Source organism: Paracidovorax sp. MALMAid1276 (genome assembly GCF_049198005.1).
Taxonomy (GTDB): Bacteria; Pseudomonadota; Gammaproteobacteria; order Burkholderiales; family Burkholderiaceae_C; genus Acidovorax.
Window position 1 is genome coordinate 57,287 of record NZ_JBMIRS010000201.1, and the last position, 54,406, is coordinate 111,692.

General features: G+C 66.5%; 54 protein-coding genes (1 of these 54 only partly in view). 28 read left to right on the plus strand and 26 right to left on the minus strand.

Annotated elements, in window-relative coordinates; translation table 11 throughout:
• Together ACOQFS_RS15915 and ACOQFS_RS15920 are read right to left on the minus strand one after the other, a co-directional pair.
• Positions 1 to 217: the start of a sensor domain-containing diguanylate cyclase gene (locus ACOQFS_RS15915; RefSeq protein ID WP_421563853.1), read on the minus strand. 1,220 nt of this gene lie to the left of the window's left edge; only the first 217 of its 1,437 coding nucleotides appear in the window; the start codon lies at positions 215 to 217; its stop codon lies off the left edge, out of view.
• A gap of 188 nt (positions 218 to 405) precedes the next feature.
• Positions 406 to 2,295: a DEAD/DEAH box helicase gene (locus tag ACOQFS_RS15920; protein WP_421563802.1), complete on the minus strand. Its 1,890-nt coding sequence runs from the start codon at positions 2,293 to 2,295 to the stop codon at positions 406 to 408.
• Between ACOQFS_RS15920 and ACOQFS_RS15925 the strand changes: the two genes are divergently transcribed.
• Positions 2,294 to 2,542 (plus strand): hypothetical protein, encoded by a 249-nt coding sequence (locus tag ACOQFS_RS15925; protein WP_421563803.1) that lies wholly within the window; start codon positions 2,294 to 2,296, stop codon positions 2,540 to 2,542. The genes ACOQFS_RS15920 and ACOQFS_RS15925 overlap by 2 nt on opposite strands.
• Before the next feature lie 64 nt (positions 2,543 to 2,606).
• Here ACOQFS_RS15925 and orn read toward each other — a convergent pair whose 3' ends face one another.
• Positions 2,607 to 3,185 carry an oligoribonuclease gene (gene orn / locus ACOQFS_RS15930; protein ID WP_421563804.1) on the minus strand — a complete coding sequence of 193 codons (579 nt, stop codon included), beginning with the start codon at positions 3,183 to 3,185 and terminating at the stop codon, positions 2,607 to 2,609.
• Between orn and ACOQFS_RS15935 the strand changes: the two genes are divergently transcribed.
• The 3 genes from ACOQFS_RS15935 to rsgA are packed head-to-tail and all read left to right on the plus strand — an operon-like array spanning position 3,184 to position 5,836.
• A complete protein-coding gene (locus ACOQFS_RS15935) occupies positions 3,184 to 4,533 on the plus strand; it encodes a M48 family metallopeptidase (RefSeq protein WP_421563805.1) in 1,350 nt (449 codons plus the stop codon). The genes orn and ACOQFS_RS15935 overlap by 2 nt on opposite strands.
• The gene (locus ACOQFS_RS15940) at positions 4,530 to 4,868 is read left to right on the plus strand and encodes a 4a-hydroxytetrahydrobiopterin dehydratase (protein WP_421563806.1); all 339 of its coding nucleotides are present in this window, start codon (positions 4,530 to 4,532) and stop codon (positions 4,866 to 4,868) included. The genes ACOQFS_RS15935 and ACOQFS_RS15940 overlap by 4 nt, the downstream gene beginning before the upstream one ends.
• Positions 4,869 to 4,891: 23 nt before the next feature.
• Complete coding sequence (gene rsgA, locus ACOQFS_RS15945; protein ID WP_421563807.1) at positions 4,892 to 5,836, plus strand: ribosome small subunit-dependent GTPase A; 945 nt, start codon at positions 4,892 to 4,894, stop codon at positions 5,834 to 5,836.
• 51 nt (positions 5,837 to 5,887) lie between these two features.
• On the opposite strand, the gene ACOQFS_RS15950 is transcribed toward rsgA, so the two are convergent.
• The 6 genes from ACOQFS_RS15950 to rpsP form a co-directional block, all read right to left on the minus strand.
• Positions 5,888 to 6,874, minus strand: a complete 987-nt coding sequence (locus ACOQFS_RS15950; protein WP_421563808.1) for a CobD/CbiB family protein — start codon at positions 6,872 to 6,874, stop codon at positions 5,888 to 5,890.
• Between the two features lie 67 nt (positions 6,875 to 6,941).
• Positions 6,942 to 7,664, minus strand: coding sequence for a CoA pyrophosphatase (locus ACOQFS_RS15955; protein ID WP_421563809.1), 723 nt, complete (start codon positions 7,662 to 7,664; stop codon positions 6,942 to 6,944).
• A gap of 99 nt (positions 7,665 to 7,763) precedes the next feature.
• Entirely contained in the window at positions 7,764 to 8,150 is a 387-nt protein-coding gene (rplS, locus tag ACOQFS_RS15960; protein WP_421563810.1) for a 50S ribosomal protein L19, read from the minus strand.
• Positions 8,151 to 8,279: 129 nt separating this feature from the next.
• The gene (trmD, locus tag ACOQFS_RS15965; RefSeq protein ID WP_421563811.1) at positions 8,280 to 9,038 is read right to left on the minus strand and encodes a tRNA (guanosine(37)-N1)-methyltransferase TrmD; all 759 of its coding nucleotides are present in this window, start codon (positions 9,036 to 9,038) and stop codon (positions 8,280 to 8,282) included.
• Between the two features lie 45 nt (positions 9,039 to 9,083).
• On the minus strand, positions 9,084 to 9,656 hold the full coding sequence (gene rimM, locus ACOQFS_RS15970; protein WP_421563812.1) for a ribosome maturation factor RimM: 573 nt from the start codon (positions 9,654 to 9,656) through the stop codon (positions 9,084 to 9,086).
• Between the two features lie 76 nt (positions 9,657 to 9,732).
• Positions 9,733 to 9,984, minus strand: coding sequence for a 30S ribosomal protein S16 (gene rpsP, locus ACOQFS_RS15975; protein WP_008904984.1), 252 nt, complete (start codon positions 9,982 to 9,984; stop codon positions 9,733 to 9,735).
• 123 nt (positions 9,985 to 10,107) lie between these two features.
• On the opposite strand from rpsP, the gene ACOQFS_RS15980 reads away from it, so the two are divergent.
• Together ACOQFS_RS15980 and ACOQFS_RS15985 are read left to right on the plus strand one after the other, a co-directional pair.
• Positions 10,108 to 10,629, plus strand: a complete 522-nt coding sequence (locus tag ACOQFS_RS15980) for a GNAT family N-acetyltransferase (RefSeq protein ID WP_421563813.1) — start codon at positions 10,108 to 10,110, stop codon at positions 10,627 to 10,629.
• 28 nt (positions 10,630 to 10,657) lie between these two features.
• Positions 10,658 to 11,104, plus strand: coding sequence for a hypothetical protein (locus ACOQFS_RS15985; RefSeq protein WP_421563854.1), 447 nt, complete (start codon positions 10,658 to 10,660; stop codon positions 11,102 to 11,104).
• Positions 11,105 to 11,207: 103 nt separating this feature from the next.
• Here the strand turns inward: ACOQFS_RS15985 and ACOQFS_RS15990 are convergent, their stop codons facing one another.
• The 7 genes from ACOQFS_RS15990 to ACOQFS_RS16020 all read right to left on the minus strand — a co-directional run bounded on the left by ACOQFS_RS15990 (position 11,208) and on the right by ACOQFS_RS16020 (position 18,187).
• Entirely contained in the window at positions 11,208 to 12,218 is a 1,011-nt protein-coding gene (locus tag ACOQFS_RS15990; RefSeq protein WP_421563814.1) for an inorganic phosphate transporter, read from the minus strand.
• 19 nt (positions 12,219 to 12,237) lie between these two features.
• The gene (locus ACOQFS_RS15995) at positions 12,238 to 12,885 is read right to left on the minus strand and encodes a DUF47 domain-containing protein (RefSeq protein WP_421563815.1); all 648 of its coding nucleotides are present in this window, start codon (positions 12,883 to 12,885) and stop codon (positions 12,238 to 12,240) included.
• A 249-nt stretch (positions 12,886 to 13,134) separates the two neighbouring features.
• A complete protein-coding gene (locus tag ACOQFS_RS16000; protein WP_421563816.1) occupies positions 13,135 to 13,863 on the minus strand; it encodes an ABC transporter ATP-binding protein in 729 nt (242 codons plus the stop codon).
• Between the two features lie 2 nt (positions 13,864 to 13,865).
• The gene (locus ACOQFS_RS16005) at positions 13,866 to 14,648 is read right to left on the minus strand and encodes an ABC transporter ATP-binding protein (protein ID WP_421563817.1); all 783 of its coding nucleotides are present in this window, start codon (positions 14,646 to 14,648) and stop codon (positions 13,866 to 13,868) included.
• A gap of 25 nt (positions 14,649 to 14,673) precedes the next feature.
• The gene (locus ACOQFS_RS16010; protein WP_421563818.1) at positions 14,674 to 15,750 is read right to left on the minus strand and encodes an ABC transporter permease subunit; all 1,077 of its coding nucleotides are present in this window, start codon (positions 15,748 to 15,750) and stop codon (positions 14,674 to 14,676) included.
• A gap of 13 nt (positions 15,751 to 15,763) precedes the next feature.
• Positions 15,764 to 16,693, minus strand: a complete 930-nt coding sequence (locus ACOQFS_RS16015; RefSeq protein ID WP_421563819.1) for a branched-chain amino acid ABC transporter permease — start codon at positions 16,691 to 16,693, stop codon at positions 15,764 to 15,766.
• Positions 16,694 to 17,110: 417 nt separating this feature from the next.
• The gene (locus ACOQFS_RS16020; protein WP_421563820.1) at positions 17,111 to 18,187 is read right to left on the minus strand and encodes a hypothetical protein; all 1,077 of its coding nucleotides are present in this window, start codon (positions 18,185 to 18,187) and stop codon (positions 17,111 to 17,113) included.
• Between the two features lie 133 nt (positions 18,188 to 18,320).
• Between ACOQFS_RS16020 and ACOQFS_RS16025 the strand changes: the two genes are divergently transcribed.
• Complete coding sequence (locus ACOQFS_RS16025) at positions 18,321 to 20,534, plus strand: ATP-binding protein (protein ID WP_421563821.1); 2,214 nt, start codon at positions 18,321 to 18,323, stop codon at positions 20,532 to 20,534.
• Positions 20,531 to 21,190, plus strand: a complete 660-nt coding sequence (locus ACOQFS_RS16030; RefSeq protein ID WP_421563822.1) for a response regulator — start codon at positions 20,531 to 20,533, stop codon at positions 21,188 to 21,190. The genes ACOQFS_RS16025 and ACOQFS_RS16030 overlap by 4 nt, the downstream gene beginning before the upstream one ends.
• A 73-nt stretch (positions 21,191 to 21,263) precedes the next feature.
• Here ACOQFS_RS16030 and ACOQFS_RS16035 read toward each other — a convergent pair whose 3' ends face one another.
• Entirely contained in the window at positions 21,264 to 22,601 is a 1,338-nt protein-coding gene (locus ACOQFS_RS16035) for a replication-associated recombination protein A (protein WP_421563823.1), read from the minus strand.
• A gap of 97 nt (positions 22,602 to 22,698) precedes the next feature.
• Here ACOQFS_RS16035 and ACOQFS_RS16040 point away from each other — a divergent pair, with 97 nt between their 5' ends.
• From ACOQFS_RS16040 to ACOQFS_RS16050, 3 genes are read left to right on the plus strand one after another with little or no spacing between them, the layout of a single operon-like run.
• Positions 22,699 to 23,334, plus strand: coding sequence for a TetR/AcrR family transcriptional regulator (locus ACOQFS_RS16040; protein WP_421563824.1), 636 nt, complete (start codon positions 22,699 to 22,701; stop codon positions 23,332 to 23,334).
• 16 nt (positions 23,335 to 23,350) lie between these two features.
• A complete protein-coding gene (locus ACOQFS_RS16045) occupies positions 23,351 to 24,343 on the plus strand; it encodes an MDR family oxidoreductase (protein ID WP_421563825.1) in 993 nt (330 codons plus the stop codon).
• Between the two features lie 30 nt (positions 24,344 to 24,373).
• Complete coding sequence (locus ACOQFS_RS16050) at positions 24,374 to 24,946, plus strand: peroxidase-related enzyme (protein WP_421563826.1); 573 nt, start codon at positions 24,374 to 24,376, stop codon at positions 24,944 to 24,946.
• 143 nt (positions 24,947 to 25,089) lie between these two features.
• Here the strand turns inward: ACOQFS_RS16050 and lolA are convergent, their stop codons facing one another.
• The 3 genes from lolA to ACOQFS_RS16065 are packed head-to-tail and all read right to left on the minus strand — an operon-like array spanning position 25,090 to position 28,844.
• Positions 25,090 to 25,722 (minus strand): outer membrane lipoprotein chaperone LolA, encoded by a 633-nt coding sequence (lolA, locus tag ACOQFS_RS16055; RefSeq protein ID WP_421563827.1) that lies wholly within the window; start codon positions 25,720 to 25,722, stop codon positions 25,090 to 25,092.
• A 47-nt stretch (positions 25,723 to 25,769) separates the two neighbouring features.
• The gene (locus tag ACOQFS_RS16060; protein WP_421563828.1) at positions 25,770 to 28,106 is read right to left on the minus strand and encodes a DNA translocase FtsK; all 2,337 of its coding nucleotides are present in this window, start codon (positions 28,104 to 28,106) and stop codon (positions 25,770 to 25,772) included.
• Between the two features lie 60 nt (positions 28,107 to 28,166).
• On the minus strand, positions 28,167 to 28,844 hold the full coding sequence (locus ACOQFS_RS16065) for a Crp/Fnr family transcriptional regulator (protein ID WP_421563829.1): 678 nt from the start codon (positions 28,842 to 28,844) through the stop codon (positions 28,167 to 28,169).
• Positions 28,845 to 29,035: 191 nt separating this feature from the next.
• On the opposite strand from ACOQFS_RS16065, the gene trxB reads away from it, so the two are divergent.
• The 3 genes from trxB to rpmG all read left to right on the plus strand — a co-directional run bounded on the left by trxB (position 29,036) and on the right by rpmG (position 30,587).
• Positions 29,036 to 29,989: a thioredoxin-disulfide reductase gene (gene trxB, locus ACOQFS_RS16070; protein ID WP_421563830.1), complete on the plus strand. Its 954-nt coding sequence runs from the start codon at positions 29,036 to 29,038 to the stop codon at positions 29,987 to 29,989.
• A 182-nt stretch (positions 29,990 to 30,171) separates the two neighbouring features.
• Positions 30,172 to 30,405, plus strand: coding sequence for a 50S ribosomal protein L28 (gene rpmB, locus ACOQFS_RS16075; protein ID WP_015013086.1), 234 nt, complete (start codon positions 30,172 to 30,174; stop codon positions 30,403 to 30,405).
• Positions 30,406 to 30,416: 11 nt separating this feature from the next.
• Positions 30,417 to 30,587 carry a 50S ribosomal protein L33 gene (gene rpmG, locus ACOQFS_RS16080; RefSeq protein WP_008904999.1) on the plus strand — a complete coding sequence of 57 codons (171 nt, stop codon included), beginning with the start codon at positions 30,417 to 30,419 and terminating at the stop codon, positions 30,585 to 30,587.
• A 125-nt stretch (positions 30,588 to 30,712) separates the two neighbouring features.
• Here rpmG and ACOQFS_RS16085 read toward each other — a convergent pair whose 3' ends face one another.
• The 4 genes from ACOQFS_RS16085 to ACOQFS_RS16100 all read right to left on the minus strand — a co-directional run bounded on the left by ACOQFS_RS16085 (position 30,713) and on the right by ACOQFS_RS16100 (position 37,559).
• Entirely contained in the window at positions 30,713 to 32,221 is a 1,509-nt protein-coding gene (locus tag ACOQFS_RS16085) for a PLP-dependent aminotransferase family protein (RefSeq protein WP_421563831.1), read from the minus strand.
• 716 nt (positions 32,222 to 32,937) lie between these two features.
• The gene (locus ACOQFS_RS16090) at positions 32,938 to 34,152 is read right to left on the minus strand and encodes a DesA family fatty acid desaturase (RefSeq protein ID WP_421563832.1); all 1,215 of its coding nucleotides are present in this window, start codon (positions 34,150 to 34,152) and stop codon (positions 32,938 to 32,940) included.
• Between the two features lie 172 nt (positions 34,153 to 34,324).
• Entirely contained in the window at positions 34,325 to 35,647 is a 1,323-nt protein-coding gene (locus ACOQFS_RS16095) for an RsmB/NOP family class I SAM-dependent RNA methyltransferase (RefSeq protein ID WP_421563833.1), read from the minus strand.
• A 58-nt stretch (positions 35,648 to 35,705) separates the two neighbouring features.
• Positions 35,706 to 37,559 (minus strand): M48 family metallopeptidase, encoded by a 1,854-nt coding sequence (locus tag ACOQFS_RS16100; protein ID WP_421563834.1) that lies wholly within the window; start codon positions 37,557 to 37,559, stop codon positions 35,706 to 35,708.
• A gap of 65 nt (positions 37,560 to 37,624) precedes the next feature.
• Between ACOQFS_RS16100 and ACOQFS_RS16105 the strand changes: the two genes are divergently transcribed.
• The gene (locus ACOQFS_RS16105) at positions 37,625 to 37,879 is read left to right on the plus strand and encodes a DUF1653 domain-containing protein (protein WP_421563835.1); all 255 of its coding nucleotides are present in this window, start codon (positions 37,625 to 37,627) and stop codon (positions 37,877 to 37,879) included.
• A gap of 68 nt (positions 37,880 to 37,947) precedes the next feature.
• Here the strand turns inward: ACOQFS_RS16105 and purN are convergent, their stop codons facing one another.
• Positions 37,948 to 38,538: a phosphoribosylglycinamide formyltransferase gene (purN, locus tag ACOQFS_RS16110; RefSeq protein WP_421563836.1), complete on the minus strand. Its 591-nt coding sequence runs from the start codon at positions 38,536 to 38,538 to the stop codon at positions 37,948 to 37,950.
• 24 nt (positions 38,539 to 38,562) lie between these two features.
• Between purN and ACOQFS_RS16115 the strand changes: the two genes are divergently transcribed.
• The 5 genes from ACOQFS_RS16115 to ACOQFS_RS16135 all read left to right on the plus strand — a co-directional run bounded on the left by ACOQFS_RS16115 (position 38,563) and on the right by ACOQFS_RS16135 (position 44,553).
• Positions 38,563 to 39,252, plus strand: a complete 690-nt coding sequence (locus ACOQFS_RS16115) for a YceH family protein (RefSeq protein WP_421563837.1) — start codon at positions 38,563 to 38,565, stop codon at positions 39,250 to 39,252.
• A 45-nt stretch (positions 39,253 to 39,297) separates the two neighbouring features.
• Entirely contained in the window at positions 39,298 to 40,479 is a 1,182-nt protein-coding gene (locus ACOQFS_RS16120; RefSeq protein WP_421563838.1) for an acyl-CoA dehydrogenase family protein, read from the plus strand.
• 24 nt (positions 40,480 to 40,503) lie between these two features.
• The gene (locus tag ACOQFS_RS16125) at positions 40,504 to 41,619 is read left to right on the plus strand and encodes an acyl-CoA dehydrogenase family protein (RefSeq protein ID WP_421563839.1); all 1,116 of its coding nucleotides are present in this window, start codon (positions 40,504 to 40,506) and stop codon (positions 41,617 to 41,619) included.
• A 78-nt stretch (positions 41,620 to 41,697) separates the two neighbouring features.
• Positions 41,698 to 43,107: an alpha/beta fold hydrolase gene (locus ACOQFS_RS16130; RefSeq protein WP_421563840.1), complete on the plus strand. Its 1,410-nt coding sequence runs from the start codon at positions 41,698 to 41,700 to the stop codon at positions 43,105 to 43,107.
• Positions 43,108 to 43,242: 135 nt separating this feature from the next.
• On the plus strand, positions 43,243 to 44,553 hold the full coding sequence (locus tag ACOQFS_RS16135) for a tetratricopeptide repeat protein (RefSeq protein ID WP_421563841.1): 1,311 nt from the start codon (positions 43,243 to 43,245) through the stop codon (positions 44,551 to 44,553).
• A gap of 62 nt (positions 44,554 to 44,615) precedes the next feature.
• On the opposite strand, the gene ACOQFS_RS16140 is transcribed toward ACOQFS_RS16135, so the two are convergent.
• Positions 44,616 to 45,173, minus strand: coding sequence for an HNH endonuclease (locus tag ACOQFS_RS16140; RefSeq protein WP_421563842.1), 558 nt, complete (start codon positions 45,171 to 45,173; stop codon positions 44,616 to 44,618).
• Between the two features lie 272 nt (positions 45,174 to 45,445).
• Between ACOQFS_RS16140 and ACOQFS_RS16145 the strand changes: the two genes are divergently transcribed.
• The 8 genes from ACOQFS_RS16145 to ACOQFS_RS16180 all read left to right on the plus strand — a co-directional run.
• A complete protein-coding gene (locus ACOQFS_RS16145; protein WP_421563843.1) occupies positions 45,446 to 46,495 on the plus strand; it encodes a bifunctional riboflavin kinase/FAD synthetase in 1,050 nt (349 codons plus the stop codon).
• 135 nt (positions 46,496 to 46,630) lie between these two features.
• Positions 46,631 to 49,516, plus strand: a complete 2,886-nt coding sequence (ileS, locus tag ACOQFS_RS16150) for an isoleucine--tRNA ligase (protein ID WP_421563844.1) — start codon at positions 46,631 to 46,633, stop codon at positions 49,514 to 49,516.
• Entirely contained in the window at positions 49,516 to 50,031 is a 516-nt protein-coding gene (gene lspA, locus ACOQFS_RS16155; protein WP_421563845.1) for a signal peptidase II, read from the plus strand. The genes ileS and lspA overlap by 1 nt, the downstream gene beginning before the upstream one ends.
• Before the next feature lie 162 nt (positions 50,032 to 50,193).
• Entirely contained in the window at positions 50,194 to 51,234 is a 1,041-nt protein-coding gene (locus tag ACOQFS_RS16160; protein WP_421563846.1) for a LacI family DNA-binding transcriptional regulator, read from the plus strand.
• 18 nt (positions 51,235 to 51,252) lie between these two features.
• The gene (locus ACOQFS_RS16165; RefSeq protein ID WP_421563847.1) at positions 51,253 to 52,266 is read left to right on the plus strand and encodes an ABC transporter substrate-binding protein; all 1,014 of its coding nucleotides are present in this window, start codon (positions 51,253 to 51,255) and stop codon (positions 52,264 to 52,266) included.
• A 67-nt stretch (positions 52,267 to 52,333) separates the two neighbouring features.
• Complete coding sequence (locus ACOQFS_RS16170) at positions 52,334 to 53,158, plus strand: ABC transporter permease (protein WP_421563848.1); 825 nt, start codon at positions 52,334 to 52,336, stop codon at positions 53,156 to 53,158.
• 19 nt (positions 53,159 to 53,177) lie between these two features.
• A complete protein-coding gene (locus ACOQFS_RS16175) occupies positions 53,178 to 53,975 on the plus strand; it encodes an ABC transporter permease (protein WP_421563849.1) in 798 nt (265 codons plus the stop codon).
• A partial coding sequence (locus ACOQFS_RS16180; protein ID WP_421563850.1) for an ABC transporter ATP-binding protein occupies positions 53,965 to 54,406 on the plus strand: 442 nt, incomplete at its 3' end. The genes ACOQFS_RS16175 and ACOQFS_RS16180, both read left to right, overlap by 11 nt.

Genomic DNA, 54,406 nt, shown 5'->3' on the forward strand with positions numbered 1-54,406 from the left:
CCTCCAGGTGTTCCAGGCTGTCGGCTGCAAACAGGTCGAGCGTGCGGCGGTTGACCTGCAGCACGCGCAGCGACGCGCTGCACTGGCGCAGCCGTTCGGGATCTTCCGCAAGGTGGGCGCGGATGTCGCTGACACCCTGCGCACGCCAGTTGTCAAAAAGCTGCTTGAGCTGGCTGAAATCCTCCAGCCACAGCGACACGGGCGCCAGCTCGAACATGTGCTCGTAATCGGCCCCCGAGGAAAGAGAAGACACCACAACAAATTCCTCCGTAGACCATTATTGACGACGCCGTCGAGCCCGCTCTTCGCCCGCGCGGCCTGCAGCCGAAAAAAAAAGGCCGGCACCTTGCAGTACCAGCCTTTGTTCCGACAGCGCGCGCAATGCACGCCATCTCTGCACGGCGATCAGCGCGCCGGGCGTGCGGGGCGCTTGCGCGCGTCGTGAGCGACAAACGGCTTGCCGCCGCCACCGCCTGCGGGCTTGGCAAACGCGGGCTTGCTGCGCGCACCGAAATCACCGCGGGGAGCGCCAGCATCGCCACGGGGTGCGAATCCACCGCGCCCGGCATCGCCAAAGCCGGACTTGCGGCCATAGCCGTCCGCATCGCGGCGGGGCGCATAGCCACGGTCGTCACCGCGGCCATCACGGCCCGCAAAGCCGCCGCCCTCTGCACGGCCAGGCGCATTGCGGTTGTCGCCACGACCGGCAAAGCCGCCACCAAATCCACCGCCGAAACCGCCGCCAAAGCCGCCACGGTCATGGCCACCGCGGGCGGGGCCACCGAACTTGCGGTCGCGGCTGTCGCGGTCATAGCCGCCCGAGCGGCCTCGGCCGCCGAAGTCGCCACCCCGTGGGGCCTGGGGCGCACGCTGGGTGGGCTCCATGCCGGGCACCACCTCGGCCTTGAACTGCTGGCGGCTGTACGACTCAATGTCGTAGATCTTGCGGCGGTCGCGGAACTCGGCAAAGGTGACGGCCAGGCCGTCGCGACCCGCACGGCCGGTGCGGCCGATGCGGTGGGTGTAGTCCTCAGCCTTCATGGGCAGGCCGAAGTTGAACACGTGCGTGATGGTGGGCACATCAATGCCACGTGCCGCCACGTCGGTCGCCACCAGAATCTGCACCTGACCATTGCGCAGCGCCATCAGGCGGCGGTTGCGCAGGCCCTGGCTCAGCGCACCGTGCAGGGCCACGGCCGAGAAACCGTCCTGCTGCAGGTCATTGGCCAAACCATCGCACTCCACCTGGGTGCTGGCGAACACGATGGCCTGGTTGATCGAGGTGTCGCGCAGCCAGTGGTCCAGCAGCTTGCGCTTGTGCTGGGCGTTGTCGGCCCAGTACAGCACCTGTTTGATGTTGGTGTGCTTCTCCTGCGGCGAAGCGATGGTCACCTTCTGCACCGACGAGCCGCCGTCGTGCATCACGCGCATGGCCAGTTGCTGGATGCGCGGCGCAAACGTGGCGCTGAACATCATGGTCTGCTTGCGCTGGCTGGTCAGCTGGTTGATCTCGGCCAGGTCGTCCGAGAAACCCAGGTCGAGCATGCGGTCGGCTTCGTCCACCACCAGGAACTGCACCTTGTCGAGCTTGATCTGCATGGAGCGCTGCAGGTCCAGCAGGCGGCCAGGCGTGGCCACCACCAGATCGGCGTTCTGCAGTTTGGCGATCTGCAGCTGGTAGGGCATGCCGCCCACCACGTTGGCCACGCGCAGGCCCCGGCAGTGCCGGACCAGGTCGATGGCGTCGTGGGCCACCTGCTGGGCCAGTTCACGCGTGGGGCACAGCACCAGGGCGCCGGGCGTGGCGGGCTTGAAGTTGCGAGGGTTGGTGGGGTCCTTGCGCTTGGCGCGCTTGGGCGCGGGTTCGCCGCGCTCGGCCGCCTCGGCCACGGCGCGGTCGAAGGCTGCGCGCTCTTCGGCTTCGGCAGCGGCCTGCTGCTGGATCAGCGTGTGCAGCACGGGCAGCAAAAACGCGGCCGTCTTGCCACTGCCGGTCTGGCTGGACACCATGAGGTCAACGAAACGGGCGGAATCATCGCCTCCGACCATGGCCAGTGGAATGGCCTTTTGCTGCACGCTGGTGGGCTGGGTGTAGCCCAGGTCGGCGACGGCACGCACCAGTTCAGGCGCCAGGCCCAGCTCGATGAAGCCATTGGGTTCAGCGGTGACGCCCGCATCGCCTTCGGCGGCGGCGGCCACGGCCGCGTCAAGGGGAGACGACTGCACGGAAATGTCGGCAGCCATGGAAGTATCTGCAGGCGCGAGCGCGCCCTGCACCAAAGAGGTGTCGGTCATGAATTTTTCTCTCGCGAAGACGGTCGCGGGCGCTGCCCGCGATAGGCTTCTTCAATGGTTAAAAAACATCAACCATCAAACGAAACCAGCGCTGGCTCTGGAAGGTCAGGCCGATGCGGGTGGGCTGTTGTCATTCGCCAGTTCTGCACTGCGTGAGGCGCAGTGGCTGGCAAGCCCGGTGTGTGAGGGGAGATGCACAAACTGCACAGGGATGTTCCCGTGCAGCCTGCGATTATGGCATGAATAGGGGTTTCCCCGCAATACCCCTGTCAGTCCATGGCGCCGCAGGGGCCATCGGACGGCTCGCGCCATCAAACCGACAGCAGGTGCTGCCGGTAGTGCGAAAGCTCGTCGATGGATTCGTGCACATCGGCCAGTGCCGTGTGCTTTTGCGCCTTCTTGAAGCTGCTGTACGCCTCGGGTTTCCAGCGCTTTGCCAGTTCCTTCAGCGTGCTGACGTCGAGGTTGCGGTAGTGGAAGAATTTTTCCAGCTTGGGCATGTAGCGCACCAGGAAGCGCCGGTCCTGGCCGATGCTGTTGCCACACATGGGCGCCGTGCCCTTGGGCACATACCGGGCCAGAAACTCGAGGATCTCGCGCTCGGCATCGGCCTCGGTGACGGTGGACGCTTTCACCTTGTCGATGAGGCCGCTGCGGCCATGGGTGCCCTTGTTCCAGGCGTCCATCTTGTCGAGCACTTCGTCGCTCTGGTGGATCGCAAACACGGGGCCTTCGATGCGGGGCTCAAGGCTCGGGCCGGTGACGATGACGGCAATCTCGATCAGGCGGTCGGTATCGGGTTCCAGGCCGGTCATTTCGCAGTCCAGCCAGACGAGGTTCTGGTCGGACTTGGCAAGCACGGGAGGGGTGGGATTCTGGGGGTCTGACATGGCGCGCATTGTCGCCGATGGCCTAAACTCGCCGCACATGCCTTTTCTTGACGACATTTCCCCTTCCATGCTCCTCACTGCGGTCTTTGCCGCCGCATTGACGCTGGGTCTGGCGCTCAGGCTCTGGCTGGCCACACGCCAGGTGCGGCATGTGGCGCGCCACAGCGCCGCCGTGCCCGCGCCCTTTGCCGAGCGCATACCGCTGTCCGCCCACCAGAAGGCTGCCAGCTACACCATCACGAAGACACGGCTGGGCATCGTGGAAGTGGCGCTGGGCAGTGCCGTGCTGCTGGGCTGGACCTTGCTGGGCGGGCTCGACGCATTGAACCGCAGCCTGCTGGAGACGATGGGCCCCGGCATGCTGCAACAGCTGGCGCTGCTGGTGGCGTTTGCAGCCATCGGCGGGCTGGTCGATCTGCCCTTGTCGCTCTACCAGACCTTTGTGGTGGAGGAGCGCTTTGGCTTCAACAAGATGACCTGGCGGCTTTGGCTGACGGATGCGCTCAAGGGCCTGGCCGTGGGCGCCGTCATCGGCCTGCCGATTGCCGCGCTGATCCTGTGGCTGATGGGCGCTGCGGGGCCGCTGTGGTGGCTGTGGGCCTGGGCCTTCTGGATGGGCTTCAACCTGCTGCTGATGGTGGTCTACCCCACGTTCATCGCTCCCTTGTTCAACAAGTTCCAGCCCTTGGAAGACGAGTCCCTCAAGGCCCGCGTCACGGCCTTGATGCAGCGTTGCGGCTTCTCGGCCAAGGGCCTCTTTGTGATGGATGGCAGCCGCCGCAGCGCCCACGCCAATGCCTACTTCACGGGCTTTGGCGCCGCCAAGCGCGTGGTGTTCTACGACACGCTGCTCAAGCAGCTGGCCCCCGGCGAAGTCGAGGCCGTGCTCGCCCACGAGCTGGGCCATTTCAAGCACCGCCACATCATCCAGCGCATGGTCACGCTGTTCGCCTTGAGCCTGGCAGGGTTCGCCTTGCTGGGCTGGCTCTCCAGCCAGGTGTGGTTCTACACCGGCCTTGGCGTGCGCCCCAATATCTCGCTCGACCCCGCCGTGGCAGCGGCGCCCAACGATGCCCTGGCGCTGCTGCTGTTCATGCTGGTGGTGCCGGTGTTCACGTTCTTCATCTCGCCGCTGTTCTCGCAGCAGTCGCGCCGCCACGAGTTCCAGGCCGATGCCTACGCGGTGGCCCAGTCCAGCGGCGCCGATCTGTCGTCGGCCCTGCTCAAGCTGTATGAAGACAATGCCTCCACGCTCACACCCGACCCGGTGTACGTGAAGTTCTATTACTCGCATCCGCCCGCCAGCGAACGCCTGGCGCGCATGCACAACGCACCCGCCCATCCATGACCACCTCCATGTTGAAGAAAAAAGACTGGTCAGCGCACACCCGTCGTGCACTGACAGCTACAGAAGTTGTAGCAAACCTTGCCAAGCTGGAAGACTGGAGCCTGAGCGGCGATGGTGCCGATGTGGCCATCGAGAAGACCTATCACTTCGCCAACTACTACGAGACCATTTCATTCGTGAACGCGCTGGCCTTCATCGCCAACGCGCAGGACCACCACCCCGATCTGTCGGTGCACTACAACCGCTGCGTGGTGCGGCTGAACACACATGACGTGAACGGCATCTCGACAACCGACTTCGAGTGCGCCAGCCAGTTCGACGCGCTGGTGGCGTGACGCCATGACCCCTCTCCTTCGCCATGGCTGAGCGCAGCGCCCTTGCCGAGGGCACGGTGGTGGCCAGCCACGGGCGCCACTGCATGGTGGAGACACCGGACGGCGCCCGCCGCATCTGCCACCCGCGCGGCAAGAAGAACCAGGCCGTGGTGGGCGACCGCGTGATGTGGCAGGCCCCGCCGCCCGGCCAGGGCGACGAGGGCACCATCGAGAAGGTGCTGGAGCGGCGCAACCTCTTTTACCGGCAGGACGAGATCCGCACCAAGTCGTTTGCGGCCAACCTGGACCAGGTGCTGATCCTGATCGCGGCGGAGCCCGTGTTTTCAGAGAGCCAGCTGTCGCGCGCACTCATCGCCGCAGAGGCCGAGGGCATCAAGCCGCTCATCGGGCTCAACAAGAGCGATCTGGTCGAGCCGTTTGCCCGCGCGTGGGAACGGCTGCTGCCCTACCGCCACATGGGAGCTGGCACGCACTATGGCGTGCTGCCGCTGTCGCTGGCCCTCTCCAGTGAGGTCGATCGCGCCCTGCTCATGCAGCACCTGGAAGGCAAGACCACGCTGGTGCTCGGCCCCTCGGGATCGGGCAAGAGCACGCTCATCAACCTGCTGGTGCCGGGGGCGGACGTGCAGACGGGCGAAATATCGCAGGCCCTGAGCTCGGGCAAGCACACCACCACCAGCACGCACTGGTACTGGATGGATGCCGCGCGCACCACGGCGCTCATCGATTCGCCGGGCTTCCAGGAATTCGGACTGCACCACATCGCGCCCATGCAGCTTGCGGCGTGCATGCCCGACATCGCCGAGCACGCCACCAACTGCAAGTTCTACAACTGCACCCACCTGCACGAGCCGGGCTGCGGGGTCATAGATGCGGTAAAAAATGGCTCCACCGCTGGTGGAATAAGCCCCAACCGCTACAAAATTTATAGTGAGCTCTTCGATGAGCTGAGCCACACGCGGTATTGAGACCGGCGCACCGGCACCGGGCATCCGCGTCGTCCCCCTCCTCCCGCTGCGCTACCCCAGCAAGCGCGCCAGCGTCAGCAACGCCAGCAACAGCATCCACACCACCACCGAGCGCCACACCAGGCCCACGACGCTGCGCAGGTGGCCGACCTCCGGCGCACGGCCCGGCGTGGAATCGCTGTCGGCCATGTCGGCATCCATCTCCAGGCCCTGCGGAGCGTGCAGGTCAGCGCGTGCCTTCAAGGCTTCGCCGCCCAGGCGCACATTGATGGCGCCTGCAGTGGCTGCCAGCACCACGCCGTCGTTGTCATTGGGAAACCGTTGCGCATGAAAGCGCCATCCTTCGATGGCCTCTTCAAAACTGCCCACCACGGCAAAACTCAACGCCGTGAGACGCGCCGGCAGCCAGTCGATCACCGTCCAGGCCAGCACGGAGGCACGCTGCAAGGATTCGCTGGCGGGTTGCGCGCCCGAGCGCCGCTTGTAGTGCCAATACCGGGCCACGAATTCGGCCAAGCGGTACAGCACCGCGCCGGTAGGCCCCAACCCCAGGGCCGCCAGCACCGAAAACCAGGCCAGCACACCGAACACGTGCCGGTGGGCGGCAATCACGGAATACTCGATCACGTGCCGCACGATTTCGCTGCGCGGCAGCACGCCCACGTCCACCTGCTGCCAGTGCGCGAGGCGCTCGCGCGCTGCGTCTTCGTTGCCCTCCTCCAGCGCATCACGGATGCCGGTGAAGTGGTGGCTGAACTGGCGAAAACCCAGCGTGATGTACAGCACCGCCACACTCCACAGCACCGCAAAGGGCCAGCCCAGGCCCCACAACAAGGCCCAGTGGATCGCCAGCGTGACCAGCGCCGGAACCAGCACCGCCAAGCTCCAGGCCACCCAGCCGTGGTGCGCCTTGCCCGCGTCGAAATTGCGGCTGACGGACAGTGCCCAGGCCCGCAGGCCGGCATGGATGGGATTGCTGCGGGCCAGGGGGCGGGCCTGCTCGATCAGCAGAGCGAACAGGATGGCGAAGAAACTCATGGAGGGCAATGATACTGGCGCTTGCGCCTGCCTTCACCGCCCGGAATGCGCCGGTGCAGGCAGGTTGTCAGGCCCGCATGAAACGGTAGAAATTGCGCAACATGCCCGCTGTGGCTCCCCAGATGAAGTGCGTCTTGGCGCCGCTCTGGTAGGGCATGGAAAACCACTCCCGGTGCACGCCGTCCCGGTCGTACACATGGCGGCGGTGGTTGGCCGGGTTCAGCAGAAAGGCCAGGGGCACTTCGAACAGGTCGGCCACTTCATACGGGTTGGGCTCCAGCACGCAGTCGGGCTGCACCAGAGCCACCACCGGGGTGATGATGAAGGACGAGCCGGTCACATAGGTCGGCAGCTGGCCCAGCACCTCGACGAACGACGGGCTCAGCCCCACCTCCTCCTGCGCCTCGCGCAGGGCTGTGGCGGCGGGGTTGGCATCCCCCGGGTCGGCCCGGCCACCCGGAAAGGCCACCTGCCCGGAATGGGTGGACAAATGGGCCGTGCGCTCGGTGAGCAGCACCATGGGCTGCTCGCGCAGCACGATGCCCAGCAGCACCGAGGCATGCGCCGGCGCGCGGTCCATGAATTTCTTTTCCAGCAGCACCTCGGGCTCCCACGCGGGCGGCGTCACAAACCGCGCACGCAGGGCGGCCGGTGTGAGCGCCTCGGCGGGAACGGGCGGCAGGTGGGCGTCCACCCCCACCACGGGCACGCGGCGCGGGTCGAAATCCGGCAGGCTCGACAAGGGAGCAATGACGGAGGAGACGGTGGAGCCGGGCGCGGAGGGGTTCACGGGGATGACGAAGCTGGCAGACGTGGCGATGTGCAAAAAAGCAAAAAGCCGCTACAGGCGCATGCTGTAGCGGCTTGCCGTCAGGGGCGGGCCCGCGCCTTATGCGGCGTTGGCAGCAGCCTTGTTGACGCGCGAAGGCAGCTTTTCCTTGATGCGGGCGGACTTGCCGCTGCGCTCACGCAGGTAGTACAGCTTGGCACGGCGCACATCGCCACGGCGCTTGACTTCGATGCTGGCGATCAGGGGGCTGTAGGTCTGGAACGTACGTTCCACGCCTTCGCCGCTGGAGATCTTGCGCACGGTGAAGCCGCTGTTCAGGCCGCGATTGCGCTTGGCAATCACCACGCCTTCGTAGGCCTGCACGCGCTTGCGGGTGCCTTCCACCACATTCACGCTCACGATGACGGTGTCACCAGGGGCGAATGCGGGGATGGTCTTGTTCAAGCGGGCGATTTCTTCCGCTTCCAGGGTCTGGATCAGGTTCATGTGAGTTTCCTAGTGATCGTGTCCGCGCCAAAAATGGCTGCGTCGGGATTGACGTCTCAGTGTCTCGGGGGGAGCATTCCCCGTCAAAACGGCCGGCCAGAGGATCGAAAAGCCTTTGATTATAGCAATTCAGCGCAGCTTGGCCAGCACGGCTTCATCCGCCGGTGCCAGCCGCCCTGCCTTGCGGGCGGCGTCGATCAAGTCAGGCCGGTGCCGGGCGGTGACCGCCAGGCGCTGGTCGCGCCTCCAGCGCTCGATCTGCGCATGGTGACCGGACAGCAGCGGCGCTGGTACGGACTGGCCCGCCCACTCCTCGGGGCGGGTGTAGTGCGGGCAGTCCAGCAGGCCGTCCAGTGCGGGGTTGAAACTGTCGAGCTGGTGGCTGCCCTCGTCGTTGAGCACGCCGGGCTGCAGCCGCGCCACGGAATCCAGCAGCGCCATGGCCGCAATCTCCCCGCCGGAGAGCACGAAATCGCCCAGGCTGATCTGCACATCGACGTGTGTGTCAATGAAACGCTGGTCGATGCCCTCGTAGCGCCCGCACAGCAACACGGCGCCGCTGCCCGCCGACCAGCGCTCGACGGCCGCATGGCACAGCACCTCGCCGATGGGCGAGAACAGCACCAGCGGCGCCTGCTGGCCGGCCGCCTCGGCCCGCTCCGCGCGGATGGCTGCGAGACACTGCTGCAGGGGCTCGGCCATCATCACCATGCCCGGCCCACCGCCAAAGGGACGGTCGTCCACGCGGCGGTAGTTGCCCTCGGCGTGGTCACGCGGGTTCCACAGCCGCACTTCGACCTGGCCGCTGGCATAGGCGCGCCGCGTCACGCCGCTGGCCAGAAACGGAGCGAACAGCTCAGGGAACAGCGTGATGACGTCAAAGCGCATGGTGCGGGGCGCGGCTTGCGGGCACAGCGGATACGGCAGCCGTGCTCAGTAGTCAGGCTGCCAGTCGGCGGTGATGCGTTTCTCCTGCAGATCCACCTTGTCGATGAATGCCGAGACAAACGGAATCATGCGCTCCTGGGCTTTGCCGTCCTGCTCATAGGCCAGCACCAGCACCGTCTGGGGGCCGGTGGACATCAGCTCGCGCACCTGCCCCAGCGCCACGCCCTCCCGGTTCACCACCGCCAGACCGATCAGGTCCACCCAGTAGTACTCGTCTTCCGACGTGGAGGGAAAGCTGGAGCGCGGCACGAAGATGCGCGCGCCGCGCAGCGCCTCGGCCGCATTGCGGTCGTCCACGCCCTGCGCCCAGGCCACCACGGTGTCGGAATGGTCCTTGGCCTGGCGAATGGGCAGCAGCACGGTGCCAACAAAGGTTTTGGCACCGCGCTCGGACGGCTGCAGGTACCAGCGCTTGGAGGAGAACAGCGCCTCGGGGTTGCTGCTGTGGGGCTGCACCTTGAACCAGCCCTTGACGCCCCAGGCGTCGGCAATGCGCCCCACTTCGACCGCGTCGGCGGGCAGCTCTGCAGGTTCCAGCGAGGGGGGGATGGTGGCCATGGTGCGGTGATTCCAGAATAGGAAAAGGGCGGGTTTCGCCAGGCAAGCCGACGAAACCCGCCCTTTTCAGGGGGCCTTAAGCAGCCTTCTTGGCGGCTTGCTTGATCAGGCGGTCCACGGTGGGCGAGGACTGGGCGCCCACGCTCTTCCAGTACGTCAGACGGTCTTGCACGATGCGCAGGCCTTCTTCGGATTCCTTGGCGGTGGGGTTGTAGAAGCCGATGCGCTCGATGAAGCGGCCGTCACGGCGCACGCGCTTGTCAGCAACGACGATGTTGAAAAAAGGACGGCCCTTGGAGCCGCCGCGGGAGAGTCGAATGACGACCATGATTTATCCTTCGGGTGGTCGCAGCAATTGCTGCAGATTTTCTTGCGGCGTTTGAGACACGCGACATGGCCACCCGGCCAGCGACACGCTGCAAAGCCCGCGATTATATCCCTATCCCCTGCAATGCTTACCATTCGCCCCAGCACCGACGCCGATATCCCCGCCATCACGGCCATTTACCAACACCACGTGCTGCACGGCACAGGCACCTTCGAGATCGATCCCCCGTCTGAAACCGACATGGCGGGCCGCCGCGCCGACGTGCTGGCACGCGGCCTGCCCTGGCTGGTGGCCGAGAAGGACGGCCAGGTGCTGGGTTTTGCCTATGCCAACTGGTTCAAGCCCCGCCCGGCCTATCGCTTTTCGGCCGAGGACTCGATCTATGTGGCCGACCAGGCACGCGGCATGGGCCTGGGCCGCAAGCTGCTGGCCGAGTTGGCCGTGCAGGCCGAGGCCGCGGGCGTGCGCAAGCTGCTGGCCGTGATCGGCGACTCGGCCAATGCCGGCTCCATCGGCGTGCACCGCGCGCTGGGGTTTGCTGACGTGGGCGTGATGCGCTCGGTGGGCTGGAAGTTTGGCGCCTGGCGCGACATCGTGCTGATGGAAAAGACGCTGGGCGCCGGCGACACCACCGCACCCGAATAAGCCTTTGACAACAACGCCCATGTCCCGCATAAAGAACAAGACCCTGGCAGCCTGGCTGGCCTTTGTGGGTGGCCCACTGGGGCTGCACCGCTTTTACCTGCATGGCTTTGGCGACCTGATCGGCTGGCTGCTGCCGCTGCCGACGGCGCTGGGCGTGTACGGCATACAGCGCGTGCAGCAGATGGGGCAGGACGACCATGTCAGCTGGATGCTGATCCCGCTGCTGGGCTTCACCATCGCCGGATGTGCGCTGCAGGCCATTCTGTTCGCGCTGAAGACGCCCGAGGCCTGGAACGCGCGCCACAACCCCGCCGCCGCGCCCGACGCCGCCCCGGGCCGCACCGGCTGGATCACCATCGCGGCCATTGTTGCGTCGTTGATGATCGGCACGGCCGTGCTCATGGCCAGCATTGCGTTCAGCTTTCAGCGCTACTTCGAGTACCAGATCGAGGAAGCACGCAAGATTTCGCAATGAAATTTGCCTTCAGCGCTTACTGGATAAGCGCTGACAGCTATAAATAGTATAGCAGTCAGCTTCCCGACGTCTTCTGTCAGCCGCTGGCTGCCAACGGCCAACCTCAGAAAATCTGCAGGCTGATCCAGTAGGCCACGGCCGCCACAAACGCACTCGCAGGAATCGTCAGGATCCACGCCCACACGATATTGCCCGCCACGCCCCAGCGCACGGCGCTGGCCCGCTGGGTGGAGCCCACGCCCACGATGGCGCCGGTGATGGTGTGGGTGGTGGACACGGGGATGCCCAATGCGGTGGCCAGGAACAGCGTGAGTGCGCCCCCGGTCTCGGCGCAGAAGCCACCCACGGGCTTGAGCTTGGTGATCTTTTGCCCCATGGTCTTCACGATGCGCCAGCCGCCGAACATGGTGCCCAGGCCGATGGCGGCATAGCATGACACGATGGTCCAGGTGGGTGGGGCCGCATCGGAGGCCGAGGTGTACCCGGTGGCGATCAGCAGCAGCCAGATGATGCCGATGGTCTTTTGCGCGTCATTGCCGCCATGGCCCAGGCTGTAGGCCCCGGCGGACACCAGCTGCAGGCGGCGGAACCATTTGTCGACCCGGCTCGGGCGCGTGCGCCGGAAGATGCGCGCCACCGCCACCATCATGATCGAGCCCAGCGTGAAGCCCAGCAGCGGCGAGACAAAGATGAACGCCACGGTCTTGAGGATGCCGGCCGAGATCAGCGCCCCGGCACCGGCCTTGGCGATCACCGCGCCCACGATGCCGCCGATGAGCGCGTGCGAGGAACTGCTGGGGATGCCGTAGTACCAGGTGATCACGTTCCAGGTGATGGCGCCCACCAGGGCGCCGAACACCACGTGCGTGTCCACGATGCCGGGCTGCACGATGCCCTTGCCCACCGTGGCCGCCACGCTCAGGTGAAAGACGAAGATGGCGATGAAATTGAAGAACGCGGCAAACAACACCGCCTGCGCCGGTTTGAGCACCCCGGTGGAGACCACCGTGGCAATCGAGTTGGCAGCGTCGTGAAACCCGTTCATGAAGTCGAACAGGATCGCGAGCGCCACGAGCATCACCACAACCCACAGGGCCGCTTGTACGGTTTCCATGCTGATCGGCCTGCCGGGTTCAGGAGTTTTCGAGGACGATGCCCTCGATGCAGTTGGCCACGTCCTCGCACTTGTCGGTAATGGTTTCGAGCAGCTCGTAGATGGCCTTGAGCTTGATCACCTCCCGCACGTCGGGCTCCTCACGGAAGAGCTTGCTCATCGCGCTGCGCATCACGCGGTCGGCGTCGGATTCGAGCTTGTCGATCTCTTCGCAGGTCTTGAGCGCCGCTTCGGCCACAGCAGGGTCGGCGATCTTGTCGAGCAGTTTCACCGCGTCGCGCAGGCGCTCGCAGCACTTGAGGCTCAGGTCGGTCAGGCGCGTGATCTCTTCCGTCATGTGCCGCACGTCATACAGCGCCATGGTTTCGGCAGAGTCCTGGATCAGGTCGGCCACGTCGTCCATGGTGTTGATCAGCGCGTGGATCTGCTCACGGTCGATGGGCGTGATGAAGGTCTTGTGGATGGACTTGTTCACCTCATGCGTCACGCGGTCGGCGGCACGCTCGGCGTTGTCCACATCCTGGTTGTACTTGTCGCGCAGGTGCGGGTCGTTGTAGTTGGCCACCAGTTGCGAAAAGGCCCGGGCCGCCTCCACGATGCGGTCTGCATGCTGGTTGAACATCTCGAAAAAATTGCCTTCGCGTGGCAACAGCTTGGCAAACAGCATGGGTGCTCCTGAGTGCGGGATCGGGTTCGAAATAAGACAACGTCATGACTGAGGCATGACATTTTGATGACGCAGGAGTTTAACCGTGCCCCTGCAGACGGCCCGTTCAGCGTGACCACAGGGACGGCCCCCCTGCCCTCGGGCGGCCAAAAAAGAAGGGCACCACCCGGAAGATGGCACCCTTCTTTTTTGCGGGGGAGCGCAGCACGTGCTGGTTGACCCAGGGCCCTGCGGCGCCGTCCTGAGGACTTACTCCCCCAGGTACGCTGCACGCACCTTGGGGTCGTTCAGCAGTTGCTGGCCCGGGCCGGTCATGGTGATCAGGCCGGATTCCATCACGTAGCCACGGTCGGCAATCGCGAGCGCACGGCTGGCGTTCTGCTCCACCAGCACGATGGTCACGCCCAGGGCGTACACGTCGCGCACCACTTCAAAGATCTTGTCCACCATGATGGGCGACAGGCCCATGGAGGGTTCGTCCAGCAGCAGCACCTTGGGCTGGCTCATCAGCGCGCGGCCCATGGCCAGCATCTGCTGCTCGCCACCCGACATGGTGCCGGCCAGTTGGTCCTTGCGCTCGCGCAGGCGCGGGAAGATGGTGAACATCTTCTCGATGTCGGCCAGGATGCCGGCCTTGTCCTTGCGGATGTAGGCGCCCATCTGCAGGTTTTCGGTGATGGTCATGCGCGCGAAAACGCCACGGCCTTCGGGCACCATGACCAGGCCCTCCTTGACCAGGTCCCAGGCGCCCTTGCCCTTGATGCTCTTGCCCAGGTACTCGATGTCGCCCTCGCCCATGGCCAGGGTGCCGGTGATGGCCTTCATGGTGGTGGTCTTGCCGGCGCCGTTGGAGCCGATCAGGGAGACCAGCTCGCCCTCGCGCACCTCGAAGTCCACACCCTTGACGGCCTGGATACCGCCGTAGGACACCTTCAGGCCCTTGACCTGCAGCAGTACCTTGTTCGATTTTTCGGCCATTCTCAATGTCCTCCGGTGCCCAGGTAGGCCTCAATCACTTTTTCGTTCTTCTGCACTTCGGCAGGGTTGCCCTCGGCAATCTGCTTGCCGTAGTCGAGCACCGTCACCCGGTCGCACAGGCCCATCACCAGCTTCACGTCGTGTTCGATCAGCAGGATGGTGCGGTTGTCGTTGCGGATACGGTCGATCAGCTCGCGCAGCTGCACCTTTTCGGTGGCGTTCATGCCGGCGGCGGGTTCGTCCAGCGCAATCAGCTGGGGGTCGGTGGCCAGGGCGCGGGCAATCTCCAGGCGGCGCTGGTCGCCGTAGCTCAGGGTGCGGGCCTTGTAGTCGGCAAACTTGCCGATGCCCACGTAATCGAGCAGCTCTTGCGCACGCTTGGCGATGGCGGCTTCTTCTTCCTTGAAGCTCTTGGTGCGGAACACGGCACCCATCAGACCCGACTTGGTGCGGATGTGGCGGCCCACCATCACGTTCTCCAGCGCCGTCATGTCGGAAAAGAGGCGGATGTTCTGGAACGTGCGTGCGATGCCGGCCTTGGCCACTTCGTGCACGGCCGTGGGCTCATAGGGCTTGCCGGCCAGCTCGAAGCTGCCGCTGTCCGGCGTATACAGGCCGGTGATCACGTTGAAGAACGTGGTCTTGCCTGCGCCATTGGGGCCGATCAGGCCATACACCTGACCACGCTGGATGGTGATGCCCACGTCCGACAGGGCCTGCAGCCCGCCGAAACGCTTGGAGATACCGGCGACCTTCAGCACCACTTCATTGGATTTCTCTGTCATTGCTAACTTTCAGTGGTGTTCTGCTTCAGGTCTTCTGCGTGAGGCTCTTGCCGTGGTCCGGCGAGGGCCACAGACCGCGCGGGCGCAGCAGCATGATGATGATCATGGCCAGCGCAATCAGCAGCTGGCGCAGGATCGCAGAGTCCAGGCGGCCGTCCGTCATGGCCTGCAGCGGGCCGGCCACGTAGCGCAGCACTTCGGGCAGGGCCGACAGCAGCACCGCGCCCAGAATCACGCCGGGGATGTGGCCGATGCCGCCCAGCACCACCATGGCGACGATCATGACCGACTCCATCAGGCTGAACGACTCTGGCGAGACGAAGCCTTGGAACGCGCCGAACATTGAGCCCGCCACGCCGCCGAACGAAGCGCCCATGCCGAAGGCCAGCAGCTTCATGTTGCGGGTGTTGATGCCCATGGCCTTGGCGGCGATTTCGTCTTCGCGGATGGCCATCCAGGCGCGGCCGATGCGCGAGTCCTGAAGGCGATAGCAGATGATGACGGACACCACCACCAGCACCAGGAAGAGGTAGTAATACAGCGTGACGGAGCTGATGTCGTAGCCGAACACTTCGAGACGCTTGCCCAGGTCGAGGCCGAAGATCTTGACCGAGTCGATCTGGCCCAGGCCCTTGGGGCCGTTGGTCAGGTTGACGGGGTGGTCGAGGTTGTTCAGGAAGATGCGGATGATTTCGCCGAAGCCCAGCGTCACGATGGCGAGGTAGTCGCCGCGCAACTTGAGCGTGGGCGCCCCGAGCAAGGCCCCGAAGAACGCCGCCAGCAGCGCCGCCACCGGTATCACCACCCAGAGCGAGGTGTGCAGCCCGTCCGGGAACATGGCGGCAAAGGCGGCGAAGTTGTCCGCCAGGTGGGGCGACGCCATCAAGGCGAACAGGTAGGCGCCCACGGCGTAGAAAGCCACGTAGCCCAGGTCCAGCAGGCCGGCATAGCCCACCACGATGTTCAGGCCCAGTGCCAGCAGCACATACAGCAGGGCCAGGTCGGCGATGCGCACCCAGGCGTTGCCGAAGGATTGCAGGATCAGCGGCAGCACCAGCAGCGCGATGGCGCCGATGATCCAGTTGGTTTTGGTGTTCTTCATGGTGTGAGGCTCCTCAGGCACGGTCTGCCACACGCTCACCCAGCAGGCCCGAGGGGCGCAGCGTGAGGATGATGATGAGCACGATGAACGCGAAGATGTCGGTGTAGTGGCTGCCCAGCAGGCCGCCCGTAAGGGTGCCGATGTAGCCCGAGCCGATGGCCTCGATCAGGCCCAGCAGGATGCCGCCGACCACCGCGCCCGCAAGGTTGCCGATGCCGCCGAACACAGCCGCCGTGAAGGCCTTGAGGCCGGGCAGGAAACCCATGGTGTGCTGGGCCGTGCCGTAGTTGGATGCATACATGATGCCGGCGACGGCGGCCAGCACGGCGCCGATGATGAAGGTGGCAGAGATCACCATGTCGGGCTTGACGCCCATCAGCGAGGCCACGCGGGGGTTCTCGGCGGTGGCGCGCATGGCGCGGCCCAGGTTGGTGTGGTTCACCAGGTACATCAGCGACGCCAGCGAGACGGCGGTGACGCCCAGGATCAGGATCTGGGTGGGGGTGATGTAGGCGCCGCCGATCTCGAACGGCGAGCTGGGCAGCATCGTGGGGTACGGCTTGTAGTTGGGCTTCCAGATGATCATGGCCAGCGTCTGCAGCAGGATGGACATGCCGATGGCGGTGATCAGGGGAGCCAGGCGCGGGCTGTTGCGCAGCGGCCGGTAGGCGATCTTCTCGATCGTGAAGTTGAGGGTGGCAGCGACCACGCACGCAATGATGGTGGCCAGCAGCAGGATGATCCAGCCCGGGGTGCCGGGCATGGCCGCCTGCATCATTCCGATACAGCTCCAGCTGGTGAGTGCACCGATCATCAGCACTTCGCCGTGGGCGAAATTGATCAGTTGAATGATGCCGTACACCATGGTGTAGCCCAAGGCTATCAAGGCGTACATGCTGCCGAGAACCAGACCGTTGATGATCTGCTGCAGCAAAATGTCCATAAGAGAAGTCCTTCGTTTGTGACGTACCCACCGCTTTGGCACCGGAATCGGTACAGCCTTGTGGGCCCGACTGCCATCTAGCAAAAAACCCGCCAGAAGTGCAGCTGTGCGGGTTTGTGGACGGGATTGTAGCGAGTAGTCACAAGTGGCCCTATTCAAGCCGGGCGGGGTTTTCCCTCGGGTTTTCGCCCCATCAGTGCGCAACGCTCCGCATAAGGAATTTTGATGCACGCAAGATTATTGATGTGCAAACTTATTAACAGCCCCATGCAAAATCAGCATGACGAACGCAATGCGGGGCTGCGATCCGATGGGCTCTCTGCCTTCGCAAGCACTGAATGAAAAAAGGCCACGGAGGTGCTAGCACCCCGTGGCCTGGATCGCGGGCACGCCCGCGATCAGACTCCAACCAGCAGTTCAGTTGTAGGTGTATGTCACGGTGTAGGGCACCGTCATCGCCACAGGAGAGGTGATGGTGAGGGTGGCCGACACATTGCCGGTGTTTCCGCTGAAGGAGCAGCTGTTGATGGTCAGCGTGCCAGACCCGCCGGGCACGGCCTGGGCCAGGCCAATGCCGGACGCGGGATCGGTGATCGCGCCGCAGAACTCCGCCTGCGTGGCTGGCTTGGGGACATTGGTGATGGTCACGGGAGGCGCAGCCACACCGGCTGCATTCACGTTCAACGTCAGGGTGTAGGTACCCCCGCTTCCACCGCCGCCGCCCGTGCCACCCGTTCCGCCGCCCGTGCCTCCGCCACCACCCGTGCCGCCGACGGTGATCGTGGTGTGCGCGTTGCTCAGCGCGATCCGGAAACCATCGGACAGGGTGAACGTGGTGTTGCTGGCTGCGCTGACCAGCGCCGTGTAGTCCATTCCCAGGTTGGCCAGGGCCTGCCACAAGGCCTCCAGCACGTCGTCGACCTTGTCCTTGGGCGCTGCGGTGAAGGCCACCGTGCGGGGGTCGAAGGTTTGCAAAGCCGCCAGGCCGAGTGCACTGCGCAGGCTGGTCAGCGCCCTGTCGGCCTGCGCAGCGGTAAGGCTTGCCACATCGGCAGGCCCGGCTGTTCCCCACCAAGCGGCCGGCTGCTTGCCCGTGGCATTGGCCACGATCAAATCGGTCAGCGGCGTGATGTTGGTGGTATCGAAGGTGAACGCCATCGAATGCAGTGCCTGCCCCGAAGCCAGCGTGCCCCCCGTCACGCGCACAACGCACGGCAGGGCCTGGCCGGTGGTGTCCACGCGCCAGGTGCCATTGGCAGCGGTGACAGCCTCCAGCACGGTCGTGCCGACGCTGCAGCGCACCTGCACCGTGCCCCCGGCAACCGGCGCGCCCGTTGCAGCCGTTCCGGACAGGCTTGTTGCAGCGGCGGCAGGCGGGTTATCAGACGCTCCGTCGCTCCCGCCCCCGCAGGCCGCCAGGGCCGCCGCTGCCACCACCACCATCGCCCGGCCCAGCGGGCCCCAAGCCATCTTCTTCAGAAATCCTTGCGTCATGGACAACCTCTCCTCGTGCATCGGTTAAAAAATGTAGCCGGGCAAATTGTTCAACCGTGCCCCCAGCACTGGCAATCCCGCGTTCACGGGGGTGGCCGTCCCGCTCGACCCCCTCTACAGTTGCCGTGCCGCCATGACCCGACCCAGCTCCACTCCCCGACCTCCTTCGCGCTGGCTTTTCGCCGCTTTGGCTTACGCCCTGGCCACTGCGGCCTGGACGGTGGCCCTTTCATTGCAGGCTCCGTGGCTGGGCCTGCGCCTGGCGCCCTCACCCCATGGGGTGCAGGTGCTGGCCAGCCAGGGGCCAGCGGCGGCCATCCCCGCAGGAGCCACCTTGCTGGCGCTGCGCCCGGGCACGCCCTCCTCCGCCGCGGCAACCGCCTCCGCAGAGGACATCCCCTTGCAGGCAGAAGACCTCATCGAGGAACCGGATGTGATGCCCACCTACGCGCAGATCGACGGTTTCTTCGCTCGGCAGTCGCAAATCCACCAGCTTCTGGCGCAACCCACGGTGCGCGTGCAATGGCAAGCCGATGGCAGCGCCCATGAAACCACCGTCACCCTCCAGGACCGCCCCATCAGCGCCCTGCCCCTGTTGCTCTGGTTTCAGATCGCCGTGTCGGTCACCGGCTGCCTCATTGCCTGCTGGGTCTGGGTGCTGCGCCCCCGTGACTGGGGCGCCTGCATGTTTGGCCTCACGGGTCTGCTGTTTCCCATCTTTGCCATGCCCGCTGCGGTGTACAGCGGGCGCGAACTGGCGGTCCCCGGCAATCTGTTCTTCGCACTCAACGCGCTCAACCATTGGGGATCGCTGATGTTTGGCGCCGCCTTCGGCGCCATTTTCATGGTCCATCCCCGCCCGCTGGTCCGGCCTGTCCACCTGCTGTGGCTGTTCGGGGCCTGCAACCTGTGGTGGCTGAGCGACGTGTTGCGCCTGGCGCCCAGTCCGGCGGTGGGTCTGCAGCTTGCCGTCGTCACCGAAATGCTGCTCGCGATGGGATTTGCCGCCGTGCAGTGGCGCAAGAGCCGGGGCGAGCCGCTCGCCCGGGCCTCGCTGCGCTGGTTTATCTTCTCGCTGATGGTGGGCAGCGGATTGTTCATTCTTCTCATCATCACCACCGCCATGCTGGGATGGCTGCCGCCTATGCCCCAGGGGTATGCGTTCGGCTTCTTCCTGATCATTTATGTGGGCATCGCGCTGGGCTTGCGCCGGTACCGGCTGTTCCAGCTGGACGAGTGGGCTTTCCGCATGCTGATGTGGTTGGGCGGCGCCTTGGCGGTGGTGGCCGTGGACGCGCTGCTGATCCTCGCGCTGGACTGGTCGTCCGGCCTGGCACTCGGCGCATCGCTCTGGGTCTGCGGCGTGCTCTACTTCCCGGCGCGCCAGTGGCTGTGGCAGCGGCTGGCCAACCGTCCAAGCACGCAGTTGCAGGAACTGATGCCGGACGTGGTGCGCATCGCGTTCCAGCCCTCGCACCAGGCGCAGAAAGAAGCCTGGCAGGCGTTGCTGCAACGCATCTTCGATCCGCTGCACCTGCAACCCCTGCCCGCGTACGCCCAGCCGCATGCGGAAGTCCACGAAGACGGCCTGGCGCTGCGCGTGCCCGCATGCGGCGCGGTCCCCGCCCACCGCCTGAGCTACCCAGCCCGGGGGCAGCGGCTGTTTTCAACTCAGGATGCAAGCTTTGTGGACGCTCTTTTGCATTTGCTGCACGAAGCGGAAAGCAGCCGCGACGCCCAAGAGCGTGGTGCGCGCGAAGAACGCCGACGCATCGCGCGGGACATGCACGACGACGTGGGCGCCCGGCTGCTGATGCTGATCCACCGCGCACCATCCCCCGAGCTGACCGAGCTGGCCCGCGCCGCCATGAACGACCTGCGCACGGCCCTCAACGTGATGGACACGCAAGCGATACCCTGGGCCGACGCGCTGGCCGACTGGCGCGCCGAAGCATCGGCACGCTGCGATGCCGCTGGCGTTGCCCTGCGCTGGAACGCGCCACAGGCGCCCGACGGCGAGCTGGCGTCGCGGCAAAAGTCCGTCATCGAACGGGCGCTGCGCGAGAGCATCACCAATGCGTTGAAACACGGCCAGCCGCACACGCTGGAGGTTGCCGTCACCATCGAGCAGGGCCAGCTGGAACTGCGCGTACGCAATGACGGGCCCGCCACGCATCCGGACCTGTGGGCCGAAGGGCGGGGCCTGCGCGGCATGCGCCATCGCCTCGAAGAGTTCGGTGCGCACCTGCACACGCGCACTGCCCCCGACGGCCGCACCGAAGTCGCGCTGAGCATGCCGCTCACGCAGGAATCCGCCCCCCCCATGCAAGTCAGAGAAACGCCATGAACCACATCCTGCTGGTGGACGACTTGTCGGATGCCTTGGCCATGCTGCAGGACGCCATCCATGCCGCCTTCGGCCCGGTGGCCTGCACGTCAGCGCGCAGCGTGCGCGAGGCGCTGCAGGTCATCGATACCGGCACACCGTTCAACCTGGCCCTGATCGACCTGGCCCTGGGCGATGGCAGCGGGCTGGAGCTGATTGCCCGCCTGGCACAACGCCAGCCCGATTGCGCGGTGGTAGTGGCGTCCATCCACGATGACGACGACCACCTGTTCCAGGCACTGCAGGCAGGCGCACAGGGCTATCTGCTCAAGGACCACCCCACCGGCTGGCTGGCCGAGCAGCTACGTGGCATCGCGCAGGGGCAGCCTCCGCTGTCCCCCGCCATTGCACGGCGCCTGCTGCGCCACTTCCAGGCACCGGCCTTGGTACACGCTCAGCCACCCGAACTTGCCGCACCGGCCGCCACCGACCTCAGCGGCCGCGAACGCGAGGTGCTGGGCCTGCTGGCGCAGGGCGTGCGCATTGCCGACATCGGCGTGGCGCTCGGCATTTCACGCCACACCGTGGGTGACCATGTGAAGAACATCTACCGCAAGCTCAACATCACCAGCCGTGCCGAAGCGGCTTTGCAGGCCCGGCAGCTCGGTTTGATCTGAGCACCTGACATCGTCCTGGCAATGGAGTGTCGGGCCCGGTTCGCAGCAGGCGGGCCCGGGCAGGCGCGGCCAGTCAGGCGCCGTCCGCGCCTTGCGCAACGCCCGGACTGCCCGCCCCCTCATCCAGCTGGCGCAGGTAGGCGAGCTTGTCTGCAATCTTGGCCTCCAGGCCGCGTGGCACGGGCTGGTACCAGCGAGGCGCCGCCATGCCGTCGGGCAGGTAGCTCTCGCCCGCCGCGTAACCATCGGGTTCGTCGTGCGCGTAGCGGTAGTTCTTGCCATAGTCCAGCTCTTTCATGAGCTGGGTGGGCGCGTTGCGCAGATGCATGGGCACAGGGCGCGTGGCATCCTGCTTGACCCAGGCCCGCGCCGCGTTGTAGGCCTTGTACACCGCGTTCGACTTGGGCGCCACGGCCAGGTACACCACGCATTCGGCCAGCGCCAGTTCGCCCTCGGGGCTGCCCAGGCGCTCGTAGACCTCGGCCGCGTCCAGCGCCAGGCGCAAAGCGCGCGGATCGGCCAGGCCGATGTCTTCACTGGCCATGCGCACCAGGCGGCGGGCCATGTAGCGCGGGTCGGCGCCGCCGTCCAGCATGCGCACCAGCCAGTACAGGGCCGCATCGGGGTCGGAGCCGCGCACCGACTTGTGCAGCGCGCTGATGGTGTCGTAGAACTGCTCGCCCCCCTTGTCATAGCGCCGCATGCGCTCGCCCAGCACCTTGAGCAGCCAGGCGTCGGTGATCTCGGCCAGCTGCTCCTGCGCGGCGGCCATGGCCAGGGTCTCCAGCGTATTGAGCAGGCGGCGCGCGTCCCCGTCCGCGTAGGCCACCAGGCGGTCCAACGCTATGCTTTCAATAGCTGGAAGCGCTTGTTCAGCCTGCGCCAACGCCACAATTTGCTTCAAATCCTGCTCGGACAGCGGCTGCAGGACGTACACCGCAGCGCGCGACAGCAGGGCGGAGTTGACTTCGAACGACGGGTTCTCGGTGGTGGCGCCGATGAAGGTGAACAGGCCGCTTTCGACATGCGGCAGGAAGGCGTCCTGCTGGCTCTTGTTGAAACGGTGCACCTCGTCGACAAACACGATGGTGCGCTGCTGCATGAGCCCGTCGCGCGCGGCCTGGGCCTGCTCCACCGCTTCGCGGATGTCCTTGACCCCGCCCAGCACGGCGCTGATGCTGATGAATTGCGCATCGAACGCGTCGGCCATCAGCCGCGCAATGGTGGTCTTGCCCACGCCGGGCGGCCCCCACAGGATGCAGCTGTGCGGCCGGCCCGATTCGAACGCGAGCCTGAGCGGCATGCCTGGCCCCAGCACATGCTGCTGGCCGATCACCTCGCCCAGAGTGCGCGGGCGCAGCCGCTCGGCCAAAGGCTGGTGGGCAGACGGGGGGTGCGCGGCGGTGCTCATGGCTCGATTCCATCACAAACCGGTTCGGCGCCCGGGGATGGACAAGCCCGCTCTGCCCAGCACATAATTAAACCAATCAGTCTAATTAAACACCGCCATGCCCACCACCCTGCCCCGCCGCCGCGGCCGCCCGCCCCGCAACCCGGCCGAGCCGCGCCAGGACACGCGGGCGCTGCTGGTGCGCACCGGCGTGGCGGTGCTGACGGAAAAGGGTTATTCCAGCGTGGGTATCGACGAGATCCTGCGGCTGGCCGAGGTGCCCAAGGGGTCGTTCTATCACTGCTTCGACAGCAAGGAAGCCTTCGGCCACGCGCTGATTGCCGCCTATGCCGACTATTTCGCCCGCAAGCTGGACCGCTGGCTGCTCGACGCGGCCACCCCGCCCCTGCAGCGGCTGCGCCACTTTGTGGCCGATGCGCGCCAGGGCATGCAGCGCCACCACTTTGCGCGCGGCTGCCTGGTGGGCAACCTGGGGCAGGAGATGGGGGCGCTGCCCGAGTCCTTCCGCACCCAGCTCGAAGCGGTGTTTGCCGACTGGCAGGGACGCACCGCCGCATGCCTGCGCGCCGCCCAGCAGGCGGGCGAGATCGGCGCCGGGCACGACTGCGCGGCGCTCGCGCTGTTTTTCTGGATCGGCTGGGAAGGCGCGGTGCTGCGCGCCAAGCTCCAGCGGTCCGCCGCGCCGCTCGACGTGTTCGCCGACGGCTTTTTTCAATGGATCCACCCCGCCTGAATCACAAGGAGAACCCATGTTCCGTGGCCTGCTCATCGACAAACAGGACGGCCAGCAAACCGCCGCCGTTCGCATGCTGGACGAGGCATCGCTGCCCGAAGGCGACGTCACCGTGCGCGTTGCCTGGTCCACCCTCAACTACAAGGACGCGCTGGCCATCACGGGCCGCTCGCCGGTGGTGCGCAAATTTCCGATGGTGCCGGGCATCGACTTCGCGGGCACGGTGGAATCGTCCACCGACCCGGCCTGGAAGCCGGGAGATGCCGTGGTGCTGAACGGCTGGGGCGTGGGCGAGGCGCATTGGGGCGGGCTGGCCGAACGGGCCCGCGTCCCCGGGCGCTTCCTGATCCCCCTGCAGGCACCCTTCACGCCGCGCCAGGCCATGGGCATCGGCACGGCGGGCTACACCGCCGCGCTGTGCGTGCTGGCGCTGGAGCGCCATGGCGTCACGCCGGACAAAGGCCCGGTGGTGGTGACTGGCGCGGCGGGCGGCGTGGGCAGCGTGGCGGTGGCGATGCTGGCCCGGCTGGGCTACGAGGTCGCAGCCGTCACGGGCCGGGTGCAGGAATCGGACTTTCTCACCCGCCTGGGCGCGCGCCACATCATCGACCGCGCCGACATCGCCCAGCCCGGCAAGCCGCTGGAGAAGGAGCGCTGGGCCGGCGCGGTGGACGTGGCGGGCGGGCAGGTGCTGGCCAATGTGTGCGCCGCCATGCGCTACCGCGGCGTGGTGACGGCCTGCGGGCTGGCGGCGGGCATGGGCTTTCCGGCCACGGTGGCGCCTTTCATCTTGCGCGGCGTGACGCTGGCGGGCATCGACAGCGTGATGGCGCCCACCGCCGACCGGCTGGCCGCCTGGAGCCGCCTGGCCACCGATCTGGACACCGCGCTGCTGGAGCAGCTGATGCACGACATCGCGCTGGACGACGCCATCGCCGTCGCGCCCGACCTGCTCGCAGGGCAGGTGCGCGGGCGCGTGGTGGTGCGTGTCGGTGCCGACACGCCTTGAATTTGCACATCAACCGAACCGGAGAACCCCATGACAGCAACCCCGCGCATCAGCCGTTTCCCCGTGCCCGAGATCCAGGACCTGCCCGAAGACATCCGCGCCCGCGTGCTCGCGGTGCAGGAGAAATCCGGCTTCGTGCCCAACGTGTTCCTGGCGCTGGCGCACCGGCCGGATGAGTTTCGCGCCTTCTTCGCCTACCACGACGCACTGATGGAAAAGCCCGGCAACCTGACCAAGGCCGAGCGCGAGATGATCGTGGTGGCCACCAGCAACGCCAACCAGTGCCAGTACTGCGTGGTGGCGCACGGCGCCATCCTGCGCATCCGCGCCAAGAACCCGCTCGTCGCCGACCAGGTGGCGGTGAACTACCGCAAGGCCGACATCACCCCGCGCCAGAAGGCCATGCTGGACTTCGCCATGAAGGTCTCGGCGGCGGCCTACGCGGTGGGCGACGACGACTTCGACACGCTGCGCCAGCACGGCTTTGACGACGAAGACGCCTGGGACATCGCTGGCATCGCTGCGTTCTTCGGCTTGTCGAACCGCATGGCCAACGTCACCAACATGCGGGCCAACGCCGAGTTCTATGCCATGGGGCGATAGCGCTGGCACCGGGCGCGTAGGCGGTGCAGGGAGTGCCCGCCCCCAACGCCGTGATCAGCGTCGTTACGGGGCTGGTTTGATGAAAAAAATGGCCGCTACCGCTTATCCATCAAGCGCTTTACGCTCTGCTTTTTATAGCAGACCTACTGTTTCACCACGTCCGCCCCTGCAGGCGGCTTGAACTGGAAGGTACCGGCGGGCAGGCTGGCGTTGGCCTGCATGCCGTTGAAGCGGATGTTCGAGCGCTGGCCGAAGCTGTCTTCAATGTCCAGCGCCGCCAGCTGCTCGCCCGCAAAGCCCACGCGCACGCTGCGCAGCTGGCCGTCGCGCGTCTTGGGGGTGGCCAGCACCCACTGCAGCCCGTCCTTGTCGGGGGCGGCTTCGAGCGTGAACTCGGCCTTGAGCGCGGACATGTCCGGGGCCGACGCCAGCAGCGCGGCAGGCGTGGTACCCAGTGCCTGCGACTGTGAGCGCTGCGTGACCTGGTTCAGGTCCACGTCGTGCAGCCACAGCGTCTGGCCGTCGGCCACGATGGTCTGCTCGAATGGCTTCTTGTAGACGAACTTGAAGCGGCCCGGGCGCTGGAATTCGAAGCTGCCGCTGGACTGCTTGGTGCGCGCGGCCTGCCCGTCCTTGGGCGGCGAGGTCACGGTCTGCGTGAAGTCCGCCTTGCCGGTCTGCGTGCCCTTCATGAAGGATTCCAGGCTTTTTAAGCCGTCAGCGCTTGCTGTGCTTGCCGCAGCAGCTATCAAAATTGCAGTAGCGATCGTTTTCAACAGAAACTCCTGTGGGGGGATGCGGGCCGGACTTGCGGCCCGGTCCATCATTCGCTGCGGTTGGGCACTAGCACTTCGCGCTGGCCGCTGGCTGTAAGGCCGCTCACGAGTCCTGCCTTTTCCATGTCTTCCAGCAGCCGCGCCGAGCGGTTGTAGCCAATGCGCAGCTTGCGCTGCACGTACGAGATGCTCGCCTTGCGGTCCTTGAGCACCACTTCGACGGCCTGGTCGTACATGGGGTCCTTCTCGCCCCCTTCGCCACCGCCGCCTTCTGCTGAAAGATCGCCGTCACCATCCACAGTTCCGCCTTCGAGCACGCCCTCTATGTAGTCCGGCTCCCCTTGTTCCTTGAGGTAGCTGACGACACGGTGTACTTCGTCGTCCGACACAAAGGCCCCGTGCACCCGGATCGGCAGCCCCGTGCCGCTGGCCATGTAGAGCATGTCGCCCATGCCGAGCAACGCCTCGGCGCCCATCTGGTCGAGGATGGTGCGGCTGTCGATCTTGCTGCCCACCGAGAACGCGATGCGGGTGGGGATGTTGGCCTTGATCAGCCCGGTGATCACGTCCACGCTGGGGCGCTGGGTGGCCAGGATCAGGTGGATGCCGGCCGCCCGCGCCTTCTGGGCCAGGCGGGCGATCAGCTCTTCGATCTTCTTGCCCACCACCATCATCAGGTCGGCCAGCTCGTCGATGATGACCACGATGTGCGGCAGGCGCTGCAGCGGCTCGGGCTCCTCTGGGGTCAGGCTGAAGGGGTTGTAGATGAACTCTTCCTTCGCCTTGGCATCGTCGATCTTGGCGTTGTAGCCCGCCAGGTTGCGCACGCCCAGCTTGCTCATGAGCTTGTAGCGGCGCTCCATCTCGGCCACGCACCAGTTCAGGCCGTGCGCGGCCTGCTTCATATCAGTGACCACGGGCGCCAGCAGGTGCGGAATGCCTTCGTAGACCGACATTTCCAGCATCTTGGGGTCGATCATCAAGAGGCGCACATCCCGCGCCTCGGCCTTGTACAAAAGCGACAGGATCATCGCGTTGATCCCCACCGACTTGCCCGAGCCCGTCGTACCCGCCACCAGCACGTGCGGCATCTTGGCCAGGTCGGCCACCACCGGGTTGCCCACGATGTCCTTGCCCAGACCCATGGTGAGCATGCTCCGGGCGTCGGCATACACCTGAGAGCCCAGGATCTCCGACAGGCGGATGCTCTGGCGCTTGGCGTTGGGCAGCTCCAGCGCCATGTAGTTCTTGCCCGGAATGGTCTCGATCACGCGGATGGACACCAGGCTCAGCGAGCGCGCCAGGTCCTTGGCCAGGCCCACGATCTGCGAGCCCTTCACGCCCGTCGCCGGCTCGATTTCGTAGCGCGTGATCACCGGGCCCGGCATGGCGGCCACCACGCGCACCTCCACGCCGAAGTCCTTGAGCTTCTTCTCGATGAGGCGGCTGGTCATCTCCAGCGTCTCGGGGGCCACCGTTTCCTGGCGCTGCTGCGCGCTGTCGAGCAGGTCCACCAGCGGCAGCTTGCTGTCGGGCATCTCGGTGAACAAGGGCTTTTGCCGCTCCTTCACCACGCGGGTGCTTTGCGGCACGTCCACCAGCACGGGCTCGATGATCTGGATGGGCGCCGGGTGATGCCCCTCGATCTCGGTGCGCTCCTCCTGCACCACCACCTCGCGCTCACGCGCGGCCTTGCGGCCCACGGCCACATCCTTGGCCACCTCGCGCTGGGCCAGGCGCGACTGCACCAGGGCGTCAATGCGCGACCCCAACGCCTCGGCCACGTGCCCCCACGAGAATCGAAACACCAGCGCCGCGCCCAGCACCGCCAGCACGATCGCCAGCAGGCCGGACCCGGTGAAACCCAGCCACTTCACGCTGGCAGGACCGGTGACATACCCCAGCACGCCACCCGCGTGGCCGGGCAGATAGGACTCGAACCGGTACAGCCGCGACCATTCCAGCGCCGTGCTCGCACACATCAACACCACCAGCCCCAGCCAAAAGACACTGCGGCGCACCCCCGGGCTCGCGGCCCCAGCGGGCACCTCGCCGCCGCGCATCCACCGCGCCAGCGACGACAGCCAGGCCCGCACGCCCGCCGCCACGCACCACCACACGGAAAACCCGAGCGCAAAATAGCTGCCATCGGCCAGCCAAGCCCCCAGGCGCCCCGCCCAGTTCGCCACCATGTGCGAGTCACTGGCCCCAGACGTGGACCAGGCGGCATCCTGCGCGGAGTAGCTCACCAGCGCCAGCAACCAGAAAACCAGGGCCAGCAGGCCCGCCATGAGGGCGATTTCATGGCCAAAACGGGCAGCCCCCGTTCGGGGCGGCGACTTGGCCGCGGACGATGCGTTCAGGGTGTTGAGGGAGTAGGTCATAGGCGTGCCGGGCGAGCTTAACGCAAGCGCCGGCGCAGCAAGAGCGGCCGAGCGGTATGGTCAGCCCAGTGCGTTCAACCGCTCCTTGAGCAGCGTCGCACCGCTCGGAAGGACCTCGATGAAACCGCGCTCCTCCAGGTCTTTCATCACGCGGCTGACCATCTCGCGCGAGGCGCCGACCATCTTGGCCAGATCCTGGCGCGAGATCTTTTCCTTGATCGTCAGCTGGCCCTGGGCGTCGGGAACGGCAAAGTCCAGCAGCGCATGGGCCACACGGCCGTAGACGTCCAGCAGCGCGAGGGACTCGATCTTTCGGTCGGCATGGCGCAGGCGCTTGACCAGGCCGCGCATCACCACCAGCGCCATGGAGGCGTTCTCGGTGAGGCAACGGGCAAACTCGGTGCGGCCCAGCATCAGCACGTCGGTCTGCACCTCGGCGCGCACGGTGGCCGAATGGGGTTCGTTGTCGATGATGCTCATCTCGCCCAGATAGTCGCCCTGCGACAGCGTGGCCAGGATCACCTCCCGGCCCCGGCTGTCGGCGGTCATGACGCGGGCGCGGCCGGTGAGCAGGATGAACAGTGCATTGGACTTCTGGCCCTGCTCCACCAGCGCCTCCCCGCGCTTGAACCGGCGCTTAATCACCGCCCCGCTGATCACCTCGGCCTGGCTCATGGTGAGCAGCGAGAACAGGGGCACCCGGCGCAGCAGGTCCAGGTTGGACAACATGGTCGACATGCAAGCTTCTCCTCTCAAAGACGGGGCGCGGCTTCACCGGCGCCGCAACGGGTGGATCAATCGGTTCTTACAATCGCGGTGATTGAAAAAGGGGCCGCTTGTGCGAGCGGGCGCCGGTTGATACTCGACGGCTCAACCCCCAGATTCCCAACAGCGCCCCGTGTAGCGGGCGCAAAACACAGGCTTTTACCATGTCCACCACCCAACACGCGAAAGTTCTGATCCTGGGCTCGGGCCCCGCAGGCTATACCGCAGCGGTCTATGCCGCGCGCGCCAACCTGAACCCGGTGCTCATCACCGGCATGGCCCAGGGCGGCCAGCTGATGACCACGACCGAGGTGGACAACTGGCCCGCCGACGTGCATGGCGTGCAGGGCCCGGACCTGATGCAGCGTTTCCTGGAGCACGCCGAGCGCTTCAAGACTCAAGTCATCTTCGACCACATCAACAAGGTCGACTTCAGCAAGCGCCCCTTCACGCTGACTGGCGACAGCGGCACCTACACCTGCGACGCGCTGATCCTGGCCACTGGCGCATCGGCCAAATACCTGGGTCTGCCCTCCGAAGAGGCTTTCATGGGCAAGGGCGTGTCGGGTTGCGCCACCTGCGACGGTTTCTTCTACCGCGACCAGGACGTGTGCGTGGTCGGCGGCGGCAACACGGCCGTGGAGGAGGCGCTGTACCTGTCGAACATCGCGCGCAAGGTCACGCTGGTGCACCGCCGCGACAAGTTCAAGGCCGAGCCCATTCTGGTGGACAAGCTCAACGAGAAGGTCGCGGCCGGCAAGATCGAGCTCAAGCTGTTCCATACGCTGGACGAGGTGCTGGGCGACGCAACCGGCGTGACGGGCATCCGCATCAAGAGCACCAAGGATGGCAGCACGGAAGACATCCAGCTGCAGGGATGCTTCATCGCCATCGGCCACTCGCCCAATACCGAGATCTTCCAGGGCCAGCTCACGATGGAAAACGGCTACATCATCACCCAGGGCGGGCTCAAGGGTTTTGCCACCCAGACCAGCGTGCCCGGCGTGTTTGCCGCCGGCGACGTGCAGGACCACGTGTACCGCCAAGCCATCACCAGCGCCGGCACGGGCTGCATGGCCGCGCTGGACGCCCAGCGCTTCCTCGAACAAGAGGCTTGATGAAAAACGAGGCCGCAGGATATAATCTGCGGCTTTGCTGATTTGTCCCGCTTTGGCGGGACCGAAAAAACCGGCAAATCGGGTTACCGCCACCCTTTCTGGCGAGGTGAGGCCGCAAGCCATCCTGGGGACACTGCCCCGGGGCCGAGCGAGCGGCCGTTGACAAGTATCGGAGTGTCCTCATGGCACGCGTCTGCGACGTAACGGGCAAGAAGCCCATGACCGGGAACAACGTTTCCCACGCCAACAACAAAACCAAGCGCCGGTTCCTGCCGAACCTGCAATACCGCCGTTTCTGGGTTGAGAGCGAAAACCGCTGGGTGCGCCTGCGTGTTTCGAGCGCTGCCCTGCGTTTGATCGACAAGAACGGTATCGACTCGGTGCTCGCAGACCTGCGTGCCCGTGGCCAGGCTTAAGGAGTAGCACCATGGCAAGCAAAGGCGGACGCGACAAGATCAAGCTGGAATCCACTGCAGGTACCGGCCACTTCTACACGACGACCAAGAACAAGAAGACGATGCCCGAGAAGATGCTGATCATGAAATTTGATCCCAAGGCTCGCAAGCACGTCGAATACAAGGAAATGAAGCTGAAGTAATTCAGCCCGTTGCCTTCTCAAAAACCGCCCACCAGGGCGGTTTTTTTATGCCTGCCTGCCTATGCCCCCGGCGGCTGGCCAATGCACTCGGCCACGCAGAAGAAGCAGAAGACGAACAACAAAGCTCAGGCGGCCTTGCGCTGCGCAGGCATCCCGGCCATCTGCGCCGCCAGCAATGCGCCGAGCGTGCGGTAGCCCGCCTCGACCTCGGCGGTGAACGGCATCCCGCAGCTGAGTCGCAGGAAATGCTCATAACGGCCCGTATTGGAAAACATGGGGCCCGGGGCGACGCGGATGCCGTGCTGCAGGGCCTCGTCATACAGGCGCGTGGACGAGATGCCCATGGGCAGTTCCAGCCACAGGCTCAGCCCGCCGGGCGGCAGGCTCAGGCGGGTGCCCACCGGAAAATGCCGGGCCACCGCCCGCGCCGCCTGCTCGCGCTGGATGCGCAACTGCGCGCGCATGCGGCGCATGTGGCGCTCATAGGCCGGCGAATCCACGCTGCGCGCCGCCAGCAATTGCGACCAGGTCTGCATGTTGCGCGTGCGCGCGAATTTGATCATCTGCACGCGGGCCTGCCAGCGGCCCGCGCTCATCCAGCCCTGGCGCAGGCCGGGCGCAAAACTCTTGCTGAGCGACGCGCAATAGATCACCTGGCCGGCATCGCCCGGGCGGTCCCAGGCCTTGGCGGGCCGCAGCACCTGGGGCGACTCCACGAACTCCCGGTAAATGTCATCCTCGACAAGCGCCAGCCCGTGTTCCACACACAGGGCCACCAGGCGCTGCTTGTGGGGGTCGGGCATCACGCTGCCCAGGGGCATCTGCAGATGGGGGACCACCACCACCCCCTTGAGGCGCGGCTCGTTGCGCGCCGCCAGCTCCAGCGCCTCCAGCGACATGCCGGTGTGCGGGCTGCTCGGTATCTCCAGCGCACGCAGGCCCCGCACCTCAATGGCCTGCAGGATGCCGAAAAAGGTGGGGGACTCCACGGCAATCACATCCCCGGGCTCGGCAATGGCATCGAGGGCCAGGTTCACCGCTTCGGAATTGCCGAGCGTGGCACCGATGTCGGCGGGCGCCACGCTCACGCCGAACGTGAGGGCATGCCGCGCCATGGCGCGCTGAAACTCGGGGTGCGTGGTGGGGGCCGAGGGCCCATACACCAGGATGTCCGGCTGTTCGCGCAGCAGCCCATGGGCCAGCCGGTTGAGCGCTGCGGCGTCGAACAGACTGGGCGCGGGCATGGCACTGCCCAGGTCCAGCGGCAAGGGGCCGGCGCGGCGGGCTTTTTCGAGGAAGCCTGAAATGCGCTCGTTGATGCCCGCAAACATGCGCGGATCATGGGTCTGCGGTTCGTGCCAGTCTGGCTCGCGTGCCGCGGGCAGGGCCGGGCCGCCCGGTGCCCGCACGAAATAGCCCACGCGCTCACGCGCTTCCACGCACCCCTGGGACTCCAGGTAGCGCAGCACCTGCAGCGCGGTCGTCAGGCTGACCTGGTGGCGCTGGCAGAGTTCGCGCACCGAGGGCATGCGCATGCCGGGCGTGAGGCTTCCCGCGCCGATGGCCTGCTCATACAGGGCAGCCAGCTGGCGGTAGCGCGGGGTTTCGCGGGCGTCGGGCGAGGGTGAGGGCATGGCTGCGGCAAGAGATTCAGATTGCCGGGACGGCGCTGCCAGCCGCACTGTGCGGCCGGTCTGCACATGGTGCCAAAACAGCCGCCGCCGGAACAGATACAGAAATGTGCAGGAGCGACCATAACAGCCCCTCACCCATCGCAGCTGTTATGCCCCCTTGTTTCCGGGCGTGTGTCTGTCGGGCCGGGAGGGTTCTTTTTACGCTGGAGGCTTCCCAGTGACTGTTTTTCGGAGCCCGCCATGACCCAGCAACACACCCCCCTTCCCCCTGCCTTGACCCTGCCGCCCGGCCAGTGCCTCTGGCTCTGCCTGCACCCAGGCAGCCGGCTCTACGCCGTCTCGGGCGACGTGACCGTGCACTGGAGCCCGGCCAGCTTCGCGGAGGTGTGGCACACCCGCCCACACACACGGCTGGGCGCGGTGAGCAGGTGCTGAGCCACAGCGATACGCAGCCCGCCTGGGTGCAGATCCACAATGCCCGCGCGATCCCCGCCAAGATCCAGCTGGTGGAGGCCGCCCCTGCACCCAGCACGCTGCGAGCACTCTGGCGGGGTCTGCGTGCGGCGCTGCCCCGCACGCACAGGCCCGCAACGCGCAACATTCGCCATGCGGGATGAGCCCTGCACGGGCCGCAGGCCGGCAATAAAAAAGGCCTTGCCACGGGGCAAGGCCTTTTTGCAAAGCGGGACGGGACGGGACGGGGACGAATCAGCCGCTCAGGCCTGTGCCGCCCGCAGCCGCAGCGAGAACTCGCGCAATGCGGCAATGCCGCTTTCTTCCGCGCGGCGGCACCAGGCCTGCAGGTCGGCGGTCAGTTGCTCGCGCGAATGCGAGGTGTTCAGCCACAGCTGGCGTAGTTCTTCACGCATGGTGACCATCTTGTCGAGCGCGGGGTGGGCAGCACGTGCCTGGGCCAGGTGCGGCAGGGCGACCGCAGGCACCTTCTCGGCATCGCGGTGCAGCCAGCGCTTGGCCGCCTTCAGCACGGACGCATCGGCATTGCGCTCCTGGAGGGCGGCAATCTCGTCCTTGCACGCCTGGCGCACGCCACGGGCATAGCCCGCCATCACCTCGTAGCGGTGGGCGATCAGCGCCTCCAGCGTCTTCTCGTCCGCCACTGGCTTCACATCGCCCAGCTGCAGCTTGGGCGGGACCTTCTTGACGGTGGCCCAGCCCAGCTTCTGCATCAGGCTGATGTAGACCCAGCCGATGTCGAACTCATAGGGCTTGACTGAGAACTTGGCCGAAGTGGGATAGGTGTGGTGGTTGTTGTGCAGCTCTTCGCCACCGATGATCACGCCCCAGGGCGAGAGGTTGGTGCTGGCGTCCTGCGCCTCAAAATTGCGGTAGCCCCAGAAATGGCCCACACCGTTGACCACGCCGGCCGCCCAGAACGGAATCCAGAGCATCTGCACCGCCCACACGGCCGCGCCGATGGCGCCGAACAGCGCCAGGTTCAGGATCAGCATGAGGCCCACGCCCTGCCAGCCGAAGCGGGTGTAGACGTTGCGCTCCATCCAGTCGTCGGGTGTGCCGTGGCCGAACTTCTTGATCGTTTCCTGGTTCTTGGCTTCCGCGCGGTAGAGCTCCGCGCCGCGCCACATCACGGTGTCCAGGCCGCGGGTCTGGGGGCTGTGGGGGTCGTCGGCGGTTTCGCACTTGGCGTGGTGCTTGCGGTGGATGGCCACCCATTCCTTCGTGACCATGCCGGTGCCGATCCACAGCCAGAAACGGAAGAAGTGCGAAGGGATGGCATGCAGGTCGAGCGACCGGTGGGCCTGGGCGCGGTGCAGGAAGATCGTCACCCCCGCGATGGTGATGTGGGTGGTGGCCAGCGTGTAGAGCACGATCTGCCACCAGGCCAGGTTCCACAGCCCATGGCCCAGCCAGTCAATGGCAGCATTCAGCACAGCCCAATCGGGTAACAGCATATTCAACAGAAGCCTTACAACAAAGAAACCCGCTCACCATCGAAGCAGGCGGTCGATTTTAAGGTGACACCCTTTGGGAAAATCAGGGGTATCCATAGGAATTGCGCTGGTTTAGAGCTGCTTTTCCATCCAATTGTCGCCAATGGGTCGGATCCCCAAATGGGGGGCAGATTCAGCGCTTGCGGGTCCAGACCGCCGCGAAGAATCCGTCGGTCTGGTGCAGGTGGGGCCACAGCCGCAAATATCCACTGCCGGTTTCGCCGCCGCTGCACAGCCCCTGCGCGCCTTCCACCTTGAGCTGGACCAGCAGCTCGCCCGCATCCTGCAGCTCGAAATCCGGGTGGGCGGCGCTGAAGGCCTCGGCAATGGCCTCGTTTTCTTCGGGCAGGATGCTGCAGGTGGCGTACACCAGCCGCCCGCCAGGCTTGAGCAGACGGGCGGCACTGGCCAGGATGGCCGCCTGCTTGGCCGTCAGTTCCTGCACGGCCTTGGGCGTCTGGCGCCATTTCAGGTCGGGGTTGCGGCGCAGCGTGCCCAGGCCCGAGCACGGCGCGTCCACCAGCACCCGGTCGATCTTGCCCGCGAGGCGCTTGACGCGCTCGTCCCGCTCGTGCGCGATGGCGGCCGGGTGCACGTTCGACAGCCCGCTGCGCGCCAGACGCGGCTTGAGCGCATCGAGCCGGTGGCCCGACACGTCGAACGCATACAGCCGCCCCGTGTTGCGCATGCTGGCGCCGATGGCCAGCGTCTTGCCGCCCGCGCCCGCACAGAAGTCCACCACCATCTCGCCGCGCTTCGCGTCCAGCAGCAGGGCCAGCAGCTGCGAGCCCTCGTCCTGCACCTCGATGGCGCCGCGCGTGAAGGCATCCAGTTTGGTCAGCGCGGGCTTACCCTCAATGCGCAAACCCCAGGGCGAATACGGCGTTGCTACTGCTTTGATAGCTGCCTTGGCAAGCTCCTTCTGCGCTTCGGCCCTTTTTTCCTTCAAGGCGTTGACCCGCAGATCCAGCGGCGCGCTCTGGGTCATGCTCTCGACCAGAGGCCAGAAGCCTGCCCCCAGCTGGTCCTTGAGCGGCTGCACCAGCCATTCGGGCAGGTTGTGGCGGTGGCGCTCCATCAGGTCTTCGGGACGGATGGTGTCGCACTGGTCCAGCCAGTTTTTTTCCTGGTCGGTCAATGCGCTCTTGAGGAAATCGCGCTGGCCCTGCCCGGCGCTGCCGCTGGTGCCTCTGGCCTGCGCATCGACGTAATGCGCAAAGCCCAAAATCGCCAGCCGACGCTCCTTGGGGCCGGAGCCCGACGGCGCCAGGTGGTCGAACAGCAGCTTTTTGCGCAGCACGGTGTAGACCGTCTCGGCCAGCGTGGCGCGCTCGCGCGGGCCCAGGCCCCGGTTGTCGCGGAAGAAGCGCGACACCACGGCGTCTGCCGGGTGTTCAAAGGTGAGCGTCAGCCGGACGAGCTCGGCGCAGGTGTCAAGAAGAACTTTCGGATGCATAGCCCGCAATTGTCCCACCGAGGCGGCTCGGGGGCTGCACGGGCCGTTTCACGGGCCGCTACCGCGTGAAGACCGGATCGAACGCGTAGCGCTGGATTTCCTTGAGCGTGGGCGATTCGCCCGCCCACAGCGCCAGCGCCGGGCCCGGGATGCTCAGGTGGCGCTCTAGCGAGCGGCACAGCGCGTAGCGCCCGCCATCGTCCATGCCGGGCAGCTCCACAAACAGCAGGTACGCCCGCCGCTGCGGGTGTTCGCGCAAGTGCTTGCGCACCAGCCAGCAGCGGGCCACGGGCGCACAGCGGGCCAGCTCGGACTGCAGCTCCGCCAGCTCGAAGGGGTTGAGGTCATGCCGCGCGATCTGGCTGAAGAACGACGTGCCCGACAGCTCGTCCCACGCGCGCTCTTCCGATTCCTGCGCGCGCTCCAGGCGCTTGCGCCACTGCTTGAAGGCCGCTGCGTCGTGCTCCATGCCCAGGCGCGGGGTTTCCAGCTCGGCCAGGGCAGCGCGCGCGGCCCAATAGCGGTCGTTGCTGCCCGCGTCCCACAGGCGGTGCAGCAGCGCCAGCTTCCCGTCGCGGTCGTCCTCGGGCAGGCAGGGCACCAGCCCGCGCAGCGCGCCCGGGTGGTCGGGGCTGCGTTCCAGGGCCATGTCGTACAAGGCCCGCACGCTGGCATGCGGGTCCAGGTGGCGCTTGAGGCGGGCCAGCTCCACCAGATCGGCCGCCGAAGCCTGCGCTGCAGCGGCCTCCAGCGCCTCGGCGCGCGCGCGCACGCGGCCCAGCCAGGCGTGGTGCTGCTTCCACTCGGTGGCGTTGTCGCGGCACCATTGCTTGTCGAAGTGTTTCACCCAGCGTTTGGCCTCGTCGCCCAGTAGCGCCAGCGCCGTGCCGCGCGACCAGTCCGGCACGGTGGGGATGGCGTCGAGCGCCTCGATGCGGTCGCGCAGCCCGGGATGGGTGTCGTCCACGTCGCTCAGGCGCTTGAGCGCCTGGCGCAGCGCGTCGTTCGCAAACGCCGCATCGGGGGGCTGGGCCAGGCGCCGCCGCATGCTGCGGTAGGGGCCCACGGGCAGCGGATTGCCCGCGGCGGCGCACCAGTGGTCGCGCCAGAATTCCGACGCCAGCCAGGCGCCCCGGATCTCGATCTCGGCCAGCGCTGCGGCCGCCACCTCGCGGCCCAGCAGCTTGCCCGCGATGCGGTCGGCTTCGTACTCGTCCTGCCGCGCCAGGGCAAAGGTCTTGGCCGAAAAGCGTGGAAAGTACCAGCGCATGAAGGCCTGCGTGGCCGCCGCGGCCGGGCCCTGGTCGTCGGCCAGGCTGTGGTTCAGCCGCATCCATGAAAGCCGTGTGCGGTAGATCCAGGCGGCAAAGCGCCCATGGTCGCCGCGCAGGTGGCCGTATTCATGGGCCAGCACGGCCAGAAAGCGCGGGCGGTCCAGCGCCATCATCAGCGGCAGCCCGATGGTGAGGTGGTTGACGGCGCCGCCCAGCAGCCCGTAGCGCGGCACCTGCTCGATGCTGGCGTTGAACTCGGCGTTGAGCAGCACCTTGTGCAGGGGCGGCCCCTTGATCTTGCGGCGGATGCGGGCCAGCGCCTCGAACAGCTCGGGCGCCTCCAGCGCCGTGAGCTCCACGCCCTGCGGCGCGTCAAAGCGCACCCACAGGGCCCGCAGGCTCACCCACAGCAGGCCCGCCGCGCTGATGAGCAGCAGCACCAGCACCAGGCGAAACCGCCCCTGCAGCAACTGGGGCACCACCCACAGCACAATGGCGGCCGCCAGGCCCAGGCAGCCCAGCACCCAGGCATAGCCCAGCGCGGCAAACGCCGCCACGCTGCGGCGATAGGCGCGGCTGTTGTCGGCGCTGGCATGCTCGCTCATGCGCACCAGGTGCACAAAATCTGCCTGATCCACGGGCGTCCCTCACTTTGTTGATTCTTTGTCAACCGCCATCGTAACCACACCGCCCAATCGCCCCCATGACCGACGAAGACCTTCCCGCCCTCACACCCACGCCTCCCGGCCTGTACCGCCACTACAAGGGCATGCTGTATGAGGTGATCGACACCGTGCGCCACAGCGAAACGCTGGAGCCCATGACGCTGTACCGCGCGCTCTACGGCCAGCGCGGCCTGTGGGTGCGGCCCGCCGCCATGTTTCAGGAAGACGTGGTCATCGACGGCGTGCGCCGCCCCCGTTTCGAGAAGTGCCCGGAGGGCACGCCCCGCCCATAAGAGCCTGGGCGAAATATTGAATGAAATCGCCGCCCAGCGCTTACTGTCAAAGCGCTGACAGCTATCAATTAGATAGCATTCATCGCCTGCACCAGCGCACGCACCGCACGCGGGTAGATCACGTGCTCCTGCGTGAGCACGCGTGCCGCCAGCGCCTGGGCCGTGTCGCCCGGCAGCACCGGCACCACCGCCTGATCCAGGATCGGCCCCACATCCAGCTCGGCCGTCACCTGGTGCACCGTCACACCCGCAAACTTGCACCCGGCGTCGATGGCGCGTTGGTGCGTATGCAGGCCCGGAAACGCGGGCAGAAGCGATGGGTGGATGTTGATGAGCCGCCCTGCGTAATGCGCCACAAAGCCGGGCGTGAGAATGCGCATGAAGCCCGCCAGCACGACCAGCGCGGGAGCGTGCCGGTCGATGAGCGCGGCCAGCTCGGCATCAAACGCCTCGCGGCTGGCAAAGGCCTTGTGGTCCAGCGCCTCGGCGGCAATGCCCTGCTCGCGGGCAAACGCCAGGCCTTCGGCGGCGGGTTTGTTGCTGATGACGGCGGCCACCCGCGCGCCGTAGCGCTGCTCCCAGCTCTCCTGCTGCGCGGTGCGCACGATGGCCGCCATGTTGGAGCCGCCGCCGGAGATCAAAATGACGATGTTCTTCATAAATTGCCCCGGATTATCCCAGCCATGCCTTTTGATCCTGCGACTCGCCCCCTGACTCCCAACGAAGCCCGCGTGCTGGCCACCCTGATGGAAAAAGCCCGCACCGTGCCCGACAGCTACCCCATGTCGCTCAACGGCCTGGTCACCGGCTGCAACCAGAAAACCAGCCGCGACCCGGTGATGCAGCTGACCGACGCCGAGGCCCAGGAGGCGCTGGATTCGCTCAAGCTGCTGACCCTGGCGTTTGAGAGCAGCGGCAACCGCACCACGCGCTGGGAGCATAACTTCCAGCGCGGCGTGGGTGTGCCCGAGCAGTCGGCCGTGCTGCTGGGCCTGCTCATGCTGCGCGGGCCGCAGACGGCAGGCGAGCTGCGCATCAACGCCGAGCGCTGGTACCGTTTTGCCGACATCTCGTCGGTGGAAGCCTTTCTGGACGAGCTGCAGGAGCGCAGCCCCGAAAAGGGCGGTCCGCTGGTGGTGCTGCTGCCACGCGCCCCCGGCGCGCGCGAGCAACGCTGGGCACACCGGCTGTGCGGGCCGGTGGATACCACCGCCGTCAGCACTTCGGCCCCTGCGGGCAGCGGTGCGCCCGCCGCGCTGCAGGCCCGTGTCGACGCGCTGGAAAGCCAGGTCGCCGCCCTGCAGGCCACCGTGCAGCGGCTGTGCGCCGAGCTGGGCATGGCCGACGGAATGTCGCCACCCGGACAGGAATAAAACGAACGACCGTGCTACAAATGCGGATCACCTGGAGACAAACCGATGGATCTCGCATTTACCCCCGAAGAACAGGCGTTCCGCGAAGAAGTTCGCGCCTGGGTTCAAGCCAACCTGCCCAAGGACATTGCGCACAAGGTGCACAACGCCCTGCGCCTGACCCGCGACGACATGCAGGGCTGGGCCAAGATACTGGGCAAGAAGGGCTGGCTGGGCTTTGGCTGGCCCAAGGAGTTTGGCGGCCCCGGCTGGACCGCCGTGCAAAAGCACCTGTTTGAAGAAGAATGCGCGCTCGCTGGCGCGCCCCGCATCATCCCGTTCGGCCCGGTGATGGTGGCCCCGGTGATCATGGCGTTTGGCAACGCCGAACAACAAAAGCGCTTTCTGCCCGGCATCGCCAGCGGCGAAGTGTGGTGGAGCCAGGGCTACAGCGAACCCGGCTCGGGCTCGGACCTGGCCAGCGTCAAGACCCGCGCCGAGCGCGTGGGCGACAAGTACATCGTCAACGGCCAGAAGACCTGGACCACGCTGGGCCAGCACGGCGACTGGATGTTCAACCTGGTGCGCACCAGCAATGAAGGCAAGCCGCAAACCGGCATTTCCTTCCTGCTGCTGGACATGAAGTCCAAGGGCGTCACCGTGCGCCCCATCAAGCTGCTGGACGGCGAGTGCGAAGTCAACGAAGTGTTCTTCGACAACGTCGAAGTGCCCGCCGAAAACCTGATCGGCGAAGAGAACAAGGGCTGGACCTACGCCAAGCACCTGCTTTCGCACGAGCGCACCAACATTGCCGACGTGAACCGCAGCAAGCGCGAGCTGGAGCGCTTGAAGCGCATCGCTAAGGCCGAGGGCATGTGGGACGACCAGCGCTTCCGCGACCAGATCGCGCTGCTCGAAGTGGACATCGTCGCGCTCGAAATGCTGGTGCTGCGCGTGCTGTCGGCCGAGAAGAGCGGCAAGAACTCGCTCGACATTGCCGGCCTGCTCAAGATCAAGGGCAGCGAGATCCAGCAGCGCTACGCCGAGCTGATGATGCTGGCGGCCGGGCCGTTCAGCCTGCCCTTCATCGAAGAGGCCATGGAGGCCGGCTGGCAAGGCGACTTCCCGGGCGGCGTCACCGCCAACGCGCCGCTCGCATCCACCTACTTCAACCTGCGCAAGACCACCATCTACGGTGGCTCGAACGAAGTGCAGCGCAACATCGTGGCTCAGACCGTACTCGGCTGATCCCAAGTTCCAGGAGACAAGAACATGGATTTCGATTTTTCTGACGACCAGGAACAACTGCGCGACGCCGTGCGCAAGTGGGTGGACAAGGGCTACACCTTCGAGCGCCGCCGCGCCGCTGTCGCCGCTGGCGGTTTTGACCGCGCCGCCTGGGGCGAGCTGGCCGAGCTGGGCCTGACCGCGCTGACCGTGCCCGAGGCCCACGATGGCATGGGCCAGGGCGCCATCGATGCGATGGTGGTGGCCGAGGAACTGGGCCGCGGCATCGTGCTGGAGCCCATCGCCCAGTCCTTCATCGCCAGCAGCGTGCTGTCGAACTACGCACCGGCCGACGTCCAGTCCACCTGGCTGCCCCGCGTGGCCAGCGGCGAGGCGCTGATGGTGCTGGCGCAGCAGGAGCGCAAGGCCCGCTACCGCCTGGATGTTTGCGATGCAAAAGCGGCCCCAGCGCAATCTGGATATGCCCTGACAGCTACCAAAAGCATAGTACCCGCTGGTGACCAGGCCGACGCTTTCATCGTGCCCGCCCAGCTGGACGGCAAGATCGCCCTCTTCCTGGTGGAACGCACGGCCAGCGGCGTCAGCACGCAAGGCTACGTCACGCAGGACGGCAGCCGCGCCGCCGAAGTGAAGCTGGCCAATGTCCCCGCCACGCTCATCACCACCGACGGCCTGGCCGCGCTGGAGCTGGCCGTGGACACCGGCATTGCCGCTACCTGCGCCGAAGCTGTGGGCGTGATGGACAAGACCGTGTCGCTCACCGTCGAATACATGAACCAGCGCAAGCAGTTTGGCGTGTTCATCGCCAGCTTCCAGGCGCTGCGCCACCGCGTGGCCGACATGAAGATGCAGCTGGAGCTGGCCCGCTCGATGAGCTACTACGCCAGCCTGAAGCTGGGCGCCCCCGCCGACGAGCGCCGCCGCGCCATGGCCCGTGCCAAGGTGCAGCTGGGCCAATCGATGCGCTTTGTGGGCCAGCAGGCCGTGCAGCTGCATGGCGGCATCGGCGTGACGGATGAATACATCGGCAGCCACTATTTCAAGAAGCTCACGCAGCTCGAAATGACCTTTGGCGACACATTGCACCACCTGGGCGAAGTGTCGGCCCGCATGCAGGACACCGCCGGCGTTTTTGCCTGACGAGGACTGTCACGCAAGCATGCAATGCTCGTGGGCCCAGTGGCCCACGAGCATTTTTTATTTCTGGAGGTCCCCGCCATGTCCAAGACAGCTCCCTTTGCCGCCCTGCAGCGCCGTGCGCTGCTGGCCACTTTCACCACCGCTGCCGCGCTGGCCCTGGCCGGCTGCGCAGCTCCGCGCACCACCCCCGCGCTGGCCGACGCGCCGCCCATCGTGTTCGTGCACGGCAACGGCGACACCGCCGCGCTGTGGCAGACCACGCTGTGGCGTTTCGAGTCGAACGGCTGGCCGCGCGAGCGCCTGTACGCCATCGATGTGCCCTACCCGCTGGCGCGCGACGACGATGCCAAGCCCCAGCCCGGCCGCACCTCGGCTGCAGAGCACATGGCGCACCTCGAGGCCGAGGTGGACAAGGTGCTGAAGGCCACGGGCGCGAAGCAGGTCGTGCTGGTGGGCAATTCGCGCGGTGGCAACGCCATCCGCAACTACATCTACAACGGCGGCGGCAGCGCCACCGTGAGCCACGCCGTCCTGGGCGGCACGCCCAACCATGGCGTCTGGGCGATTCCGGGCTTTCGCGAGGGCAACGAGTTCTCGGGCACCGGCCCCTTCCTCACGGCCCTGAACGCCCCCAAGAACGCCGCAGGCGACGAGGTGAGCGGCCCGGTGCAATGGATGACCATCCGCTCGGACCACAACGACAAGTTTGCACAGCCCGACGGCCTGTGGATCGGCCAGAAAGGCAAGCCCACCAACGTCACCGCCGCCGGACCAGAACTCCAGGGTGCGCTGAACACCGTGATTGCGGGCATCGACCACCGCGAGACGTCCTACTCCAGCGCCGCTTTCGAGGCGACGTACCGCTTCATCACCGGCCGGGCACCCCAAACCACCCCCATCGTGGCCGAGAAGACCGTGCTGCTGGGCGGCAAGGTCACTGGCCTGGGCGTGGACCCGCTGGACCCGAAGTCGGGCAACTTCAGCAACAACCTGCCACTGGCCGGAGCCCAGCTGGAGGTGTACGCCACGCACCCCGCCACGGGCACCCGCACGGGCAGCGCACTGCTGCGCACGGTGGTGGGCGCCGACGGCCGGTGGGGCCCCCTGACCACCCAGCCCGGCGTACCGCTCGAATTTGTGGTGTCTGCCCCCGGCTACGCCACCACGCACATCTACCGCAGCGGCTTTCCCCGCAGCAGCCAGATCATCCATTTGCGGGCCGAACGCATGGCCGACGCGGACAAGGGCGCCGCATCGGTCGTCACGCTGACCCGCCCGCGTGGCTACCTGGACCCGGCGCGCGACCGGATGCTGCTGGACGGTGCGGCGCCCGCAGGCGTGCCGGCGGGCGCCGGGGTGGCCTCCGCCAAGGTCAAGCCCACCGGGGGCGTGCGGTCCATCGTGGCCGAGTTCAATGGCGAGAAGGTCACCGGCCAGACATGGCCTGCGGCCGAAGGGCGTGTGGTGATGCTCGAGATCAGCCAGTAACGCCGCGGCGCCGGGGCGGCGCCCCGGGGCAACAACGGGAATCCTGGATAATCGCCGGTTGTTTTTCATTCTGTCGGCATGGGACTCCCGTGCCCCGCGGCCCGCCCTGCGGCCGCCTGCAACCATCCAGCATCCATGAGCGCCACTGCGACCGACCCCAACCTCCAGCACCTCACCAAGGCCCGCGAACAGATCTCCCAGGGCGATCTGAAGAACGCGGCCCTGACGCTCAACAAAGCCAACCGCCAGTGGCCGCAAGACCCGCGCGTCTTCATGCTGGGGGCCCTGCTGGCCGAGAAGTCGGGCAATGTGCAGGGGGCGTTCGACGCGCTGCGCAAGTCCGTGGCGCTGGCCCCGGACTGGGGCCCGGGCCTTCTGGAGCTGGCCCTGCTGCTGGCCCGCCAGAACCAGTTCAAGGAAGCGGTGGAAACCGCCGAAAAGGTCGCGGCGCTGGAACCCAAGAACCTGCAGGTGCTGGCCGGCGTGATCGACATTGCCCACCGTGCCGGGCACACCGAGATGGCGATCCGCCACCTGCGCCGTGGGCTGGAGCTGGTGCCGGGTGACTTGAGCCTGAGCCGCCTGCTGGCCCGCGACCTGAGCAACCAGGGCGAACATGCCGCATCCGTGGCGCTCTGGACCGAGCTGGTAGCGGCACACCCGGGCGACACATCCGTGCACATGGGCCGAATCCGCGCCTGCATCGCTGCTGGCGAGCCCGCGCAGGCCCAAGCCAACGCAGAGGCTCTGCTGGCGATCGCGCCGGATGATCCGGTGGCGCGCTACTACGACCAGTGCACACGCGGCGAGACACCCCAAAGGCAGCCGGTAGCACTGGTCCAGGAGTTGTTCGACGGCATGGCCAGTTTGTATGACCAGCACGTGGTACGCGGATTGCGTTACCAACTTCCCAAGCAGGTGGCGGAGCAGCTCCTGGCGCACTACCCGGACCGGAACATCAATGTGCTGGACCTCGGCTGCGGTACCGGCCTGCTCGGTGTGAGTCTGGGCCCGCTGCAAGGCCACCTGATCGGTGTGGATGTGTCTCGTCCGATGATCGAACAGGCAGCCCGCCACAATCTGTACAGCCGCTTTCACACGGTGGACATGCATGATGCTCTGCGCGAAACACCGGAAGGCCTGTACCAGGTGGTAGCGGCGCTGGACTTGTTCAGCTATGCCGGGTCGCTGACCGAAGCCATACCCCACGCGCTGCGTCTGCTCGCGCCCGGCGGTACCTTCGTCGTGTCATGCGAACCTGCGGCTGAGGATGGCGCAGACATGGTGCTGCAAACCAACGGCCGTTATGCCCACAAGCTCAGCCACGTGAAAGTGCAGTGCCAGGCTGCGGGTTTCGCGTCAGTCGACGTTCAAGACACAGTGCTCTGGTACGAGAACAACGAACCGGTCCACGGCTTCGTTGTCACTGCGCGCAAGGCGACCTGATCAGTCGGTGCGGAGAACCCCTGTCTCCGCCATCGGCGCTATTGATCCACTGCGGCTATCGGTCACGCCAGCAGGCGTGACGACTTGGGCACGTGCGCCATCAAAAAATCCATCTGGTCGGCCAGGATGCGACGGTTGCGCAGGATGAAGTCTTCCCACAGGCTGGGCACGTAAGGCGTGTAAAGCAGCGGCATGCGGGCCTGCTCGGGGGTGCGCGGGCCCTTGCGGTGGTTGCAGGGGCGGCACGCGGTGACCACATTCATCCAGTGGTCCTGCCCATTGCGCGCAAAGGGCACGATGTGTTCACGCGTGAGGTGCTCTTCGTGGAAGTGGCCGCCGCAGTAGGCGCACACGTTGCGGTCGCGCGCAAACAGCTTGCTGTTGGTGAGGCTGGGCTTGAGGTCGAACGGATTGATGCTGGGCACGCCCTTGGTGCCGATGATGCTGTTGACCGCGATCACCGACTGTTCGCCCGAGACGGCGTTGTGCCCGCCGCGGAACACCGCCACCTGGCCGCCAGACTCCCAGCGCACCTCGTCGGCAGCGTAGTGGATCACGGCCTGTTCCAGCGTGATCCACGACTGGGGCAGCCCCTGGGCTGAGAGCTTCAAGACCTTCAAAACACGTCTCCTGGAACAGCACGTACACAACGGCACGCACACAAGGACATGACTCGCGCAAAACAGGGCGATTGCCAGCGACCCGCCCCACGGCGCGGGCACTGGTGGCCTTCGGACTTGCGCAAGTCCTCAAGGAATTCTGAACGCAGATGTCTCGCGGGCAGCCCTGCGCGGGGCCAACCGTGGGTCACAATATACTCCGTTTTCATGACAAATTGGCGTCCTGCGCTTGATGGGTATGCGCAGGGCGCTATCAAAACGATAACAAGCCGATGAAGATCTTTCGCGGATTCCACCACCCCGGCGTGTCCGACGCCTGCGCGCTGACCATCGGCAATTTCGATGGGGTGCACCGGGGCCACCAGGCCATGCTGGCGCTGCTGAACAGCGAAGCCGCCCACCGCGGGGTGGACAGCTGCGTGCTCACGTTCGAGCCCCACCCCCGCGACTATTTTGCGGGCGTGCACCACAAGCCCGAGCTGGCCCCCGCGCGCATCGGCACCTTGCGCGACAAGCTGACCGAGCTGGCGCGCTGCGGTGTGCAGCAGACGGTGGTGCTGCCGTTCGACGCCCGGCTGGCCGCGCAGTCGCCCGAAGCCTTCATCGACGAAGTCCTCATCGCGGGGTTGGGCGCGCGCTATGTGCTGGTGGGCGACGACTTCCGCTTTGGCCGCCAGCGCGCGGGCGACTACGCCATGCTCGACCAGGCTGGCCAGGCCAAGGGCTTTGACGTGGCGCGCATGAACAGCTACGAGGTGCATGGGCTGCGGGTTTCCAGCTCTGCCGTGCGCCAGGCGCTGGCGGCGGGCGACATGGAAGCGGCCGCGCGCCTGCTGGGGCGGCCCTACACCATCAGCGGCCATGTGGTGCACGGCCGCAAGCTGGGGCGCGAACTGGGCGCCACCGCCGAGGGCGCGGGCAACGGCTTTCGCACCCTCAACATGCGGTTTGCGCACTGGAAGCCAGCCGCCAGCGGCATCTTCGCCGTGCTGGTGCACGGCCTCGTCGACGACCCGCTGCCGGGCGTGGCCAACCTCGGCGTGCGCCCGTCGCTCGACCCGAACGATGCCAATGGCGGCCGCGTGCTGCTCGAAACACATTGCCTGCAGTGGCCGGCCGCACTGGGCCCCGAAGGGGCGTACGGTAAAATCGTGCGCGTGGAACTGCTGCACAAACTGCACGACGAGCTCAAATACGACAGTCTGGACGCCCTGACAGCGGGTATCGCCAAAGACTGCGCGGACGCGCGCGCCTACTTTGCATCGGCCCACGCGCCCAACCACACCGAGACCCGGCGCCAGACCACGCGCGACCGAATTTAGGGGGCTGCCTGCGCAGCGCCTGCCCCGCAGGCTCTCCCTCCGCCGGGGCCTTGCCCCGTGTCCTGCCCCTCTTTTGCCCCCCGTCTCCTGCATTGCTCCGGGCTTGCCCGGAATGCCCCGTCTTAAGGCTTCTTCATGTCCGACAACGCCAGCACCCCCGCCACCACCGCCCCGGATTACCGCAGCACGCTGAACCTGCCCGACACCCCCTTCCCCATGCGCGGCGATTTGCCCAAGCGCGAGCCGGGCTGGGTGAAGGAATGGGAAGACAAGGGCACCTACAAGCGCCTGCGTGATGCCCGGCGGGGCGCGCCCAAGTTCATCCTGCACGACGGCCCTCCGTATGCCAACGGCCAGATCCACATGGGCCATGCGGTCAACAAGATCCTGAAGGACATGATCACCAAGGCGCGCCAGCTCGAAGGCTTTGACGCGCTGTACGTGCCCGGCTGGGACTGCCACGGCCTGCCGATCGAAAACGCCATCGAGAAGAAGCACGGCCGCAACCTGAGCCGCGACGACATGCAGGCCAAGAGCCGCGCTTTCGCCACCGAGCAGATCGCGCAGCAGATGGCGGACTTCAAGCGCCTGGGCGTGCTGGGCGAATGGGACAACCCCTACAAGACCATGAACCCGGCCAACGAGGCGGGCGAGATCCGCGCCTTCAAGCGCGTGATGGAGCGCGGCTTTGTCTACCGTGGCCTCAAGCCCGTCTACTGGTGCTTTGACTGCGGCAGCTCACTGGCCGAATTCGAGATCGAATACGCCGACAAGAAGAGCACCACGCTCGACGTGGCCTTCAAGGCACACGACCCGGCCAAGCTGGCAGGCGCCTTTGGCCTGCCCGCCTTGGCCAAGGACGCGTTTGTGGTCATCTGGACCACCACGGCCTGGACCATCCCCGCCAACCAGGCGCTCAACCTGAACCCCGAGATCAGCTACGCGCTGGTCGATGCAGGCGAGCGCATCCTGCTGGTGGCCGAGCCGCTCGTGGCCTCGTGCCTGGAGCGCTACGGCCTCACCGGCAGCGTGCTGGCCACCACCCTGGGCAAGAACCTGGGCGGCCTGGAGTTTGAACACCCGCTGTACGACGTGGCCAGCGAAGACGGCAGCTTTGGCTACCGCCGCCTCTCGCCCGTGTACCTGGCCGACTACGCCACGGCCGACGACGGCACGGGTATCGTGCATTCGTCGCCCGCCTACGGTCTGGAGGACTTCAACTCCTGCCGCGCGCACGGCATGGCGCTGGACGAGATCCTGAACCCCGTGCAGGGCAACGGCACGTACGCGGCCGACTTTCCGCTGTTTGGCGGCCAGCACATCTGGAAGGCCGTGCCGGTGATCATCGAGGCCCTGCGCAACGCGGGCCGCCTGATGACCACCAAGGACATCACCCACAGCTACCCCCACTGCTGGCGCCACAAGACGCCGGTGATCTACCGCGCGGCTGCGCAGTGGTTCATCCGCATGGACGAAGGCGAAGGCGTGTTCACGCAACCCGGCTTGAAGCCCGCCAAGACGCTGCGCCAGATCGCACTCGAAGCCATCGAGCACACGAGCTTCTACCCCGAAAACGGCAAGGCCCGCCTGCACGACATGATCGCCGGGCGGCCCGACTGGTGCATCTCGCGCCAGCGCAGCTGGGGCGTGCCCATCCCGTTCTTTTTGCACAAGGATTCGGGCGAGCTGCACCCACGCACGCTGGAGATCATGGACCAGGCCGCCGACATTGTGGAAAAGGGCGGCATCGAGGCCTGGAGCCGCGTGACGGTGGAAGAGATCCTGGGCGCCGGGGACGCACCGCAGTACACCAAGAGCACCGACATCCTCGAAGTGTGGTTCGACTCCGGCTCCACCTTCAGCCACGTGCTGCGCGGCACGCACCCCGAGGTGCACCACGACACCGGCCCCGAGGCCGACCTGTACCTCGAAGGCCATGACCAGCACCGCGGCTGGTTCCACAGCTCGCTGCTGCTGGCCTCGGCGCTCGAAGGCCGCGCGCCGTATCGCGGCCTGCTGACCCATGGCTTCACCGTGGACAGCCAGGGCCGCAAGATGAGCAAGTCGCTGGGCAACGGCATCGACCCGCAGGACATCAACAAGAAGCTGGGCGCAGAAATCATTCGCCTGTGGGTGGCCGCCAGCGACTACTCGGGCGACATCGCGGGCGATGAGAAGATCCTGGCGCGCGTGGTGGACGCCTACCGCCGCATCCGCAACACGCTGCGCTTCTTGCTGGCCAACGTGAGCGACTTCGACCCCCAGGCCGATACCGTGCCGTTCGACCAGATGCTGGAGATCGACCGCTACGCGCTCACCCGCGCGTCCGAGTTCCAGGCCGAGGTGCTGGCGCACTACAAGGTGTACGAATTCCACCCCGTGGTGGCCAAGCTGCAGCTCTACTGCTCGGAAGACCTGGGCGGCTTCTACCTCGACGTGCTGAAGGACCGCCTGTACACCACGGCGCCCAAGAGCCTGGCGCGCCGCAGCGCCCAGACCGCGCTCTACAACATCACGCACGCCATGCTGCGCTGGATGGCGCCGTTCCTGTCCTTCACCGCCGAAGAGGCCTGGAAGGTGTTTGGCGGCTCCGACTCGATCTTTCTCGAAACCTACGGCAATGTGGCCGGGGTGGGCGCCGGTGCCGACGAAGGCCTGCTGGCCAAGTGGGCTCGCCTGCGCCAGATCCGCGACGCGGTGAACAAGGAGATCGAGGCCCTGCGCGCCGCCGGCCAGGTGGGCTCGTCGCTGCAGGCCAGCGTCGCGCTCACGGCAGCCCCCGAGGACCACGCCCTGCTGGCCAGCCTGGGCGATGACCTCAAGTTCGTGTTCATCACATCGGCTATTAAATTGATAGCTGGAGACGCTTTACAGATAAGCGTTGAAGCCAGTTCTGATGCCAAATGTGAGCGCTGCTGGCATTACCGCAGCGATGTGGGCCACGACAGCGCCCACCCCACGCTGTGCGGCCGTTGCACCAGCAACCTGCATGGCGCAGGCGAATCACGGGTGGCGGCGTAATGGCGCGCGCTTCTTCGTCCCTGGAATTTGGCGGCCGACAGGGCGGCAGCATGTGGCCCTGGCTGGCCTGGGCGGTGGTCATCCTGATCGCGGACCAGGTCACCAAGACGCTGATCCTGCAGCACTACCAGCTGGGCGATGCCACTTTCATCACCAGCTTCTTCAACATCGTGCGCGCGCACAACACCGGCGCGGCGTTCTCCTTCCTGGCCCAAGCGGGGGGGTGGCAGCGCTGGCTGTTCACCGGCATCGGTGTCGTGGCCACCATCTTCATCGTGTGGCAGCTGCGCGCGCACCCGGGGCAAAAGCTGTTCTGCTTTGCACTGTCCAGCATCCTGGGCGGCGCCGTGGGCAATGTGGTGGACCGGCTCATGCACGGCTACGTGGTGGACTTTCTGGACTTCCACGCCGCGGGCTGGCACTTTCCGGCATTCAACCTCGCGGACTCGGCCATCACCGTGGGCGCAGCCTGCCTGATCCTCGACGAGCTGCTGCGCGTGCGGCGCGAGCGCTGACAACGCCAAGTTCCAAGCTTCAAGCGCCAAGCGCATTCGCTCCCGTCCAGACAGCCCGCCGTGTGCGGGCTGTTTCTTTTTCGGCGTCCGGCGCGCCGTGTCATTCGCGCGTCACAGCGGGTGGTTGCAATCGATGTAATCGTTTTCATCCACCCGCCCGCCATGAGCATTCTGGAAGTGGCCCGCGAGGCTGGCGTCTCCGTCGCCACCGTCTCGCGCGTGTTCAACCTGCCCGACAAGGTCGCCCCCGCCACGCGCGAGCATGTGCAGCAGGTGGCCCGCGCCCTGGGCTACCAGCCCAATGCCAGTGCGCGCACCCTGCGCACGCAGCGCAGCCGGGTGCTGGGCGTGGTGCTGCCCACGCTCACCAACCCGGTGTTCGCCGAATGCCTGGACGGCATCGCGCAGGCCGCCGTGGCGGGGGGCTATGCCATCCTGCCCTTCACCACCGACTACCGCGTGGCGCAGGAAGACCGCGCCGTGAACCTGCTGCTGGCGGGCGATGTGGACGGAATGATCCTGGTGGTGTCCAACCCCGCCACCTCCACGGCCCTGCAGCGGCTGGGCGAGTCAGGCCTGCCCTACGTGCTGGCCTACAACCGGCACCCTGAACACCCCTGCGTGTCCGTCCACAGCGAAGAGGCCGTGGCCGAGGCCGTGGCGCAGCTCGCCGCGCTGGGACACCGGCGCATCACCATGGTCAGCGGGCTGCTGCAGGCGTCCGACCGGGCGCAGCAGCGCTGCCGGGGCTACGCCCAGGGCATGGAGCGTGCGGGCCTGGCGGTGCAGCCCGTGCAGCAGGTGCCCTTCGTGGCCACGGCCCCCGAGCTGCTGGGCGCGCTGCTGGGCAGCCCCGAGCGCCCTACCGCCCTGGTGTGCTCCAACGACCTGCTGGCCATCCGCAGCATCCGCGCCGCACACCTTGCGGGCCTGGCCGTGCCGCGCGACCTGAGCGTGGTGGGCTTTGACGGCATCGCCCTGGGGCAGGACCTCACGCCCCAGCTCGGCACCGTGGTGCAGCCCAACACCGACATCGGCCGCCACAGCGTGGAGCTGCTGGTCCAGGCCATCGCCGGCAACAGCCCCCTGGGTCCCGAGATGGGCCTCACGCTGGCCCACAGGTTCCGCCCCGGCGAATCCTGCGCACCGCCCGCATCACGGGGGTCTGCACCTTTGCCCTTTCCTGTTCCGTCCCACCCCTGAAACCAAGGAGCCACCACCATGACATCCACCCTGCACCGCATTGCGCGCACCACGCTGCTGGCCTGGGGCCTGGCCGCCAGCGCCGCCGCCCTGGCGCAAAACGCCATCTGCTACAACTGCCCGCCCGAATGGGCCGACTGGGGCAGCCAGATCAAGGCGATCAAGGCCCGTACCGGCATCACCGTGCCGCCGGACAACAAGAACTCGGGCCAGTCGCTGGCCCAGCTGGTCGCCGAAAAGGCCAGCCCCGTGGCCGACGTGACGTATCTCGGCGTGACCTTCGCCATCCAGGCGCACAAAGATGGCGTGGTCGCCGCCTACAAGCCCGCCGCGTGGGCCGAGATCCCGGACGGCCTGAAGGACCCGGCCGGCCACTGGTTCACCATCCATTCGGGCACGCTGGGCTTCATGGTCAATGTGGACGCGCTCAAGGGCAAGCCCGTGCCCCAGTCGTGGGCCGACCTGCTCAAGCCCGACTACAAGGGCCTGATCGGCTACCTCGACCCGGCCTCGGCCTTCGTGGGCTACGTGGGCGCCGTGGCCGTGAATCAGGCGCGCGGCGGCACGCTGGACAACTTCGGCCCCGGCCTCGACTACTTCACGGCGCTGCAGAAGAACGAGCCCATCGTGCCCAAACAGACCTCGTACGCGCGCGTGTTGTCGGGCGAGATCGCCATCCTGCTGGACTACGACTTCAACGCCTACCGCGCCAAGTACAAGGACAAGGCCAACGTGCAGTTCGTCATCCCGGCCGAAGGCACGGTGGTGGTGCCCTACGTGATGAGCCTGGTGGCCAACGCGCCGCACGCCGACAACGGCAAGAAGGTGCTGGACTTCGTGCTGTCGGACGAAGGCCAGGCCCTGTGGGCCAATGCCTACTTGCGCCCCGTGCGCGCCAGCGCCATGTCCAAGGAGGTGCAGGCCCGCTTCCTGCCCGCCACCGAATACGCACGCGCCCGGACGGTGGACTACAGCAAGATGGCTGCCGTGCAGAAGGCGTTTGCGGACCGGTATCTGAAGGACGTTCAGTAACCAACAACGCACAGCGCAGCCGCACGCCCTCATGCACCTGGCCCTGCACCCATCCCTGCACGCTTCCATGCGACCCGCCTTTGCGCCCTCCCGCCCGCTGCTGCTGGCCTGCGCAGCGCCTGCGGCCGCGTTCTTCGTCGCGTTCTGGCTGTTGCCGGTGGCCCGGCTGATGGCGCTGCCCGCGAGCAAGGGCTTGGACACGTATTTCGTCGTGCTCACCCACGGCCGCTACCTGCAAAGCCTGCTGCAGACGCTGGGCCTGTCGCTGGCGGTGACGCTGGTCACGCTGGTGCTGGGCGCGGCCGTGGGCATCACGCTGGCGCGGCAGCGCTTTGCGGGGCGGCGGCTGCTGCTGTCGCTGCTCACGCTGCCGCTGTCGTTCCCGGGCGCCATCATCGGCTTCTTCATGATCCTGCTGGGCGGGCGACAGGGGCTGGTGGCGCAGTGGACCGATGCGCTGGGGCTGGGGCGCATCACGTTCGCGTACGGTCTGGCGGGGCTGTTTCTGGCGTACCTGTATTTTTCACTGCCGCGCGCCATTGCCAGCTACACGGCGGCGGCCGGCGCCATGGACACGGCCCTCGAAGAAGCCGCCCGCTCGCTGGGCGCGCCGCGCTGGCGCGTGGTGCGCGACGTGTGGCTGCCCGAGCTGGCGCCCACCACGCTCTCGTGCGGGGCCATCGTGTTCGCCACCGCCATGGGCGCGTTCGGCACCGCCTTCACGCTGTCGGCCAAGTTCGAGGTGCTGCCCATCACCATCTACAACGAGTTCACCAACTACTCCAACTTCGCGCTGGCAGCCAGCCTGTCGATGGCCCTGGGGCTGATCACCTGGCTGGTGCTGTGGCTGTCCCGCCGCGTGGCGGGCCCGGTGGCCGCAGCAGGCGCCTGAGCGAGCCGGTTCATTGCCCATGCGCACTGCACGACAAGCCTCCCTGCCCCTGCTGGCCCTCACGGCGCTGGTGGCGGTGTTCATGCTCGCGCCCATTGCGCTGTCGGTGGTGGCGGGGCTCGTCGCCAACTACAGCACCGGCATCGCCAGCGGCCTGACGCTGCGCTGGCTGGGCGAGGTGTGGGCGCTGTATGGCGGCACCGTGGGCTGGTCGCTGGCCATCGCGCTGCTGTGCGTGCTGGGCAACCTGCTGATTGGCGTGCCCTGTGCCTATGCGCTGGCCCGCAGCCGTTCACGGGCAGCGCGGCTGTTCGAAGAGCTGCTCACCCTGCCGGTGGCCGTGCCGGGCCTGGCCAGTGCGCTGGCGCTGATCCTGGCCTACGGCAGCCTGCAGGGCTTTCGCCAGAGCTTTGCCTTCATTCTGGTCGGGCACATGGTGTTCACCCTGCCCTTCATGGTGCGCACGGTGGGCGCGGCCTTTCAGCGCCACGAGCTGCGCGCGCTGGAAGAGGCCGCGCGCTCGCTGGGCGCCAGCTTCGCGCAGCGCTTTCTGGGCGTGCTGGTGCCGGCCGTGTTGCCGGCCATCGTGGCGGGCAGCCTGATGGTGTTCACGCTCTCGGTGGGCGAATTCAACCTGACCTGGATGCTGCACACCCCGCTCACCCGCACCCTGCCCGTGGGGCTGGCCGACAGCTATGCGTCCATGCGCATCGAGATCGGCTCGGCCTACACGCTCATCTTTCTGGCTGTCATCCTGCCCGTGCTGTGGGGCCTGCAGGCCCTGGGCTCCCTGATCGAAAGACACCATGCAACTTGAACGCACGCGCGTGGACATTGCCCGCTGCGCCAAAACCTATGCCGACGGCACGCGCGGACTGCAGCCCACCGACCTGGCCGTGGAGCCCGGCGAAGTGCTGGCACTGCTGGGCCCCTCGGGCTGCGGCAAGACCACGCTGCTGCGCCTGGTGGCCGGGCTGGAGGCACCCGACGCCGGCAGCCGCATCACCTTCGGCGCCACCGACGTCACGCACACCCCCATCGAACAGCGCGGCGTGGGCATGGTGTTCCAGCACTACGCGCTGTTCCCGCAGATGAATGTGGAGGCCAACATCGGCTACGGCCTCAAGATCCGCGGCGTGGCCGAGGACGAACGCCGCCGCACCGTGGGCGAGCTGGTGGACCTGGTGCGCCTGAACGGGCTGGAGAAAAAGCGCCCGGCCGAACTCTCGGGCGGCCAGCGCCAGCGCG

Coding starts and splice junctions, on each gene's coding strand:
- rpmG (WP_008904999.1), top strand. CDS start 30,417: ATGGCAAGCAAAGGCGGACGCGACAAGATCAAGCTGGAATCCACTGCA.
- ACOQFS_RS16175 (WP_421563849.1), top strand. CDS start 53,178: ATGCGCACTGCACGACAAGCCTCCCTGCCCCTGCTGGCCCTCACGGCG.
- ACOQFS_RS15940 (WP_421563806.1), top strand. CDS start 4,530: ATGACCACCTCCATGTTGAAGAAAAAAGACTGGTCAGCGCACACCCGT.
- ACOQFS_RS16090 (WP_421563832.1), bottom strand. CDS start 34,152: ATGCTGTTACCCGATTGGGCTGTGCTGAATGCTGCCATTGACTGGCTG.
- ACOQFS_RS16160 (WP_421563846.1), top strand. CDS start 50,194: ATGAGCATTCTGGAAGTGGCCCGCGAGGCTGGCGTCTCCGTCGCCACC.
- ACOQFS_RS16040 (WP_421563824.1), top strand. CDS start 22,699: ATGCCCACCACCCTGCCCCGCCGCCGCGGCCGCCCGCCCCGCAACCCG.
- ACOQFS_RS16000 (WP_421563816.1), bottom strand. CDS start 13,863: ATGGCCGAAAAATCGAACAAGGTACTGCTGCAGGTCAAGGGCCTGAAG.
- ACOQFS_RS16095 (WP_421563833.1), bottom strand. CDS start 35,647: ATGCATCCGAAAGTTCTTCTTGACACCTGCGCCGAGCTCGTCCGGCTG.
- orn (WP_421563804.1), bottom strand. CDS start 3,185: ATGTCAGACCCCCAGAATCCCACCCCTCCCGTGCTTGCCAAGTCCGAC.
- ACOQFS_RS16060 (WP_421563828.1), bottom strand. CDS start 28,106: ATGACCTACTCCCTCAACACCCTGAACGCATCGTCCGCGGCCAAGTCG.
- ACOQFS_RS16145 (WP_421563843.1), top strand. CDS start 45,446: ATGAAGATCTTTCGCGGATTCCACCACCCCGGCGTGTCCGACGCCTGC.
- ACOQFS_RS15990 (WP_421563814.1), bottom strand. CDS start 12,218: ATGGAAACCGTACAAGCGGCCCTGTGGGTTGTGGTGATGCTCGTGGCG.
- ACOQFS_RS16130 (WP_421563840.1), top strand. CDS start 41,698: ATGTCCAAGACAGCTCCCTTTGCCGCCCTGCAGCGCCGTGCGCTGCTG.
- ACOQFS_RS15925 (WP_421563803.1), top strand. CDS start 2,294: ATGAATTTTTCTCTCGCGAAGACGGTCGCGGGCGCTGCCCGCGATAGG.
- ACOQFS_RS16035 (WP_421563823.1), bottom strand. CDS start 22,601: ATGAGCACCGCCGCGCACCCCCCGTCTGCCCACCAGCCTTTGGCCGAG.
- ACOQFS_RS16025 (WP_421563821.1), top strand. CDS start 18,321: ATGACCCGACCCAGCTCCACTCCCCGACCTCCTTCGCGCTGGCTTTTC.
- ACOQFS_RS16020 (WP_421563820.1), bottom strand. CDS start 18,187: ATGACGCAAGGATTTCTGAAGAAGATGGCTTGGGGCCCGCTGGGCCGG.
- ACOQFS_RS16115 (WP_421563837.1), top strand. CDS start 38,563: ATGCCTTTTGATCCTGCGACTCGCCCCCTGACTCCCAACGAAGCCCGC.
- ACOQFS_RS16105 (WP_421563835.1), top strand. CDS start 37,625: ATGACCGACGAAGACCTTCCCGCCCTCACACCCACGCCTCCCGGCCTG.
- ACOQFS_RS15980 (WP_421563813.1), top strand. CDS start 10,108: ATGCTTACCATTCGCCCCAGCACCGACGCCGATATCCCCGCCATCACG.
- ACOQFS_RS16050 (WP_421563826.1), top strand. CDS start 24,374: ATGACAGCAACCCCGCGCATCAGCCGTTTCCCCGTGCCCGAGATCCAG.
- ACOQFS_RS16170 (WP_421563848.1), top strand. CDS start 52,334: ATGCGACCCGCCTTTGCGCCCTCCCGCCCGCTGCTGCTGGCCTGCGCA.
- rplS (WP_421563810.1), bottom strand. CDS start 8,150: ATGAACCTGATCCAGACCCTGGAAGCGGAAGAAATCGCCCGCTTGAAC.
- rimM (WP_421563812.1), bottom strand. CDS start 9,656: ATGGCCACCATCCCCCCCTCGCTGGAACCTGCAGAGCTGCCCGCCGAC.
- ACOQFS_RS15950 (WP_421563808.1), bottom strand. CDS start 6,874: ATGAGTTTCTTCGCCATCCTGTTCGCTCTGCTGATCGAGCAGGCCCGC.
- ACOQFS_RS16010 (WP_421563818.1), bottom strand. CDS start 15,750: ATGAAGAACACCAAAACCAACTGGATCATCGGCGCCATCGCGCTGCTG.
- ACOQFS_RS16120 (WP_421563838.1), top strand. CDS start 39,298: ATGGATCTCGCATTTACCCCCGAAGAACAGGCGTTCCGCGAAGAAGTT.
- ACOQFS_RS16135 (WP_421563841.1), top strand. CDS start 43,243: ATGAGCGCCACTGCGACCGACCCCAACCTCCAGCACCTCACCAAGGCC.
- ACOQFS_RS15920 (WP_421563802.1), bottom strand. CDS start 2,295: ATGACCGACACCTCTTTGGTGCAGGGCGCGCTCGCGCCTGCAGATACT.
- rsgA (WP_421563807.1), top strand. CDS start 4,892: ATGGCTGAGCGCAGCGCCCTTGCCGAGGGCACGGTGGTGGCCAGCCAC.
- ACOQFS_RS16005 (WP_421563817.1), bottom strand. CDS start 14,648: ATGACAGAGAAATCCAATGAAGTGGTGCTGAAGGTCGCCGGTATCTCC.
- lspA (WP_421563845.1), top strand. CDS start 49,516: ATGGCGCGCGCTTCTTCGTCCCTGGAATTTGGCGGCCGACAGGGCGGC.
- ileS (WP_421563844.1), top strand. CDS start 46,631: ATGTCCGACAACGCCAGCACCCCCGCCACCACCGCCCCGGATTACCGC.
- ACOQFS_RS16065 (WP_421563829.1), bottom strand. CDS start 28,844: ATGTCGACCATGTTGTCCAACCTGGACCTGCTGCGCCGGGTGCCCCTG.
- ACOQFS_RS16045 (WP_421563825.1), top strand. CDS start 23,351: ATGTTCCGTGGCCTGCTCATCGACAAACAGGACGGCCAGCAAACCGCC.
- trxB (WP_421563830.1), top strand. CDS start 29,036: ATGTCCACCACCCAACACGCGAAAGTTCTGATCCTGGGCTCGGGCCCC.
- ACOQFS_RS16015 (WP_421563819.1), bottom strand. CDS start 16,693: ATGGACATTTTGCTGCAGCAGATCATCAACGGTCTGGTTCTCGGCAGC.
- ACOQFS_RS16165 (WP_421563847.1), top strand. CDS start 51,253: ATGACATCCACCCTGCACCGCATTGCGCGCACCACGCTGCTGGCCTGG.
- trmD (WP_421563811.1), bottom strand. CDS start 9,038: ATGCGCTTTGACGTCATCACGCTGTTCCCTGAGCTGTTCGCTCCGTTT.
- purN (WP_421563836.1), bottom strand. CDS start 38,538: ATGAAGAACATCGTCATTTTGATCTCCGGCGGCGGCTCCAACATGGCG.
- rpsP (WP_008904984.1), bottom strand. CDS start 9,984: ATGGTCGTCATTCGACTCTCCCGCGGCGGCTCCAAGGGCCGTCCTTTT.
- rpmB (WP_015013086.1), top strand. CDS start 30,172: ATGGCACGCGTCTGCGACGTAACGGGCAAGAAGCCCATGACCGGGAAC.
- ACOQFS_RS16125 (WP_421563839.1), top strand. CDS start 40,504: ATGGATTTCGATTTTTCTGACGACCAGGAACAACTGCGCGACGCCGTG.
- ACOQFS_RS15995 (WP_421563815.1), bottom strand. CDS start 12,885: ATGCTGTTTGCCAAGCTGTTGCCACGCGAAGGCAATTTTTTCGAGATG.
- ACOQFS_RS16085 (WP_421563831.1), bottom strand. CDS start 32,221: ATGCCCTCACCCTCGCCCGACGCCCGCGAAACCCCGCGCTACCGCCAG.
- ACOQFS_RS16030 (WP_421563822.1), top strand. CDS start 20,531: ATGAACCACATCCTGCTGGTGGACGACTTGTCGGATGCCTTGGCCATG.
- ACOQFS_RS15935 (WP_421563805.1), top strand. CDS start 3,184: ATGGCGCGCATTGTCGCCGATGGCCTAAACTCGCCGCACATGCCTTTT.